Annotated in this window: 49 protein-coding genes, 1 tRNA gene and 1 other RNA gene (2 of these 51 running past the window's edge); 21 read left to right on the top strand and 30 right to left on the bottom strand. The window is 69.4% G+C overall.

The features are described from left to right. On the top strand, window positions 1-142 hold the 3' end of the coding sequence (locus tag DZG09_RS16035; protein WP_119698757.1) for a helicase-associated domain-containing protein. 1,541 nt of this gene lie to the left of the window's left edge; only the last 142 of its 1,683 coding nucleotides appear in the window; its start codon lies off the left edge, out of view; the stop codon is at window positions 140-142. 36 nt (window positions 143-178) lie between these two features. Then, the gene (locus DZG09_RS16030; RefSeq protein ID WP_119698756.1) at window positions 179-1,822 is read left to right on the top strand and encodes a DNA repair helicase XPB; all 1,644 of its coding nucleotides are present in this window, start codon (window positions 179-181) and stop codon (window positions 1,820-1,822) included. A gap of 57 nt (window positions 1,823-1,879) precedes the next feature. Here the strand turns inward: DZG09_RS16030 and DZG09_RS16025 are convergent, their stop codons facing one another. The 5 genes from DZG09_RS16025 to DZG09_RS16005 form a co-directional block, all read right to left on the bottom strand. Next, on the bottom strand, window positions 1,880-3,403 hold the full coding sequence (locus DZG09_RS16025) for an inositol monophosphatase family protein (RefSeq protein ID WP_119698755.1): 1,524 nt from the start codon (window positions 3,401-3,403) through the stop codon (window positions 1,880-1,882). Further along, a complete protein-coding gene (locus DZG09_RS16020) occupies window positions 3,400-4,446 on the bottom strand; it encodes an ABC transporter ATP-binding protein (RefSeq protein ID WP_119698754.1) in 1,047 nt (348 codons plus the stop codon). The genes DZG09_RS16025 and DZG09_RS16020 overlap by 4 nt, the downstream gene beginning before the upstream one ends. Window positions 4,447-4,453: 7 nt before the next feature. Continuing rightward, window positions 4,454-5,275: an ABC transporter permease gene (locus DZG09_RS16015; protein WP_119698753.1), complete on the bottom strand. Its 822-nt coding sequence runs from the start codon at window positions 5,273-5,275 to the stop codon at window positions 4,454-4,456. Next, the gene (locus tag DZG09_RS16010; RefSeq protein WP_240424112.1) at window positions 5,275-6,132 is read right to left on the bottom strand and encodes an ABC transporter permease; all 858 of its coding nucleotides are present in this window, start codon (window positions 6,130-6,132) and stop codon (window positions 5,275-5,277) included. The genes DZG09_RS16015 and DZG09_RS16010 overlap by 1 nt, the downstream gene beginning before the upstream one ends. A gap of 107 nt (window positions 6,133-6,239) precedes the next feature. Then, window positions 6,240-7,394, bottom strand: coding sequence for an extracellular solute-binding protein (locus tag DZG09_RS16005; protein ID WP_119698751.1), 1,155 nt, complete (start codon window positions 7,392-7,394; stop codon window positions 6,240-6,242). A 155-nt stretch (window positions 7,395-7,549) separates the two neighbouring features. On the opposite strand from DZG09_RS16005, the gene DZG09_RS16000 reads away from it, so the two are divergent. From DZG09_RS16000 to DZG09_RS15990, 3 genes are all read left to right on the top strand, one after another. Beyond that, window positions 7,550-8,650, top strand: a complete 1,101-nt coding sequence (locus tag DZG09_RS16000) for a LacI family DNA-binding transcriptional regulator (RefSeq protein WP_119698750.1) — start codon at window positions 7,550-7,552, stop codon at window positions 8,648-8,650. A gap of 134 nt (window positions 8,651-8,784) precedes the next feature. Beyond that, window positions 8,785-9,480, top strand: coding sequence for a response regulator transcription factor (locus DZG09_RS15995; protein ID WP_119698749.1), 696 nt, complete (start codon window positions 8,785-8,787; stop codon window positions 9,478-9,480). Window positions 9,481-9,579: 99 nt separating this feature from the next. Further along, window positions 9,580-11,283, top strand: a complete 1,704-nt coding sequence (locus tag DZG09_RS15990) for a sensor histidine kinase (protein ID WP_162893366.1) — start codon at window positions 9,580-9,582, stop codon at window positions 11,281-11,283. A gap of 17 nt (window positions 11,284-11,300) precedes the next feature. Here the strand turns inward: DZG09_RS15990 and mqo are convergent, their stop codons facing one another. Next, a complete protein-coding gene (gene mqo, locus DZG09_RS15985) occupies window positions 11,301-12,746 on the bottom strand; it encodes a malate dehydrogenase (quinone) (protein ID WP_119698747.1) in 1,446 nt (481 codons plus the stop codon). 204 nt (window positions 12,747-12,950) lie between these two features. On the opposite strand from mqo, the gene DZG09_RS15980 reads away from it, so the two are divergent. Together DZG09_RS15980 and DZG09_RS15975 are read left to right on the top strand one after the other, a co-directional pair. After that, window positions 12,951-13,256 (top strand): hypothetical protein, encoded by a 306-nt coding sequence (locus DZG09_RS15980; protein ID WP_205529208.1) that lies wholly within the window; start codon window positions 12,951-12,953, stop codon window positions 13,254-13,256. After that, the gene (locus DZG09_RS15975; RefSeq protein WP_119698746.1) at window positions 13,256-13,546 is read left to right on the top strand and encodes a hypothetical protein; all 291 of its coding nucleotides are present in this window, start codon (window positions 13,256-13,258) and stop codon (window positions 13,544-13,546) included. The genes DZG09_RS15980 and DZG09_RS15975 overlap by 1 nt, the downstream gene beginning before the upstream one ends. Before the next feature lie 142 nt (window positions 13,547-13,688). On the opposite strand, the gene DZG09_RS15970 is transcribed toward DZG09_RS15975, so the two are convergent. The 7 genes from DZG09_RS15970 to DZG09_RS15940 form a co-directional block, all read right to left on the bottom strand. Further along, on the bottom strand, window positions 13,689-14,759 hold the full coding sequence (locus DZG09_RS15970) for an aspartate-semialdehyde dehydrogenase (protein ID WP_119698745.1): 1,071 nt from the start codon (window positions 14,757-14,759) through the stop codon (window positions 13,689-13,691). A gap of 86 nt (window positions 14,760-14,845) precedes the next feature. Further along, a complete protein-coding gene (locus DZG09_RS15965; RefSeq protein ID WP_119698744.1) occupies window positions 14,846-17,008 on the bottom strand; it encodes a molybdopterin oxidoreductase family protein in 2,163 nt (720 codons plus the stop codon). Further along, a complete protein-coding gene (locus tag DZG09_RS15960; protein WP_240424111.1) occupies window positions 16,945-18,477 on the bottom strand; it encodes an FAD-dependent oxidoreductase in 1,533 nt (510 codons plus the stop codon). The genes DZG09_RS15965 and DZG09_RS15960 overlap by 64 nt, the downstream gene beginning before the upstream one ends. An 11-nt stretch (window positions 18,478-18,488) precedes the next feature. Beyond that, on the bottom strand, window positions 18,489-19,853 hold the full coding sequence (locus DZG09_RS15955) for an MFS transporter (RefSeq protein WP_119698742.1): 1,365 nt from the start codon (window positions 19,851-19,853) through the stop codon (window positions 18,489-18,491). 226 nt (window positions 19,854-20,079) lie between these two features. Then, window positions 20,080-21,405 (bottom strand): aspartate kinase, encoded by a 1,326-nt coding sequence (locus DZG09_RS15950; protein ID WP_119698741.1) that lies wholly within the window; start codon window positions 21,403-21,405, stop codon window positions 20,080-20,082. Window positions 21,406-21,507: 102 nt separating this feature from the next. Continuing rightward, complete coding sequence (recR, locus tag DZG09_RS15945; RefSeq protein WP_119698740.1) at window positions 21,508-22,101, bottom strand: recombination mediator RecR; 594 nt, start codon at window positions 22,099-22,101, stop codon at window positions 21,508-21,510. Between the two features lie 36 nt (window positions 22,102-22,137). Then, window positions 22,138-25,101: a DNA polymerase III subunit gamma and tau gene (locus DZG09_RS15940; RefSeq protein WP_119698739.1), complete on the bottom strand. Its 2,964-nt coding sequence runs from the start codon at window positions 25,099-25,101 to the stop codon at window positions 22,138-22,140. Between the two features lie 87 nt (window positions 25,102-25,188). On the opposite strand from DZG09_RS15940, the gene DZG09_RS15935 reads away from it, so the two are divergent. Further along, a complete protein-coding gene (locus DZG09_RS15935) occupies window positions 25,189-25,929 on the top strand; it encodes a DsbA family oxidoreductase (protein ID WP_162893365.1) in 741 nt (246 codons plus the stop codon). Window positions 25,930-26,024: 95 nt separating this feature from the next. Here DZG09_RS15935 and DZG09_RS15930 read toward each other — a convergent pair whose 3' ends face one another. From DZG09_RS15930 to DZG09_RS15910, 4 genes are all read right to left on the bottom strand, one after another. Then, complete coding sequence (locus DZG09_RS15930) at window positions 26,025-28,544, bottom strand: glycoside hydrolase family 65 protein (protein WP_119698738.1); 2,520 nt, start codon at window positions 28,542-28,544, stop codon at window positions 26,025-26,027. Window positions 28,545-28,689: 145 nt separating this feature from the next. Beyond that, window positions 28,690-29,457, bottom strand: a complete 768-nt coding sequence (locus DZG09_RS15925; RefSeq protein ID WP_119698737.1) for an HAD family hydrolase — start codon at window positions 29,455-29,457, stop codon at window positions 28,690-28,692. A gap of 357 nt (window positions 29,458-29,814) precedes the next feature. After that, complete coding sequence (locus DZG09_RS15915; RefSeq protein ID WP_119698735.1) at window positions 29,815-30,615, bottom strand: siderophore-interacting protein; 801 nt, start codon at window positions 30,613-30,615, stop codon at window positions 29,815-29,817. A gap of 80 nt (window positions 30,616-30,695) precedes the next feature. Further along, on the bottom strand, window positions 30,696-31,007 hold the full coding sequence (locus DZG09_RS15910; protein ID WP_119698734.1) for a TfoX/Sxy family protein: 312 nt from the start codon (window positions 31,005-31,007) through the stop codon (window positions 30,696-30,698). A 131-nt stretch (window positions 31,008-31,138) separates the two neighbouring features. Here DZG09_RS15910 and DZG09_RS15905 point away from each other — a divergent pair, with 131 nt between their 5' ends. Continuing rightward, window positions 31,139-31,414 (top strand): VOC family protein, encoded by a 276-nt coding sequence (locus DZG09_RS15905; protein WP_119698733.1) that lies wholly within the window; start codon window positions 31,139-31,141, stop codon window positions 31,412-31,414. Further along, window positions 31,411-31,848, top strand: coding sequence for a hypothetical protein (locus DZG09_RS15900; protein WP_119698732.1), 438 nt, complete (start codon window positions 31,411-31,413; stop codon window positions 31,846-31,848). Before DZG09_RS15905 ends, DZG09_RS15900 begins: the two co-directional genes overlap by 4 nt. A gap of 61 nt (window positions 31,849-31,909) precedes the next feature. On the opposite strand, the gene DZG09_RS15895 is transcribed toward DZG09_RS15900, so the two are convergent. From DZG09_RS15895 to DZG09_RS15880, 4 genes are all read right to left on the bottom strand, one after another. Continuing rightward, window positions 31,910-31,994: transfer RNA gene (locus DZG09_RS15895), tRNA-Ser, on the bottom strand. A gap of 28 nt (window positions 31,995-32,022) precedes the next feature. Further along, window positions 32,023-34,263 (bottom strand): transglutaminase TgpA family protein, encoded by a 2,241-nt coding sequence (locus DZG09_RS15890; RefSeq protein ID WP_119698731.1) that lies wholly within the window; start codon window positions 34,261-34,263, stop codon window positions 32,023-32,025. Next, window positions 34,260-35,390: a DUF58 domain-containing protein gene (locus tag DZG09_RS15885; protein ID WP_119698730.1), complete on the bottom strand. Its 1,131-nt coding sequence runs from the start codon at window positions 35,388-35,390 to the stop codon at window positions 34,260-34,262. Before DZG09_RS15885 ends, DZG09_RS15890 begins: the two co-directional genes overlap by 4 nt. 4 nt (window positions 35,391-35,394) lie before the next feature. Then, a complete protein-coding gene (locus DZG09_RS15880; protein WP_119698729.1) occupies window positions 35,395-36,363 on the bottom strand; it encodes an AAA family ATPase in 969 nt (322 codons plus the stop codon). A 111-nt stretch (window positions 36,364-36,474) separates the two neighbouring features. Between DZG09_RS15880 and ffs the strand changes: the two genes are divergently transcribed. The 4 genes from ffs to DZG09_RS15860 all read left to right on the top strand — a co-directional run bounded on the left by ffs (window position 36,475) and on the right by DZG09_RS15860 (window position 40,267). After that, window positions 36,475-36,571: signal recognition particle sRNA small type (ffs, locus tag DZG09_RS15875), an RNA gene on the top strand. 241 nt (window positions 36,572-36,812) lie between these two features. Next, a complete protein-coding gene (locus DZG09_RS15870; protein WP_119698728.1) occupies window positions 36,813-38,474 on the top strand; it encodes a BCCT family transporter in 1,662 nt (553 codons plus the stop codon). 75 nt (window positions 38,475-38,549) lie between these two features. Continuing rightward, the gene (locus tag DZG09_RS15865; RefSeq protein ID WP_119698727.1) at window positions 38,550-38,912 is read left to right on the top strand and encodes a YrdB family protein; all 363 of its coding nucleotides are present in this window, start codon (window positions 38,550-38,552) and stop codon (window positions 38,910-38,912) included. Beyond that, window positions 38,909-40,267: an FAD-binding oxidoreductase gene (locus DZG09_RS15860; RefSeq protein WP_119698726.1), complete on the top strand. Its 1,359-nt coding sequence runs from the start codon at window positions 38,909-38,911 to the stop codon at window positions 40,265-40,267. Before DZG09_RS15865 ends, DZG09_RS15860 begins: the two co-directional genes overlap by 4 nt. Here the strand turns inward: DZG09_RS15860 and DZG09_RS15855 are convergent. From DZG09_RS15855 to DZG09_RS15840, 4 genes are read right to left on the bottom strand one after another with little or no spacing between them, the layout of a single operon-like run. Further along, window positions 40,264-41,706 carry a glycoside hydrolase family 3 N-terminal domain-containing protein gene (locus DZG09_RS15855; RefSeq protein WP_119698725.1) on the bottom strand — a complete coding sequence of 481 codons (1,443 nt, stop codon included), beginning with the start codon at window positions 41,704-41,706 and terminating at the stop codon, window positions 40,264-40,266. The genes DZG09_RS15860 and DZG09_RS15855 overlap by 4 nt on opposite strands. After that, complete coding sequence (locus tag DZG09_RS15850) at window positions 41,703-42,539, bottom strand: carbohydrate ABC transporter permease (RefSeq protein ID WP_119698724.1); 837 nt, start codon at window positions 42,537-42,539, stop codon at window positions 41,703-41,705. Before DZG09_RS15850 ends, DZG09_RS15855 begins: the two co-directional genes overlap by 4 nt. Then, window positions 42,536-43,498: a carbohydrate ABC transporter permease gene (locus DZG09_RS15845; protein ID WP_420845913.1), complete on the bottom strand. Its 963-nt coding sequence runs from the start codon at window positions 43,496-43,498 to the stop codon at window positions 42,536-42,538. The genes DZG09_RS15850 and DZG09_RS15845 overlap by 4 nt, the downstream gene beginning before the upstream one ends. 16 nt (window positions 43,499-43,514) lie before the next feature. Then, on the bottom strand, window positions 43,515-44,795 hold the full coding sequence (locus tag DZG09_RS15840; protein ID WP_119698722.1) for a sugar ABC transporter substrate-binding protein: 1,281 nt from the start codon (window positions 44,793-44,795) through the stop codon (window positions 43,515-43,517). Between the two features lie 162 nt (window positions 44,796-44,957). On the opposite strand from DZG09_RS15840, the gene DZG09_RS15835 reads away from it, so the two are divergent. Together DZG09_RS15835 and DZG09_RS15830 are read left to right on the top strand one after the other, a co-directional pair. Then, entirely contained in the window at window positions 44,958-45,851 is an 894-nt protein-coding gene (locus DZG09_RS15835) for an N-acetylmuramic acid 6-phosphate etherase (RefSeq protein ID WP_119698721.1), read from the top strand. Continuing rightward, on the top strand, window positions 45,848-46,765 hold the full coding sequence (locus DZG09_RS15830) for an N-acetylglucosamine kinase (RefSeq protein WP_119698720.1): 918 nt from the start codon (window positions 45,848-45,850) through the stop codon (window positions 46,763-46,765). Before DZG09_RS15835 ends, DZG09_RS15830 begins: the two co-directional genes overlap by 4 nt. Window positions 46,766-46,784: 19 nt before the next feature. On the opposite strand, the gene DZG09_RS15825 is transcribed toward DZG09_RS15830, so the two are convergent. Beyond that, the gene (locus DZG09_RS15825; protein WP_162893364.1) at window positions 46,785-48,413 is read right to left on the bottom strand and encodes a beta-N-acetylhexosaminidase; all 1,629 of its coding nucleotides are present in this window, start codon (window positions 48,411-48,413) and stop codon (window positions 46,785-46,787) included. Window positions 48,414-48,502: 89 nt separating this feature from the next. Here DZG09_RS15825 and DZG09_RS15820 point away from each other — a divergent pair, with 89 nt between their 5' ends. Beyond that, window positions 48,503-49,630, top strand: coding sequence for an ROK family transcriptional regulator (locus DZG09_RS15820; protein ID WP_162893363.1), 1,128 nt, complete (start codon window positions 48,503-48,505; stop codon window positions 49,628-49,630). A gap of 22 nt (window positions 49,631-49,652) precedes the next feature. On the opposite strand, the gene nagB is transcribed toward DZG09_RS15820, so the two are convergent. Then, window positions 49,653-50,432: a glucosamine-6-phosphate deaminase gene (gene nagB, locus DZG09_RS15815; RefSeq protein WP_119698805.1), complete on the bottom strand. Its 780-nt coding sequence runs from the start codon at window positions 50,430-50,432 to the stop codon at window positions 49,653-49,655. Between the two features lie 208 nt (window positions 50,433-50,640). Between nagB and DZG09_RS15810 the strand changes: the two genes are divergently transcribed. From DZG09_RS15810 to DZG09_RS15795, 4 genes are all read left to right on the top strand, one after another. Then, window positions 50,641-52,044 (top strand): L,D-transpeptidase family protein, encoded by a 1,404-nt coding sequence (locus DZG09_RS15810; RefSeq protein ID WP_119698717.1) that lies wholly within the window; start codon window positions 50,641-50,643, stop codon window positions 52,042-52,044. A 90-nt stretch (window positions 52,045-52,134) separates the two neighbouring features. Continuing rightward, entirely contained in the window at window positions 52,135-52,587 is a 453-nt protein-coding gene (locus DZG09_RS15805; RefSeq protein ID WP_119698804.1) for a GNAT family N-acetyltransferase, read from the top strand. Between the two features lie 198 nt (window positions 52,588-52,785). Next, window positions 52,786-54,291 (top strand): DNA-3-methyladenine glycosylase 2 family protein, encoded by a 1,506-nt coding sequence (locus tag DZG09_RS15800; RefSeq protein WP_119698716.1) that lies wholly within the window; start codon window positions 52,786-52,788, stop codon window positions 54,289-54,291. Beyond that, entirely contained in the window at window positions 54,288-54,788 is a 501-nt protein-coding gene (locus DZG09_RS15795) for a methylated-DNA--[protein]-cysteine S-methyltransferase (protein ID WP_119698715.1), read from the top strand. Before DZG09_RS15800 ends, DZG09_RS15795 begins: the two co-directional genes overlap by 4 nt. A 149-nt stretch (window positions 54,789-54,937) precedes the next feature. Here DZG09_RS15795 and purH read toward each other — a convergent pair whose 3' ends face one another. The 3 genes in view from purH to DZG09_RS15780 are tightly spaced (at most 58 nt apart) and all read right to left on the bottom strand, a layout consistent with a single transcriptional unit that may run on beyond the window. Continuing rightward, window positions 54,938-56,548, bottom strand: coding sequence for a bifunctional phosphoribosylaminoimidazolecarboxamide formyltransferase/IMP cyclohydrolase (gene purH, locus DZG09_RS15790; RefSeq protein ID WP_119698714.1), 1,611 nt, complete (start codon window positions 56,546-56,548; stop codon window positions 54,938-54,940). Window positions 56,549-56,562: 14 nt separating this feature from the next. Further along, window positions 56,563-57,150 carry a phosphoribosylglycinamide formyltransferase gene (purN, locus tag DZG09_RS15785; RefSeq protein ID WP_119698713.1) on the bottom strand — a complete coding sequence of 196 codons (588 nt, stop codon included), beginning with the start codon at window positions 57,148-57,150 and terminating at the stop codon, window positions 56,563-56,565. Between the two features lie 58 nt (window positions 57,151-57,208). Next, window positions 57,209-57,671, bottom strand: partial view of an SDR family oxidoreductase gene (locus tag DZG09_RS15780; RefSeq protein WP_119698712.1) — the 3' portion only. It continues 311 nt past the right edge of the window; 463 of the gene's 774 nt are visible here — the last part of the coding sequence; its start codon lies off the right edge, out of view — the gene reads right to left on this strand; its stop codon occupies window positions 57,209-57,211.

Genomic DNA, 57,671 nt, shown 5'->3' with positions numbered 1-57,671 from the left:
GGCGATGCCCGACGGCTCCACCCGCGAGCTCACGCTGGAGGCGACTGGGATGGGCGGAGGACGCCTGCGCGGGCTCGACCGCGGCGCCGACGTGGAACGCACACTCCCCGTCAGTTCGATCACGGCGGTCCGCCCCGCGTGACGCCGTGTTCACCGCACGCCGGTAGACTTGTTCGCTATGTCTGACGGACCCCTCATCGTCCAGAGCGACCGCACCGTGCTGCTCGAAGTCGCGCATCCCGATGCCGAGACGGCGCGGCATGAACTCGCGGTGTTCGCCGAGCTCGAGCGCGCTCCTGAACACATCCACACCTACCGCGTGACGCGGCTCGGGCTGTGGAACGCCAGGGCCGCGGGACACTCGGCGGAGGACATGCTCACGACCCTCGATCGCTGGACGAGGTTCCCCGTTCCCGCGTCGGTCTCCACCGACATCCGGGAGACGGTGAACCGCTACGGCCGGCTCACGATCGAGCGCGACGACGACGGGCAGCTGATCCTGCGCTCCACCGACAATGCTGTGCTCGCCGAGGTGTCGCGCAACAGGAAGGTGCAGCCGCTGCTGGTCGGCCACCCCTCCCCCGACACCTTCGTCGTCGAGGCATGGGCGCGCGGACAGATCAAGCAGGAGCTGCTGAAGATCGGATGGCCGGCCGAGGACCTCGCCGGATACACGCCGGGCACGCCGCACGAGATCGCTCTCGACGAGACTGAGTGGTCGCTGCGCCCCTACCAGCGGCACGCGGTCGACACGTTCTCCGCCGACGGCTCGGGCGTCGTGGTGCTGCCGTGCGGTGCGGGCAAGACGCTGGTCGGCGCCGGTGCGATGGCCGAGACGAAGACGACGACGCTGGTGCTGGTGACGAACGCGGTCTCGGCGCGACAGTGGCGCGACGAGCTGCTGCGGCGTACCTCCCTCACGGAGGAGGAGATCGGCGAGTACTCCGGCCAGGTCAAGGAGATCAAGCCGGTCACCATAGCGACGTACCAGATCCTGACCGCCAAGCGGAAGGGCGAGTACGCGCACCTGGGCGTGCTCGACGCTCTCGATTGGGGGCTGATCATCTACGACGAGGTGCATCTGCTCCCTGCTCCGGTGTTCAAGCTCACCGCCGACCTGCAGGCGCGCCGCCGCCTCGGCCTGACCGCGACGCTCGTACGCGAGGACGGGCGCGAGGGCGACGTGTTCAGCCTGATCGGCCCCAAGCGGTTCGACGCGCCTTGGCGCGAGATCGAGGCGCAGGGCTTCATCGCGCCGGCCGCCTGCTACGAGGTGCGCGTCGATCTGCCGGCCGACGAGCGGCTCGAGTACGCGGCGAGCGCCGACGACGACCGCTACCGGCTCGCCGCGACCGCTCCGGCCAAGATCGATGTCGCGCGCCGGATCATCCGGAGCCACCCCGGCGAGCAGGTGCTGGTGATCGGCCAGTACCTCGATCAGCTCCAGGAGCTCAGCGACGGGCTCGGCGCACCGCAGATCACCGGGTCGACGCCGGTCGACGAGCGTGAGCGGATGTTCCAGGAGTTCCGCGAGGGCAGACTGCCCGTGCTCGTGGTGTCGAAGGTCGCGAACTTCTCGGTCGATCTTCCTGACGCCTCGGTCGCCATCCAGGTCTCCGGCTCATTCGGCTCGCGGCAGGAGGAGGCCCAGCGCCTCGGACGCCTGCTGCGCCCGAAGCAGGACGGCCAGACCGCGAGCTTCTACACGCTGATCGCCCGCGACACCGTGGACCAGGACTTCGCCCAGAACCGCCAGCGCTTCCTCGCCGAACAGGGCTACAGCTACACCATCTACGACGCCGACACTCTCGCCGCGGCCTAGAGCGGCGCCCCCGCTGCCGAGATGCGCACTTCTCGCCGAGATGCGCCGCTCCCGACGTCATCTCGTCGAAGATGTGCGCATCTCGCGAGCCGCTGAGTACTCCGCGAGCAGCGCCTCAGCAGCGGCAGCAGTCGCGCCGACGAAGACGGCGCCGGATTCCGGATGCAGGTTGTGCGCGCCCGTGTCGTCGCGCACCGCACCGCCTGCTTCCGCGACGATGAGCAGGGCCGCGGCATGGTCCATCGGACTGTACCGATGCACCATCGCCGCGACGCCCCGACCGAGAGCGACACCCGCAAGGGTCGCCGTGCCCGATCCCGGGACGCGCAGCGTGCAGCTGCGGGCGGCGAGAGCGGAGAGCATCTCGACGAAGCCCGGCCACGCCTGTGCGCCTGCGAGTTCGGTCGTGACGATACGCCCCACGAGCGGGTCGCCGCCCTGTGATTCCGGCACCGCGAGCCGCACACCGCAGCGCCAGGCGCCCGCTCCTGCCGCCGCGACGACCGGCGTCTCGCCGACCGGGTCGAGCACGGCCGCCGCCACGGGCGCGCCCTCTTCCACGAGCGCGAGGGAGAAGCTCGTCCACGGCACCCCGTTCGCAAGGTTGGCCGTGCCGTCGATGGGGTCGAGGTACCAGCAGGGCACGGTGCCGTCGGAGCTGCCGCCGTACTCCTCGCCGACGATGTCATGGTCGGGGAACTGCGCGCCGAGGACCGCTCTCACATCGCGTTCGACGGTCCGGTCGACCTCGGTGACGTGATCGGCTGGGTTCTGCTTCGTGGAGACCGAACCGACTCCGTCCCTGCGCGCCCGGCGCGTGAGGAGGGCGGCATGCCCGGCGAGCCCGTCGACCACGCTCAGGCGACGCGCCCGCTCGTCGCGCACATCCGTCGCGACCGCGTCGCGGATGCACTCGAGCCGGTTCGTCGTGATCGAGTCGACGCCGATGCGCGCGAGGTGCGCCGCCTGCGCCGGCTCGTCGACAGTCCAGCACGCGACGCGGGCGCCGAGCGAGTGCACGGCGGAGACGAACGCCGCACCGACGAAGAGGTGCGGAGCGTTCACGAAGGCCGGGCGCAGCGGCACGAGGTCCGCCGACGTCGGGAGGTCCGCCGAGTCCCACGGGAGGTGGATCACGGCGTCGGGCAGCGACTCGCGCACGATGCGCATGGCGTCGAGGCTGCCGCACCACTCGGTGAACGCCTCGGCCTGCGCTCCGCGCACGACCTCGACCGCCGCCGACGCCGGTGCCGCGTGGTCCATGTCGATGAGCAGTGCGGAACCCGCGCCCCTGACGCGCTCGACCGCGTCGGCCAGCAGCGGGATCCGGTGCCGACCTCCTCCGACTTCGAGGACCTCGTCGAGCGTCATCTCGGCGACGGCGCGCTCGTCTCCCCACAGCCGTTCCAGCGTCGCGTCGTGCAGCAGCACCGCACCGCCGTCGTGCGTGAGTCGCACGTCGACCTCGATCACCTCAGCGCCTGCGGCGAGCGCCGCGTCGACTGCGGCGAGCGTGTTCTCCCTCGCACCATGCGCGTCGTCGCCGTGGTATCCGCGGTGGGCGACGATCCGGCCGCTCATGCCGCAACCCGATCACGGATCTGTGCCGTCCGCCCGTCGTAGGCGGACGAGAGTCGGCCGTCGTCGTATCTCAGCGCCCGCGCGATCCGAATCCCCACCTCATCGCCGACGGCCGGCACATCGGTGCCGACGTAGGAGCGCAGCTCGACGCCGCGCGCCACGAGCGCGACCTCCGTGAAATGGCCGTGCGGGAGCACGCGCGTCACAGACGCCGGTATGCCGTGCTCGACAAGCTCGACGTGCTCGGGGCGCACGATCCAGCGCACACCGTCATCGCCGTCGCCGAGGTCGGGAGCGGCGACGGTGTTGCTGGCACCGATGAACCCCGCGACGAACTCCGTCGCGGGCGCCCGGTAGAGCTCGTCCGGCGTCGACGCCTGCTCGATCCGCCCGTCGTTCATCACCGCAACGCGATCCGAGACCGCCATCGCCTCCTCTTGGTCGTGCGTGACGAGAACCGTCGTGATGCCGAGACGCTGCTGGATGTCTCTGATCTCCTCACGCACCCGCACGCGCAGCTTCGCGTCGAGGTTCGACAGCGGCTCATCGAGCAGCAGCAGCTGTGGGCGCTGCACGAGCGCCCTGGCGAGCGACGCGCGCTGCTGCTCACCGCCCGAGATCCGCGCGGGCCGGCTGTTCGCGTGGTGCGACAGTCCGACGAGCTCCAGCACCTCCGACACCCGCTGCGCGATCTCTCTGCGCGGAACGCGCGCGATGCGCAGCGGATAGGCGATGTTCTTCGCCACGGTCATGTGCGGCCACAGGGCGTAGTTCTGGAACACCATGGCGCTCGGCCGCCGCTCCGGACCGAGCGCGGTGACGTCACGGCCTGCGACGGCGACGCTTCCGCTCTCCGGCGAAAGGAAGCCGGCGATCATCCGGAGCGTGGTCGTCTTGCCGCATCCGGATGGTCCGAGCAGCGAGACGAGCTCTCCCTCGGCGATGTCGAGCGAGAGGTTGTCGACGATGGTGCGGCCTCCCAGCTCCTTCGTGAGGCCGGCGAGACGCAGGCCCTGAACGTCGGTCGCAGTCGTGTCTGTCACGGTTCTCCTAGCGGATCTGGAAGCCCTCGGCCAGCTGCCCGCCCATGATGTATCTACGGGTCAGCAGCAGAAGGACGACGGATGGGATGGACAGCAGGAGCGCGAACACAGCGGCGACCTGCTTGGGATAGTTCAGGACGAGGGAGTACATCTCAGTGGGCATCGTCATGAAGGAGGGCGCACCGACGAGATACGTGCCCTGCGACTCGTCGAAGGAGGCGAGGAACGACATCACAGCGGCGACGAGGATGCCCGGCATCGCCATCGGCAGCGTCACCGTCAGGAACACCCGCATGCGCCCCGCGCCCGCATCGCGAGCCGCTTCTTCGAGCGAGCGCGGCACGGCGCTGAAAGCCGCCGCGGGAATCCACGTCATGAACACGACTGTTCCGATCACGTGCACGATGACGATGCCGAGCGCCGTCTCCATGAGGTTCAGGCCGTAGAACACCGTCGCCATCGCAACGAAGAGGCCCATCTTGGGGAACGCGTTCGTCGCGAACAGACCGACGAGGAACACCCGCCGCCCCGGAAAGTCGAAGCGCGAGAACGCGTAGGCGGCCGGCAGGCAGATGAGGGCGGAGACGATGACGGTCAGTGGCGCGAAGAACAACGAGTTCTGGATCGATGCGAACAGGCCGGGATCGGAGAGCACCACCCGCCACCAGTCGAGCGTGAGCCCTTCGGGGAGCAGAGAAGGATAGCTCCACTCCGTGGCGAAGGCATGCGCCGCAAGCCAGACGAGCGGGCCGAGGATGAAGCAGGCGACGGCGACGATGAGCACGCCGACGATGACGCGGCCTGCGCCGCGGCGGACGAGTTCGCTCATCAGACCCTTCCCTCCTGCTTCGCGCTGCGGAAGTTCGCCCAGACGTACAGCGCGGCGACTCCCGACGCGATGACGAAGACGACGACCGCGATCGCAGCGGCCTGCTGCGGCTGATTGAACGATTGGAAGTACTTGCTGATGTCGACGCCCAGCTGCTGCGGAGCGTTCGGCCCGGTGAAGTAGGGAACCGTGAACTGCCCGAGCACACCGATCGCGGTGAAGGTCGACGCGATCACCAGCGGGATGCCCGCCATGGGCACGAGCACGCCGCGGATGATCGCGAAGGTCGACGCGCCGGCGTCGCGTGCGGCGTCGATCAGCGCATCGGGCACGGCCTGCATCCCGGATGTCGCCATCAGCAGCGCGAACGGAAGGTTGACCCACACCGAGGCGATGACGACGCCGGTGACGGTGAACCCGAACACCGGGCCCTCGAGACCGAACTGCGCGAACACGCTGCGCACGAACCCGTCGCCCGAGTAGAAGGTGAGGATCCCCCACGAGGCGATCACGACCGGGATGAACAGCGGCACGATGCCGAGGCCCGACAGCACGGCACCCAGCCACCCGCCCTGCAGCCGCAGGAACACGGCGATGCCGATCGCCGTTGCGAGCGTCACGCCCGTGGTCACGACCGTGACGAGCACCGTCGCACCGAGGTCGCGCCCGAAGCGCACATCGGCGAACAGCTCAGCGTAGGCGTCGAGGGTGACGAGCCCGTCGGCCTGGTGCACGTTCTGCCCGATCGCCGCGGCCGTGCTGTTGAGCCCGCCCGTCATGCCGAGGCTGAAGCCGATCGCCAGCAGGACGGGCAGCCCGACGAACAGGGCGATCAGGATGACCGGGGGCAGTGCCATCGAGAAGCCGATGGCGCGCCGCCGCCTCTGAGCGCTCTGCGCGGCCGAGCGGGAGGGCCGCGCTGACGCACGCGACCCTCCGCTCACCGCTGGGATGACCTGCCCGGTCACGGAACCCGCTTGTCCCATTCATTGGCCATGTCGGAGCTGACCTCGCTGTAGTAGCCCGGACGCAGAGCAGACGGGTCGGCGTCGGCGAACTTGTCGGCCACCTCGCTCGGCAGCGTGTCGAGCGAGACGACCGGGTAGCCGGAGATCTGCTCGGCGATGATCTGCTGACCTTCGGAGCTCAGCACGAAGTTCGCCAGCTCCACCGCGGCATCCGTGTGCTCGCTCGTCTTCGGAATCCCCAGGTACGAGGCGTTGCCGGTGAAGCTCGGATCGCTGATCTGCGCGTAGCCGACCGTGTCGGGGATCAGCCCCGACTTCTGCCCCGTGATGAACTGGTCGCTCCACACCGGCGCCATCGCGATCTCGCCGCTGGCGAGGAGATCCAGCACCTGGTTGTTGCCGTTGGGGTACACCCCGCCCTGGTACACGGACTCGCCGAGCTCGGACAGACGCTCGAAGCCTGCGTCCCATCCGGATTCCAGCTCCTTCGCGTACCCCGCCCGGAGCTCCTCCTGGTCGCCCTCGGAGAGGAAGCTGTCGAGCACGGTGGTGACGAACGCACCGCCCGAGCCTCCCGTCGACGGCGAGTTGTAGGCGAACTGCCCGGGATTCTCATCGATCCAGGCGAGCAGATCGTCGAGCGTGCGCGGCGGCTCTTCGACCTGCTCGGTGTCGTATGCGAGCAGCACCGACGATGCGCGGTACGGGATGCCGACCCCCTTGCCGGCTTCGATCGTGGACTCAGGCACGGATGCAAGGCCGTCGACCGAGTCGGCGTCGACCTCGAGCAGCGTGTCGGCCTCAGCCGCGCTCGAGACGACGAAGCCCGCGTCGATGAGATCGAAGCCCGGCGCGTCGCCCGCTTCGGTCGCCGTGGTCAGCTTCGCGACCGTCTGCTGGTCGTGCTCGCCATGGAGGTCGATCGTCGTGCTGACCTCGACGTCGGGGTTCACCTCCTGGTACGCGGGGATGATGCCCTTCTCCCACAGGTCCTGCACGTTGGTGTCACCTGAGATGAAGACGGTGAGGCTCGACTCACCTGTCGAGGCGTCAGCGGCCGAGCCGTCCGCGGCAACGGGGCCGCAGCCCGCAAGGACGCCGACGGCGACGATACCGGCCGCGGCCGCTGGGATTGCTCGCTTTCTGATCACAGTGCGTTTCCTTCTGTCGAAGATCGGGTGCGACGGTCATCGCACCGTTTCGATGATTCGCGTCCTCCGTGACCGATCGGTGAACTCCGGGCAACGAGTCGCGAGTCGGACGACGAACGTATCGAAACGTTGCGAAACAGCGCTACGGTGAGGGTGTGAGAGCAGCAGCCGCACACGGGAGTCCTGCGGGTCGCGGCCGGTCGGGGCGCGTCACCATCGCCGATGTCGCCGAACGCGCCGGCGTGTCCACGTCGACGGCATCGCTCGCGTTCCGAGGCTCGGATCGCGTGCTCGAACCGACCAGGCAGCGCATCCTCGCCGCGGCTTCCGCCCTCGGCTACGGCGGACCGCACCCGATTGCGAGCTCGCTTCGTCTGGGGCGCAGCGGCATCGTCGGCATCGTCATCGCGGAGCGCGTGGGGCTGGCGTTCCAGAACCCGGTGGCGCTGGCGACCATGGACGGGCTCTCCGACAGCCTCGACCGGATGGGCTTCGGCCAGCTGCTGCTGCCCGGTCGCGCGAATGCAGCAGGTCGTCCCGATCCCCTGCAGTCCCTTCCGGTCGACGCCGTCGTGTTCGCCACGCGCGGTGAGGAGTTCGATGAGCTGCTCCCCGTCGTCCGCTCCCGCGGTGTCCCCATGGTGGGGATCGAGGGCCCGCACGCCGACGACATCACACTGGTCGAGATCGACGACCGCGGCGGAACGATGCGCCTGGCCGAGCACGTCGCCGCCCTGGGCCACACCGAGGTCGGCGTCATCATGAGAACGACGGAGCTCGGCGAGCCGCGTTCGCCCGGCAGGCCCGAGCCGATCGGCTCCCGGCTCGACGCCATCGCCAACCGCACCATCCGGGGTCGCCTCGAGGCCGTGCATCAGGTGTTCCCGCGCGCAGTGCGCGTCGAGGCCGGCGGTCGAGACGCCGAGGCGGGCTCCGCCGCGGCCCACCTCCTGCTGGACGCTGACCCGCGCGTGACCGCCGTCCTTGCGCAGAACGACGTTCTCGCCGCCGGTGCCGTCGCAGCCGCACGCGAACGCGGCCTGCGCGTACCGGACGACCTCACGGTCACAGGCTTCGACGGCATAGCGGTGCCGTGGCTCGATCTGCCGCTGACGACGATGCGCCAGCCACTGCGCGACCGCGGGCGCGAGGCGGGCCGTCTGGTCGAAGAGCTCCTCGCCGGAGGGCACCCCGAGCCGGTCGCGATGCCCGTCGCCTTCGTCCCCGGTGCCACCGCAGCTCCTCCTCCCCGCTGACCCTGCGCCGGGCGCCGCCCTGCTGTCGAGATGTGCCCAACTCGCGAGACGCTTTTTCGTTCGCCAGCAGGGGAAATCCCACGTAAACCCGCGATTTCCAGCCGGATCATCACAGACACCGACATAATGGGGCCATGACTGCACCTCGCATCCTGGTTGTCGACGACGAGCCGAACATCCGTGACCTGCTCTCGCAGAGCCTGCAGTTCGCGGGGTTCCAGGTCCGCACCGTCATCAACGGAGCCCAGACCATCTCGGCCGTGCTCGAGGAGGAGCCCGACCTGATCGTGCTCGATGTGATGCTGCCCGACATGAACGGGTTCAGCGTCACCAAGCGTCTCAGAGACGCCGGCTACACCGCTCCGATCCTGTTCCTCACGGCGAAGGACGAGACCGAGGACAAGATCAAGGGCCTCAACGCCGGCGGCGACGACTACGTCACCAAGCCGTTCAGCCTCGACGAGATCGTGGCGCGCATCCAGGCGATCCTGCGCCGCACGATGCTGAACGAGGAGGAGGAGCAGGTCATCCGCGCCGGCGAGCTGACCATGGACCAGGACACGCACGACGTCTACGTCGGCGACACGCACATCGAACTCAGCCCCACCGAGTTCAAGCTGCTGCGCTACCTGATGCTCAACCCCAATCGTGTCCTCTCCAAGGCGCAGATCCTCGACCACGTGTGGGAGTACGACTTCAACGGCGACGCCGGCATCGTCGAGAGCTACATCTCGTACCTGCGCCGCAAGATCGACCCGCAGGCATCGGAGCCGCTCATCCAGACCAAGCGCGGCTTCGGCTACATGCTGAAGGTCGACAAGGCCGCGTAGGAGCCTGCCCTGGCCGAGAAATCCGACGCCGTAACGAGGTGGTGGCGGCGTATCAGCCTCCGCGCCAAAGTCACGGGCGTCACCGTCGCCGTGCTGGCGATGGGGCTGTTCGTGGCGGGGGTCGGCACATCGTTCGTGCTCTACAGCGCACTGCTGAACAACGTGAACGAGACGGTGCGCCAGCTGGTGCAGTCGGAGGACGTGGCCAAGCGACTGCTCCAGGTCTCGGAGAACGAGGACGGCGTGGTCGAGATCACGCCCAACGAGGACGAGCTCAACACGAGCTACTTCGTCGGCCTGTACGGTCCTGACGGCACCTTCATCGGCTCGGCCGGCGGCATCGGTGAGGACTCCGAGAAGCCCGCCTTCGCCACGGAGCTGACACCGGATCGCGCCAAGGCGCTGGAGTCGCGCGTGTTCGCGATCGACTCGGAAGACGGAGACCGATTCCGCGCCTCGGTCGCCGTCGTCGAGCTGGAGGGCACGAACACGCTCTACAGCCAGATCGTCGCGATCCCCGAGTCCGAGACGCTCGGTGTCGTACGCACCTACTTCGTCGTGTTCACCTTCGTGGCGATCATGACGATCGTCGCCGGAGCCTTCCTCACCCGCTGGGTCGTCACGCTCACCTTCCGCCGCTTCGGCCAGGTGGAGGCGACCGCCATGGCGATCGCCGGCGGCGACTTCCGCCAGCGCATGGCTGACAGCGAGCCCACAACCGAGATCGGCCGGCTCACGGTCGCGATCAACACGATGCTCGACCGCGTCGACCAGTCCATCGAACAGCGCGACGCCACCGTGCGGCAGATGCGGCGCTTCATCGGCGATGCGAGCCACGAGCTGCGCACCCCGCTCGTCAGCGTGCGCGGCTATGCGGAGCTGTACCGGATGGGCGCCATCACCAAGCCGGAGGACCTCGACCGCACCATGGAGCGGATCGAGAAGGAAGCGATCCGGATGGGCGCCCTGGTCGAAGACCTGCTCGCCCTCGCACGCCTCGACGAGAGGCGGGAGCTGGAGATCACGCCGGTCGATCTGCGCAAGGTCGCCGGGGACGCAGCGCTCGACGCCCGCGCCGCCGACAGCACGCGCCGAGTCAGGGTGATCGATCGCACCCTGCACGACCTCACGGGCCCCATCCGGCCGGTACGAGATGAGTCGCACAACGCTCCGGATGACGAACACGCAAGCCGCAGGAAGAGCACGCCGTCCGCGCTCGAGCGCGCCACCACCTCGGCGATCAGCATTCTGCGCCGTCGCAGCAGGCCGACGGCGCCGACAGCCGACGAGCTCAACGCCGAAACCCGCCCCGTGCCGCGCATCGGGGCGGGTGCGCCGGTCTCAGACGACTACGCGGGCCTGCCCCCGATCGTGCTGGGCGAGGAGCACAAGGTGCGGCAGGTCGTGGCGAACCTCATCGGCAACGCGCGCCGCTACAGCCCCGACGGCACGCCGATCGAGCTGGAGGTCGGCATCGATTCCGCCGCGGAGACAGGGTGGATCGCCGTGGTCGACCACGGCGAAGGTGTACCTGAAGCCATCCGGGAGCAGATCTTCCAGCGATTCTGGCGCGCCGACTCGTCGCGCGCCCGCGAGACCGGCGGCAGCGGCCTGGGCCTTGCCATCGTGTCGTCGATCGTCGAGGCTCACCACGGCTCGGTCTCCGTCAGGGAGACACCGGGAGGCGGCGCGACCTTCCGTGTCGCATTCCCGCTGCTGGAACGCCGCGCCATCGCCGAGCACGCCGCGATCGAAACGCAGCCGCTTCCTCGCCTGAACGACCTCGATCCGAACCAGCAGTAGCGCGCGACTGCCGCACCTCAGTGCTGGATGCCGAGCTTCTCCGCGGAGGCCGACACGGTGCGCGCCGTCAGGTCGGGATCGTCGTTCAGGGAGGTGCCGAAGGTCGGAACCAGGCTCTGCAGCTCTGGCCTCCACGCGGGGAGCTCGTTCGGGAAGCACTTCTCGAGCAGGTTGAGCATGATCGGCACCGCGGTCGAGGCGCCGGGCGATGCGCCGAGCAGGCCCGCGATCGATCCGTCGGCCGACGAGACGACCTCCGTGCCGAACTGCAGCTTGCCGCCCTTCATCACCTGGGCGCGCTGACCGGCTTGGATCAGCTCCCAGTCCTCAGCCTTCGCCGTCGGCATGAACTCGCGCAGCCCCTCGAGCTTCTTCGCTCGGCCCTTCAGCAGCTCGCTGACGAGGTACCTGACCAGATCGAGGTTCGTGACCGCGACCTTCAGCATCGATCCGATGTTGCCGAGGCGCACCTGCTGCACGATGTCCAGCCACTTGCCCTGCTTGAGGAACTTGGGGCTGAACGTCGCGAACGGCCCGAACATCAGCGAACCTTCGCCGTCGACCATGCGCGCGTCCAGGTGCGGCACGGACATCGGCGGCGCACCGACCGCGGCCTGGGAGTACACCTTCGCCTTGTGCTTGGCGACGAGCTCGGGGTTCGAGGTCTTCAGGAACTGACCGCCGATCGGGAACACGCCGTAGCCGGAGATCTCCGGGATGCCCGCCGACTGCAGCAGTTTGATGGCCCAGCCGCCGGCACCGACGAAGACGAACTTGGCGTTGAGCTCGCCGGGTGTCTTTCCCGCCATGTTGCGGTATCGCACGTCCCACGTGCCGTCCTTGCGGCGCTTCAGCTTCTTCACCTCGTGATCGAGGCGCAGGTCGACTCCGTTCTCGGTGAGGTGGTCGAACAGCTGGTGCGTCACGGCGCCGAAGTCGACGTCGGTTCCTGCAGGCACGCGCGTCGCCGCGAACGGCTCGCCCGCACGCCGCTTCTGCATCAGCAGCGGCGCCCACTGGTTGATGACCCGCGAGTCCTCGCTGTACTCGATGCCGGAGAACAGCGGCTGCTCCTTGAGCGTCTCGTAGCGCTGACGCAGGTAGGCGACATCCTTCTCCCCCCGCACGAACGTCATGTGCGGGGTCGAGTTGATGAACGTCTCCGGCGCCGAGAGGATGCCGCGTTCGATGAGCGAGACCCACAGCTGGCGGCTCACCTGGAACTGCTCGTTGATGTTCACGGCCTTGGCCGGATCATCCGGGTCGGGCATGTAGTTCAGCTCGCACAGGGCGGCGTGCCCCGTGCCGGCGTTGTTCCAGGCGTTGGAGCTCTCCTGCGCGACGTCACCGAGGCGCTCGAACGCAACAATCTTCCAGTCGGGCTGCAGTTCCTTCAGGAGGGTGCCGAGGGTCGCGGACATCACTCCGCCGCCGATCAGCACCACATCGACAGATTCGCTCACCCGATCATCCTAAATCTCGCTGACGCCTGCGCCTAAACGATGGCCCAGCGAAGAAACGGGCGTTCCTTCGCATCCGCCGAAAATGCTCCGGATGATCGAGAACCGGCGTCCAACGATCAATGGTATGCCGAATCAATACCACACCAAGACGCCTCACAAGTCAGTCATCCCAAGTTCTGCGCGCTCTGTATTAGAATGTCATACATGACCGAGCCGGACTGGTCGTACCGCGGCGATTACATTCGATCGCGTTCCCTGCGCAAGGGGTCGGAGGGCGAGAACGACATCGAACCTGCGTGGGCGAACGAAGCTTACACAGACGAGTCGGCCATCGTGTTCCGTCCGGATCCTGCCTCCGCAAGCGGGCAATCCGATCGCACGATCGGCTGGTCCGAGACTGCAGGGCTTGTCGTCACCGTCATCACTACGACAGAAGGCACGAAGGTCTGGGGAGTGAACGCGTGGAAGTCGAACGGCAGCGACGTTCGACGCTATGAAAGGGGTTCGTGATGAGCATCGAGTCGAAGCTGGCCGCGCTGTCGGAGGAATCGGAGCCCCGTAGACATGACCCGCTTCCGGAGAACGCAGTGGGTGAGTCTCGAGGAGACCAACCGAAGATCGTGTCGGTCAGGCTGAGTGCTGCTCAGTACGCGTCACTTGTCGAAGGCGCCTCAGAACGCAATCTGCCTGTTTCGACTCTTGCCCGCGCGTTGATCCTGGATGGCCTCGAAGGCCGGCCGGGGGATCTTCAGCAGGTGCTGCGAGACACGATCCGTCCGGAGTTCCTGAAGGCCTCATAACGGCCCGGCCGTTCGCGGCTCGGCACGCATCGTCGCCTGAGGGCACGGGCGCCGTGCCCTTGCACCCAGCAGGTGCAGTGGGAGGCAACGCAGAAGATCCGGATGCCCCTGCTCGGGAGCATCCGGATCTTCCTTCTCTCGGTCAGACCGCCGCAGGAACCCTGGCGGCGATCAGCTCGGCGATCTGGATCGTGTTCAGCGCCGCCCCCTTGCGCAGGTTGTCGTTCGAGATGAACAGGGCGAGGCCCTTGCCCTCCGGCGCTGACTCGTCCTGGCGGATGCGTCCGACGAAGCTCGGGTCGGCTCCCGCCGCCTTCAGCGGGGTGGGCACCTCATCGAGCACGACACCTGGCGCACCGGAGAGCACCTCGCGGGCGCGGTCCGCCGTGATCTGGTCGCGGAACTCGGCGTTGATGCTGAGCGAGTGGCCCGTGAACACGGGAACCCGCACGCAGGTGCCGGAGACGCGCAGCTCGGGCAGTTCGAGGATCTTGCGGCTCTCGTTGCGGAGCTTCTTCTCCTCATCGGTCTCGTTGGAGCCGTCGTCGACGATATTCCCGGCGAGCGAGACGACGTCGAATGCGATCGGGGCGACGTACTTCTCAGACGCAGGGAAATCGACGGCCTGCCCGCTGTGGGTGAGATCTGCGGCACTGCCCTGCTCGATCGCGGCCTCGGCCTGCGTGAGCAGCTCCTGCACGCCGCCGAGGCCCGACCCTGAGACCGCCTGGTACGTGGAGACGATGAGTCGCTCCAGCCCCGCCTCTGCGTCGAGCACCTTCAGCACGGGCATCGCAGCCATCGTGGTGCAGTTCGGGTTCGCGATGATGCCCTTCGCGGCTTCGTCGATCGCATGCGGATTGACCTCGCTGACGACCAGCGGAACCTCGGGATCCATCCGCCATGCGCTGGAGTTGTCGACCACCTTCGCGCCCGCCGCTGCGAAGCGCGGGGCGTGCTCCTTCGACGGTCCGCCGCCGGCGGAGAACAGCGCGATGTCGATGCCCGCCAGCTCGGTGGAGTTGATGTCCTCGATGACCACGGTCGTTCCGGCGTAGGTCAGCTCCTTGCCCGCCGAACGCGGCGAAGCGAACAGTCGCAGCTCGCGAATCGGGAACTCGCGCTGCGCCAGAATCTCCAGCATCTTGCCGCCGACCTGACCGGTGGCGCCGACGACGGCGAGCGAGACTCCGGATTCTGCAATGCGTGCCATGAAAGCTTCCTCGGGGGTTGGGGATCGCGGCGCGGGGTCGCCGACGATTGCGAAGAGTCTAGCGGGGCGGCCCGATCGGGGCACATTCAGCGGGCATCGGCCGGAACCGACTCCACCTGCACGACCGCGTACTTGAACTCCGGCATCGCCGAGATCGGGTCCGTGCTGGCGCTGGTGAGCAGATTGGCGCTCTCGACGCCGCCGAAGTGGAACGGCAGGAAGACCGTGTCCGGCCGGATGTCGGTGCTGAGGCCGACGGTCGCGGTCACGGAGCCGCGCCTGTTGCGCACCAGCACCCGGTCGCCGTCGCCGAGCGAACGGTCCCGCGCGGTGGTCGGATGGATCTGCGCGACCAGTTCCGGATGCTCCGCCACCAGCTCCGGCACGCGACGGGTCTGCGCTCCCGACTGGTAGTGGCCCATCAGACGCCCCGTCACGAGCGCGAGCTCACGTCCGGTCGCCTGCTCGTGGGCGGAGGCGCGCACCGGGACGAGCCTGGCGCACCCGTCCGGATGGGCGAAACGGTCGAGGAACATTCTGGGTGTCCCTGACGACCCATGCGGGAACGGCCAGTGCGCGGCGACTCCCGCGTCGAGCATCCGGTGACTGAGCCCCGAATAGTCGGCTCGTCCTCCCGCTGACGCCCGCGCCAGCTCGTCGAACACGTCGGACGGGTCGAGCTGCCACTGTCCCGGAGCCCCGAGACGGGCGGCCAGCTCGCGGAGGATCCACAGCTCGCTGCGCGTCCCACCGGGAGGCGGCGTCGCCCTGCGCCTGCGCAGCACCCGACCGTCGAGGTTGGTCATGGTGCCCTCTTCCTCCGCCCACTGCAGCACGGGCAGCACGACGTCGGCCATGGCCGCCGTCTCGGAGAGGAAGAAGTCGCTGACGACGAGGAGGTCGAGCCGCGCCAGCGCTTCGCGCACACGGGAGACGTCGGGACCCGAGACGACCACGTTCGAACCGTGCACGAGCAGCGCGCTGACGCCGTCCGGCGTCCCTGCCGTGCGCAGCAGCTCCGCGGCGGGGACTCCGGGGCCGGGGATCGAAGCCGCGTCCACGCCCCACACCTCAGCGACGTGAGATCTGGCATCCGGATCGGTGATGCTGCGATAGCCGGGGAGCTGGTCGCACTTCTGCCCGTGCTCGCGACCGCCCTGACCATTGCCCTGACCAGTCAGGGTTCCGTAGCCGCACCCCTCGGTTCCCGGCAGTCCGAGCAGCAGCGCGAGGTTGATCGCGGCCGTTGCAGTGTCGGTGCCGTCTGCGTGCTGTTCGACGCCCCGGCCGGTCAGGATGTACGCCGAGCGCGCTTCGGCGAGCAGGCGGGCGACGCGGTGCAGCGCGGCGACGGGAACTCCCGTGGCCTCCGCCGTGCGCTCCGGCCACCATGCCGACACCGACCGGCGCAGACCCTCCAGGCCCGTGGTGCGCGTCGCCACGTACTCGCGGTCGTGCAGCCGCTCGGCGAGCACGATGTGGCACAGCCCGAGCAGCAGCGCGAGATCGGCGCCGGGCACCGGCTGCAGGTGCACTCCCCCGCCGTCGTCGGTCATCCGGGCCGTCGAGCTGCGCCGCGGGTCGACCACGATCAGCCCGCCGCGCGCTCTGGCACCCAGCAGGTGGGACGCGAACGGCGGCATCGTGTCACCGACATTCGAGCCGAGCATCAGCACGGCATCCGCCGCATCGAGGTCTGAGACGGGGAACGGCAGCCCGCGATCGAGCCCGAACGAGCGGTTGGCGGCCGCGGCTGCCGACGACATGCAGAACCGGCCGTTGTAGTCGATGCGCGAGGTGCCGAGAGCGATGCGGGCGAACTTCCCGAGCTGATAGGCCTTCTCATTGGTGAGGCCTCCGCCGCCGAACACACCTATCGCGTCGGCCCCGTGCCGCGATCGCAGGCCGTCGATCCGGTCGGCGATGAGGTCGAGCGCCTCGTCCCATCCGGCCTCGTGCAGCTCACCGTCTGCGCCGCGTATCAGTGGGGAGGTGAGGCGGTCGCCCGACCCCAGCAGCTCGGCAGACGTCCAGCCCTTGCGGCACAGACCGCCGCGGTTGGTCGGGAAGTCGCGCCCTGCGACGACCACTGGAGGCGCGTCGGAACCGGATGCCGGGGTCAGCGTCATGGCGCACTGCAGGGCGCAGTACGGGCAGTGCGTGTCGACGGCCTGATCGTTCGCGCTCACAGCGGCGACGCCTCCAGCTCCTCGAGCATCCGGGTGATGCGTCCCCTGCACGTGCCGCATCCGGTTCCCGCTCTCGTGCAGGACCCGACGTCCGCGACGGTTCCGCATCCGTCCGCAACAGCGTCTTCGATGATGCCGGCGGTCACCGCGTTGCACACGCAGACGGTCTCATCGCGGCCGGTCGCTCGCGGGGCTGCGTCGTCGTCTGCGTCGAGACGCAGCAGCAGGGAGCGGTCGCTCGGCAGCTCGCCGCGGCGCGCGTAGAGCACGCTCAGCTCGGCTCCGGTGCGCGGCATGCCGACGCTGACGAACCCGCTGAGGACCCCGTCGCGGGTCACCATCTTCGTGTAGGTGCCGTGCTCCGGATCGGCCCACATCGACACGCCGGGGCCGGTTTCGCCCTTCGGCACGGGCGCGAACGGGTCGACGTCGACGTCGCCTGCCGCGACCACGTCGACGCCCTTCACCGACACCACTCCCGGCATGTCGTCCCCGAACGCCTCGATCTGCTCGGCGCCCACGGCATCCGCGGCGATCGAGCGTGCCAGCCATTCGGCTTGGCGCCATCCTGGCCCGATCAGCCCGCTGGGACCGCCTGGCACCGCTGCGTCGTGCAGGTGCGCACGGTCGGCCATGTGAGCGCAGTCGCCGATGGCGTGGATGCTCTCGTCGCCGAACGCACGCAGCCGCTCGTCGACCAGGACGCCGCGCCCGGTCCGCAGACCGGCGGCGACGGCGAGGTCGTCGCGAGCCGTCACACCGCAGGACAGGATCAGCACATCGCCTGGGATGCGCTTGCCGTCGCCCGAGACGAGAGCGCTGAAGCGGCGCGATCCGGCGTCGGACTCCTCCGTCACGATCGCCTCGGCCCGCACGTGCGGCACGACCTCGACGCCCGCTTCGGTCAGGGCGGCGGCTGTCACGGCCCCCGAGCCGCGATCGAGCTGTCGGGACATCGGAATCGGACCGAAGTGAGCGAGCCGCACCGCGATCCCCGCCTTCGCCAGCAGCAGTGCCAGCTCGATGCCGAGCACACCGGCGCCGAGCACGACAGCGCTGCCGCCTTGCGAGACCACCTCGCGCAGCCTGTCGGCGTCGTCGAGCGAACGCAGCGCCATCACGCCGTCGACGAGGCGATCATCGAGACCGGATGAATCGTGCCCGACGGTGTGCAGACCATCCAGCCGAGGCACGTTCGCGCGGGCCCCCGTGGCGAGCACGAGGCGGTCGTACGCGATCGGCGCACCCTGGTCGAGTTCCACGGTGCGGGCCCCGCGATCGATCGCAGTCGCCCGCCGTCCGCGCAGGATCACGACGTCGGCGGCGGCGAGTTCCTCCGTGTCGATCATGTCGAGGTCGGCCCGTTCAGCCTCCCCCGCCGCGTACTCCGCCGTGAGCACCCTGTTGTACGGGTCCTCGCGTTCGGCACCGATGATCGTCAGCGCCACGAGGCCGTCGCGCACGAGCGGCAGCAGCTCCTCCACGAACCTGACGGCGACCGGGCCGAAGCCGACCACCGCAACGCGCATCGACGCCGCCATCAGATGCGGGCCTCGGCGAAGGAGCCGCGCCGCGTGGCGTAGACGGCGAAGGTGACAACCGCCAGCACCAGGTAGACGACGACGAATCCGACGAACGCCGTCTCGTAGCCGCCCGTCGCGGTGTGCGAGGCGCTGAGCACCTGCGGCACGAGGAACCCGCCGTATGCGCCGATGGCCGAGATGAGGCCGAGCGCCGCGGCGGAGGCCCGCTGCGTGCCCACCTCGCCGCCGGAGCGCGCCGCGAAAACGCTCGGGATCATCCGGTACGTCGCTCCGTTGCCGATACCGGTGGCGGTGAACAGGAAGAGGAAGCACAGCAGGAACGTCCAGAACCCGGCCACCGGCAGCGTCACGATCAGGGCGACGGCGCCCGCCGCCATCAGCAGGAAGCTCGCCGTCGTCATCCGAGCGCCGCCGAACCGGTCGGCGAGCCTGCCGCCGTACGGTCGGGTGAGCGAGCCGACGAGCGCCCCGAGGAACGCCAACGACACGGACGCCGTGCCGATCTGGAACGTCGAGAACTCAGGGAACTGATCGGCGATGAGCTTCGGGAAGACACCCGCGAAGCCGATGAACGAACCGAAGGTTCCGATGTACAGCAGTGCCAGCAGCCACATGTGCGGCTCGCGCATGGCTTGCGCCGAAGCGGAGAAGTCGGCCTTCGCCGTGGTGATGTTGTCCATGAATCGCCACGCGCCCCACACGGCGATGAGAATGAACGGGATCCACATCCACCCGGCGAGCGCCAGGTTGAGCGAAGCGGCGGCCCCCACCGTGACGACGATCGGCACGGCGAACTGGGCGACCGCTGCGCCCACGTTGCCGCCCGCGGCGTTGAGCCCCAGCGCCCAGCCCTTCTCGCGCTGCGGGTAGAAGTGGGTGATGTTCGCCATCGAGCTGGCGAAGTTGCCGCCTCCGACGCCCGCAGTGGCCGCGACCACCAGAAGCATCCAGAACGGGGCGTCCGGGTTCTGCACGACGATGCCGAGCAGCGTCGCGGGGATGAGCAGCAGGCCGGCGGAGATCATGGTCCAGTTCCTCCCGCCGACGATGGCGACCATGAACGTGTACGGGAATCGCAGGGTCGCGCCGACGAGGCTCGGCAGCGAGATCAGCCAGAACGACTGCGCCGTGGTCAGCTCGAACCCTGCGGACGGGAGCATCACGACCACGATGCTCCACAGCTGCCAGACCACGAAGCCCAGGAACTCGGCGAAGATCGACCAGCCCAGGTTCCTCCGCGCGATCCGCCTGCCGTGGGCCTCCCAGAACGCGGGGTCCTCCGGTGTCCAGCCGTCGAGCCAGCGGCCGGGTCCTGTCATCGGCGCGTGCGTGGGTGTGGGGCCTGTGATGGTCGAGGTCATGCCAGCTCCTACGCGGTCGGGGATGTGCTCCCGACGCTAGAAGGTCGGTGTTTCCCTGCCACGGCTGGCACGTTTCCCTGCCGTCAACGTGATGTCACTCGGCTCGGGAGGGCTCGTGAGGACGTCGACACACGCGCGTTACATTCGGCGCGGCCGTGCCGCGAGAACGGCGTCCCCGCGTGCTCGTGCACGCGGGGACGCCGTTCGTTCGTCAGGTCGATGCGAGTCAGCGACCGGTGCCCGCGTAGACGGTGGCTTCCACCTCGCCGTCCAGCCCGTAGGCGGTGTGCACGGCACGTGCGGCCTCGTCGAGGTCTTCGGCGGCCACGAGCACGGAGATCCGGATCTCGCTGGTCGAGATCATCGCGATGTTGATGCTCGCCGAACGCAGCGCGTCGAAGAGCACCTGCGAGACGCCGGAGGTGGTGCGCATGCCGGCGCCGACGACCGACAGCTTGCCGATCTGATCGTCGAAGATGAGGTTCTCGTAGCCGAGCGCCTCCTTGTCGTCTGTCAGTCGACGCACGACCTCGTTCGCATCGGGGCGCGGCAGTGTGAAGGAGATGTCGGTGCGGCCGGCTGACGCCGACTGCACGTTCTGCACGATCATGTCGATGTTCGCGCCGGTCTTCGCCACCAGCGAGAAGATCTCGGCCGCAGAGCCCGGGACATCCGGCACACCGATCACGGTGATCTTGGCCTGGCTGCGGTCCGCGGCGACGCCGGCGACGAGAGGCTCTTCGTTGCCGATGTCGTCCGACTCGGTACCGTTGGCATCCGACATTTTCTCTCCTCTTGCTGCGCGGGGATCGGTCATCCCCTCACCGAGAACGTACGTTCCCTCGTTCGATGTGAAGGTTGAGCGGGCGTGGATCAGCACGCCGTGGCGGCGGGCGTACTCCACCGCCCGGATGTACAGGACCTTCGCGCCGTTGGCCGCGAGCTCTAGCATCTCCTCGGAGCCGACCGTGTTGAGCTTGCGCGCCATCGGCACGAGCCGCGGGTCAGCAGTGAAGATGCCGTCGACGTCGCTGTAGATCTCGCACACGTCGGCGTTCAGCGCGGCGGCGAGCGCGACGGCGGTGGTGTCCGAGCCGCCGCGGCCGAGCGTCGTGATGTCCTTGGTGTCGCGGTTGAAGCCCTGGAAGCCCGCGACGATGACGATCGCGCCCTCGTCCAGCGCGTCGCGCAGGCGGACCGGCGTGACGTCGACGATGCGCGCCGAGCCGTGGTCTGCCGTCGTGAGCATGCCGGCCTGGCTGCCGGTGAAGGAGCGGGCCTCGAAGCCCATCGAGTGGATCGCCATGGCCAGCAGCGCCATGGAGATGCGCTCGCCGCTGGAGAGCAGCATGTCGAGCTCGCGAGGCGCAGGCATCGGCGCGACCGCATTCGCGAGGTCGAGCAGTTCGTCGGTCGTGTCGCCCATCGCGCTGACCGCCACGACGACGTCATTGCCCGCTCTGCGGGTGTCGACGATGCGCTTCGCCACGCGCTTGATGCTCTCGCCGTCTGCGACAGACGATCCGCCGAACTTCTGAACGATCAGGGCCACTTATCTCTCCCGGGTCGCGGATGCGAAGGTCACACCCGATGACCAATCGTATGGGGGCAGGCTCGAACCGGAAAATTCACAGCGTTTCGCGGGGGGTGATCCTCAGAGTCTTCTTCGGCCTTCGAAGGCTCTGCCCAGGGTGACCTCGTCGGCGTACTCGAGGTCGCCGCCGACGGGGAGGCCGGATGCGAGGCGCGAGACGGCGATCTCCATCGACGTGAGAAGGCGGCTGAGGTAGCTCGCGGTGGCCTCGCCCTCGAGGTTCGGGTTGGTCGCGAGGATGACCTCTTTGACCTCCCCGTCGGCGAGGCGCTGCATCAGCTGCGGTATGCGCAGGTCGTCGGGGCCGACGCCCGCGATCGGACTGATCGCGCCGCCGAGCACGTGGTACCGCCCTCGGAACTCGCGGGTGCGCTCGATCACCGAGACGTCCTTGGCGTCCTCGACCACGCAGATCACTTCGGGGTCGCGCCGAGGGTCGCGGCAGATCCCGCACCGCTCCTGCTCCGACACGTTGCCGCAGATGTCGCAGAAGCGCACGCGCTCGCGCACCTCCCCCAGCAGCTGGCTGAGCCGTGACACGTCGAAGCTCGGCGTCTGCAGGATGTGGAACGCGATGCGCTGGGCGGACTTCGGCCCGATTCCGGGGAGTCTGCCGAGCTCGTCGATCAGTTCCTGGACGATGCCGTCGTACATGTGGGTCCTCGGGGTCGGGTCGGCCGGAAGGCCGGGTCAGGAGAAGCGCGCGGTCGATGGCGGATCGTACGGCTCCTCGTGCAGGAACGTCGCGCCGAGCATCTGCCGCACCACGGCCTCGCCGCGACGCTCGACGCCGTCGGGAACGTACACCTGGCGCCGCTGCACGGTGGGACGGTTCGGATCAGCCGGTTCGCTCTGCGCGGGCGGCTCTTCGATCGGCGGCCCGGGATCCGGCTCCGGTGGTGCGAACGCCCCCGGCGCAGCGGGTGCGGCCGAAGCGGCGGGAACCACTGGAACGGTCGACTCGGCAGGAGCCGCGGACGCGGGAGCAGCGGTGACGGCCGTGGAAGCAGCGGCGACCTCGGGTGCCGCGTCCGCCGTGGGCGGTTCCGTGTCGACCGAGCCGGGGGCTTTCAGGTTGACGCCCCAATCGGTCGGGCCCGCAACCGGAGCTGCGCTCTGCGGCGGCGTCGCCGGAGCGGCGGTCGTTGCACCGGACGCAGCGTCCGACGGCGCGGGGCGCGCTTCGGCCTCAGCAGAGCCGCTCGTTTCGTCAGCCGACTCCGGTGCGGTGGTCGCTTCACCCGCCGCGCCGGGAATCGCCGCGACGGCCCACTCGGTCACGGGAGCGCCCGATCCGACCGTCTGTGCCGGTGCGTCCGAGGCTCCGCCGCGCTGAGCGGTCGCCGCCGTGTCGCCGGCAGGTGCGGGGCGCTGGCCCGATGACGTGCTCGACCCCTCCCGCGGGGCGCGACCGGCGCTGTCGGATGACGGCCCGCTCTCGGGGCGGGCGTATGCGTCGTCGTACGACCCCGGCTCGGGGTCGTCGTCTGGCGGCGGCGCATCCTCAGACGGCGCAGGCGTCTGAGGCTCGACCCGTGCGAGGTACTTCACACGCACGCCGAGCACCTCGACGATCGCGTTGCGCAGGTCGTCGGCCGGGGCCCCCTTGAACCCCGACATGTGCCGCTGCGAGGGGAAAGCCATCATCACGACGTCACCAGGCCGCACCTCCGCGGCGCGCGACTGGCCGACCAGCTCTGCGCTCTGCGGAGCTGTGGTTCTCAGCCCATCGAGGATGCGAGGCCATGCCTCGTTCAAGCGCGCGAGCGTCAGCGGACCGGAAGGCGCCTCGCCCGCAGGAGCCGAGGCGCCTGGACGCTCTGTGCCTGCGGTCTGCGCTGGCCGTTCGGCGGAGTCGCCTGGCGCTGTGCCCTGCGGCGAACCGTCAGCGGGTGCCGCCTGCGCCGACCCGGATGTCGCGGGGGCCTGGTGCGCCGTGCCGGGGGCGACGGTCGCCCATCCGGCGGCGGGGACGTCGTCGAGCCTCGGATCGACGCCGGTCTCCGGCACCGGTCCCTCTGCGGCAGCGGGCGAGGGCTCTGCCTGTGCCGCTTGCTGCGTCGCGGCGGACCCTTCGCTCGCCGCCATCGCCTCGGTCGTCGACGTCTCGTCCGCGGGCGCCGCAGCTGCCGGGGTGGCGGATTCGACGCTGCCCGCGTCAGGCGATGCTGCTGGCGAAGCGCCGGACTCCGGGGCCGGTGTCGGGTCGGCGGCGGCAGGCGGCTCCTCGGCTGCTGCCGGTGGCGCGTCTGTCGGGTTCGCTGGAGCGGCCGGGCCTGCGGCAGCGGCGGTCGGGTTCGCCGGTGCCGCGGGCGCAGCAGGCGACGCCGTCGGAGCTGCGGGAACTGCGGTGGGGCTCGCCGGTGCCGCGGCCGGAGCGGCAGCCGGGCTCGCGGGGGCCGCAACGGCCGGGCCCACGGGCCCTGCGGCCGGAGCGGCGGGAGGCGACTGCTGCACCGGCGCGGCAGCACCGGGCTGCTGTGCGGGCGCGACGGCGACCGCGGCACCCGTCTCTCCCTCGCTCAGCGCGGACTGCGCCGCGGCAGCGCTCGCACGCAGTGCCGTGAGCACACGCGCGATCATCAGTTCGAGCTGCAGGCGAGGCGCCGTCGCACCGCCCATCTCGTCGAGCGTTGCACTGACGATGTCTGCCGATCGCGACAGCCGGTCCGAGCCGAACGCCTGCGCCTGCGCCGACATGCGCTGGAGCTCATCCGTCGGCGTTCCGCGCAGCACGGCCGCCGCCCCCGCACCGGTCGCCGCGATGATGATGAGATCGCGCAGACGCTCGAGCAGGTCGTCGACGAAGCGCCGCGGATCCTGCCCCGTCTGCACGACGCGGTCGACCGCGGAGAAAGCCGCGCCGGCGTCGTCGGATGCGAACGCCTCCACGACGCCGTCGAGCAGCTCGCCGTGCGTGTATCCGAGCAGCGCGACCGCGCGCTCGTACCCGACGGACGACTCGTCCGAGCCGGCGATCAGCTGGTCGAGGATCGAGAGCGTGTCACGCGGCGACCCGCCGCCCGCACGGACCACGAGCGGCAGCACCCCCGGCTCGACCGCGATGCCTTCCTGCGCGCACAGGCTCTCGACGTACTCGAGCATGGCGGCCGGCGGCACGAGGCGGAACGGGTAGTGGTGCGTGCGGGATCGGATCGTGCCGATCACCTTGTCCGGCTCCGTCGTGGCGAAGATGAACTTCACATGCTCCGGCGGCTCCTCGACGAGCTTCAGCAGCGCGTTGAAGCCCTGCGGCGTCACCATGTGCGCCTCGTCGAGGATGAAGATCTTGTAGCGGTCGCGGCTCGGTGCGAACACGGCGCGCTCACGCAGATCGCGCGCGTCGTCGACGCCGTTGTGGCTGGCCGCGTCGATCTCGATGACGTCGAGCGAGCCGCCGCCTGCGCGCGAGAGCTCGACGCAGCTGTCGCAGGTGCCGCACGGGGTGTCCGTCGGACCCTCTGCACAGTTCAGGCAGCGTGCCAGAATGCGCGCGGAAGTCGTCTTGCCGCACCCGCGCGGACCGGAGAACAGGTAGGCATGCCCGATGCGGTCGCCTCGCAGTGCCGTCATCAGCGGGTCGGTCACCTGGGCCTGCCCGATCATCTCCCCGAAGGTCTCTGGTCGGTAGCGTCGATAAAGGGCGGTTGTCACTCCCCCAGCCTACGGCGTACCCCCGACACCGACACGGCCGATGCACCGCGGCGGAACATTCTCAGGCCGGTGGGGGTTGAGCTGAGCATGACCGACACCATCACCGCCCCCGCCCGCCTCGGAATCGACGTCTGGCTCGACGTCGCGTGCCCGTGGTGCGCGCTCGGCGAGCGCCGTCTCCGCTCGGTGGTCTCGGACCTGCCGTTCACGAGCGACATCGACGTGCGCTTCCACTCGTACCAGCTCGATCCGAACGCGCCGGAGCGCGCGACGATGTCGCAGGCCGAGTACCTCGCCGGCCGCGGCCTCGACCCCGAGCGCCTCGAGGCGAGTCACCGCCATCTCAGCGAAGCGGGCGAGCAGGTGGGCTTCCGCTTCGACCATGCGGCCACCGTGCCGTCGAACACATTCGCAGCGCACCGGATGATCCAGGCGGCCGCCGCGCACGGAGTGCAGGCCGCCGTCGTCGACGGGCTGCTCGTGGCCTACTTCCAGAACGGCGTCGACGTGGGCGATGCCGCTGCGCTGAAGGAGGTCGTCGTCTCGGCCGGCCTCGACCCTGCGACGGCCGACGAGGTGCTCGCCGATCCCGCCGCCTACGCCGAAGACGTGCGCGGCGACATCGCCCGGGCGTCCTCACTGGGTATCCAGGGCGTTCCGTTCTACGTGCTCGACGGCCGCTACGGCATCTCGGGCGCCCAGCCAGCCGAGGTGTTCGAGCAGGCACTCACCCAGGTGTACGACGAGCTCAACCCGAAACCGGCCCAGCCGCTGAACCTCGTCGGCGAGCAGGGCACCGCCTGCGGCCCCGACGGCTGCGAGGTCTGAACCGCGCCCCGCTGCTCAGGTGCGGATAGACGCCGCCGGATCGCGACTTCAGGGGCGTTCTGCCGCACCTGAGCTACGGCGCGCGGACGCCGCCCCTACTGGCCGGACCGCCCGACGACCGGGATCGAGCTCGTTATCGGGTGCACGACGTCGCCGTGACTGGTGGGAAGGGTGGGGCGCAGCGCCGTGCCGTCCTCTCGCTGCAGCCCGGAGAAGCGCTTCACGGTGGGTCGGCCGCTGCGAACCGGCCCCTGATCTGCGAGCGGGACGGTGAGCGGCCCATCCGGACCCACGACGAACTCCTCGCCGCGCACGCTCAGCTCGACGGGCTCTCCCGACTCGAGCACGATCGTGATCGCCTCGCGCGTGATCGTCACCCGGATCTGGGAGCCCCACCAGGCCAGCGGGAACGACAGCTCGGGCCAGTCGACCGGCAGGCGCGGATCGAACGACAGCCCGCCGCCGTGGTCGCGCATTCCGCCGAATCCGTTCACGAGCGCCGTCCACACGCCGCCGGCCGATGCGACGTGCACGCCGTCCGATGCGTTGCTGTGCAGGTCGGCGAGGTCGACGAACAGTGCGTGCTCGAAGTACTCCCGTGCGAGGTCCTGATAGCCGACCTCGGCCGCGAGGATCGACTGCACGACCGCCGAAAGCGTCGAATCTCCCGTGGTCAGCGGGTCGTAGTAGTCGAAATCCGCCAGCTTCTCCTCTGCCGAGAAGTGATTGCCCTGCAGGAAGAGCGCCAGCACGACATCCGCCTGCTTGAGCACCTGGAAGCGGTAGATGACGAGCGGGTGGAAGTGCAGCAGCAGCGGGCGATGCTCCGGCGGCATGTTCTCGAGATCCCACACCTCACGCTCCAGGAAGAGCGAATCCTGCGGGTGGATGCCGAAGCGCTCGTCGAACGGGATGGCCAGCGCGTCGGCCGCACGCTCCCATGCCTCGGGCTCCGCCGGGTCGAGCCCGACCCGCTGCACCAGTCCGCGGTACGCCTCGGGCACCAGCTCCGCCATCTCGCGCACCACGCGCGCGGCCGCACGCAGGTTGAAGCGCGCCATCACGTTCGTGAACAGGTTGTCGTTGACGACTGTGGTGTACTCATCCGGCCCTGTGACGCCGTGGATGTGGAATTCCTCGACGCCCTCGTGCGACCGCCAGAACCCGAGGGTCGCCCACAGCCTCGCCGTCTCGACGAGCACGTCGCCGCCCTCTCTGGCGAGGAAGTCGGTGTCGCCCGTCGCCCGCACGTACTTCGCGATCGCGAAGCTGACGTCGGCGTTGATGTGGTACTGCGCCGTGCCTGCCGCGTAGTAGGCGGACGCCTCTTCGCCGTTGATCGTGCGCCACGGGAACAGCGCACCGGCCTCGTTGAGCTGCGCGGCGCGCTTGCGACCGGCCGGCAGCATCTGCGAGCGCATCCGGAGCGCGTTGCGCGCCCACAGCGGCGTCGTGTAGGTCAGGAACGGCAGTACGTAGATCTCCGTGTCCCAGAAGTAGTGGCCGCCGTAGCCCGATCCGGTCAGCCCCTTCGCCGGCACTCCAGCGCCGTCCGAGCGCGCCGACGCCTGCGCCATCTGGAACAGGCACCAGCGCGTCGCCTGCTGCAGGTCGTCCTGGCCTGCGATGCGCACATCGGACCGGTCCCAGAACCGGTCCATGAACGCCCGCTGCCTCGTCAGGTTCTGCTCAGCGCCGTCCGCCATCGCGCGGTCCACCGTGCGGCGGCAGCGATCGACCAGCTCCCGCGCCGGCACGCCGCGTGAGGTGTGGTACGCGGTGTACTTGGTGACCGTGACCGGCACCCCCGCCTTGACGTTCACCCTGTGCACGCACTTGGCGATGTCGGGCTCGACGCGGCCGCGCAGCTCGACCTCGTTCTCGGTGTCGATCTCGTGGTCGGTGACGACACCGAGGGTCATCTTCGAGTTCGTCACCCGGTACGACAGCGCCGAGCGAGCACCGTCCATCCAGTACTCCTGCGGCTGCAGCACGCGCTCGGTGAAACCCTCCGCCTTGCGCGGGTCGAACGCCGGCTCGGCGGCGCCGGGCACGGGGGCATGTCCGCCGTACACGCCCTCGCCGTCCTGCCGGTTCACGACCTGACTGCTGATCGTCACCGGCGCATCGGCATTGAGCACCGTGACCGTCATCCGCTGCTGCACCAGGTGCTTCTCCTCGAACGAGACCAGTCGCTCGCTCTCGAGCAGCACGTCCTTTCCCGAGGGCGTCATCCACCGGATCCGCCTGCGGAACACGCCGTCGCGGAAGTCGAGGCTGCGCTCGTACTCGCGCACGTCGGCGAGGTCGAGGGCGAGCGGCTCATCGTCGACGTAGACGCGCATCACCTTCGCGTCCGGCACGTTCACGATCGTCTGGCCGGTCTCGGCGAAGCCGTACGCCTGCTCCGCGTGCCGGATCGGCCATGTCTCGTGGAATGCGTTGATGAACGTTCCGTGCTCGGCGCCGTGGCGCCCCTCCGGATGGTTGCCGCGCAGGCCGATGTATCCGTTGCCCGCGGCGAAGACCGTCTCGGTGACCCCGGTGTCCTCCGTTGAGAAGCGGGTCTCGACCAGTCGCCATGGGTCGACGGGGAAGCGGTCGCGATCGATCATGATGTGTGCTCCTGCGAATGGGATCTCGTGCGCGGGCTTGGCAGTGCTGTGGGCAGGTTAGTGGCTCCCGGCCCGGATGTCTTCCGCCGACCGGATGAGGGCGTCGCGGCCCGCTGCGCGCAGAACGGGCGCGCTGTGCGTCGGCTCAGACGGCGGTCCCGGATGCCGCAGATGCCGCAGCGGCGCCGTTCAGGAACTCGGCGAGGTCGCCGACCACCACGTGAGCGCCTGCCGCGGTGAGTGCATCGTGCCCCGCACCGCGGTCGACTCCGACGACGAGACCGAATCCGCCCGCGGCCGCCGACTCGACCCCGGAGAGCGCGTCCTCGACCGCAACCGATCCTGCGGGGTCGACCCCGGTCATCCTGGCCGCAGCGAGGAAGACGTCGGGCGCGGGCTTCGACGGCAGGTTCTCGCGCTCGGCGACGACGCCGTCCATCACGACGGGGAATCGGCCCCTGATCCCGGCCGCCGCGAGCACGGGCTCCGCGTTCTTCGAACTCGACACCACGGCGACAGGCACTCCGGCGGCGTCGAGCACGTCGAGCAGCGCCATCGTGCCCCGATACGGCTCGATTCCCTCCTCCGCCAGGATGCGCGAGAACACCACGTTCTTGCGATTGCCGACGCCGCAGACGGTGTCGGCTGCCGGCGAGTCGGCGGGGTCGCCGAACGGCAGCGAGACGCCGCGACTGGTGAGCAGCGAGGCGACGCCGTCGTAGCGCTTCTTGCCGTCGAGGTGGGTGAAGTAGTCGTCCTCGGCATATGCGGGGACGATGCCGCGGTCGGCGAAGAACTCGTCGAACATCGCGCGCCAGGCGTGCCTGTGCACCTCGGCGGTCGGCGTGATCACCCCGTCGAGGTCGAACAGAACGGCGTCGTATGCGGTGAGGTCTGGAAGGTGTGCGCTCACACCCTCCACGCTAGCGGAGGGTGTGAGCGCAGGAAGAACCCGTTCGCCGTCGATGATCAGCTGTTCACGAGTTCGTTCGATGTTCGTGATCTCGCGATCATCTCCCGGGCGGGGCGGACAGTCCGGTCAACGTGATCGGGCCGTCGTCGGCGAACGGGAGCCCGCGCACTTCCACCGGTCGCTCTCGGCGGTCGGAGCCGCGATCCCGCACGCTGAGATCGGGGTCGCCCCCGGCATGCATCACGACTGGAGCGGTGAAGATGCCGCACTGTTCGATCGCATCCTGCGTGTGCGGCTCGACGAACGCAGAAAGCGCGATGAGATCCCGCCCGGGGGAAGCGCCTCCCCGCACGCGGCTCAGCTCGGCGAGGCGCGGCCGAGGCGCCAGTAGCCGGAGAAGGTCACCTGCTGCTTGGGCACGCCTCGCTCGCGGACGAGATGGCGGCGAGCGCCGGTCGCGAGCGCCTGCTCACCGACGCAGAACGCGTAGGGCAAGCCGTCCGGGAACTCCAGCTCGCGCAGCGCGGCGAGCGCGGCGGCGCCCGGCGCGTCGTCGACCGCGCGTTCGAGCCAGTGCACAGTGACACCGTCAGGCGCATCGACGTCCTGGCGATCCCGAGCGTCGAAGAGCTCGATGATCGCGTGCCCGCGCGCGTCGCGCGGCATGTCGCGGAGCACTCCTGCCGCAGCGGGCAGCGCGCTCTCGTCGGCGACGATGAGCGACCAGTCGGCGTCCAGGCCCTTCCAGCCGCACCCCTGGTCGATGAACGCGACCCGCTCACCCTGCACTGCGTTCGCCGCCCACGGCCCGGCGACGCCGTCATCGCCGTGCGAGACGAAGTCGATGTCGAGCTCCTGCTCGGCCTTCCGGAAGGCGCGCACGGTGTAGTTCCGGATGACGGGGCGCGTGCCCTTCGGCAGCGCCAGATACTTCAGGTAGCCGCCGATCGTGAAGGTGGCTGGCATCCGCTCGAGCCCACCATCACCGCGCACGGGCAGCGCCAGCCGGAACCACTGGTCGAAGCCGCGGTACTCGTAGCGCGCAAGATCCTCGCCGGCGATCGTGACCCTGACCATGTTCGGCGTCACGCGCTCCGCGCGCGCGACCTCGGCCAGCACGAGCCCCGACGGCGCGTGTGTGACGGTGATGTTGCTCATCCGGTTTCCTTCCGACGCCTGCCTATTGAGGCTAGCCTCACCTAACAGATAAGCCAAGCGCCGGATGGACCGTCACGACGTCAGCGACGCCACGCGCGTTCGACGGCATCGGCGAGCCAGTCGGCCAGGGTGTCGTCATCCGGATCAGTCAGAGCGGCGAACGGCGCATCGACACCGCTGCGCAGCTGCAGCCGGTGCGCACCGCGCTGCAGAGCGAGGTCGAGCGCCTCTCCCCCGCCGACGGGGAAGAACACCTCGTCGCCGGTGACGCCGACCGCCATGTGTCCGTTCACCATGAACGCCAGCGCCCCCATCATCCGCTTCTCCTCCGCGTCCGACATGGTCCGGATCACCGCCCGCACCCGGTCCGCCAGTTCCGCGTTGTATGCCATGCCCACAGCGTAGGCTCCGCGCCCCGGCTGCCGAGATGCGCACTTCTCGCCGAGATGCGCCGATCTGCACACCCGGATGTCGAAAACGTGCGCATCTCGCGGGCCGGAATGGGTCGCGCTACCGTGGCGACGTGGCCTCGCTGAACCCTGACTTCGTCGCGCTGCGATGCGTGCGCGATCGCATCGACCGCGACTACGCCCAGCCATTCGACGTCGACGCGCAGTTCGCACGGATCCAGGCGCACGAGGTCGAGGTCATCCAGGAGCCGACCGACCAGCCGTACGGTGTGCGCGACGGCGCGTTCCGCGACCCCACAAGCGGCAGCACGGCCCGCCTCCGCCACGCGCAACCGGACCGCACGACGACACCACCGACAGCACGAACACGCGAAGGAGAATTCGGATGAGCGAAACCAAGAGCGGTTTCAGCGACGATGAGCGCGCCGCGATGAAGCAGCGCGCGGACGAGCTGCGCTCGACGAAGGGGCTGAAGGGCGCCGCGAAGCTGGCCCGCGAGCTCGAGGCATGCGTGAAAGCGATCGACGCCCTCGCCGGCGCGGAGAAGGAGATCGCCGCTCGGCTGCACACGATCGTCAGCGAGGAGGCCCCTGACCTCAACCCGAAGACCTTCTACGGTTTCCCTGCATACGCCGAGGACGGCAAGGTGCTGGTGTTCTACCAGCCCGCATCGAAGTTCGACACCCGCTACGGCACGGTGTCCTTCGACGACCCGGCGAACCTCGACGACGGTGAGATGTGGCCGGTGTCCTTCGCCGTGATCGAGATGACCGCGAAGGCGGAGAAGCGGATCCGCGAGCTGGTCCGCAGGGCTGTGAGCTGAGCGCACGACGAAGCCCCGCCTCTCCAGTGTTTTCTAGGGGAGGCGGGGCCTTCTGATTCGGCGGAGGATGGGGGATTTGAACCCCCGAGGGCTTGCACCCAACACGCGTTCCAAGCGTGCGCCATAGGCCGCTAGGCGAATCCTCCTCGGCCCGCGAACGGGCCGCGCACAATCCTACCCGTCTCGCCCCGCCTCGACCAATCGGGGGCGCGTCCACAGCGAGCGCGGCATCAGCCACCGCCCAGCGCGGCCGCGGCGGCGCTCGGCAGGGATCGACCGCGCGAACGCGCGCACTGCGCCGGCCAGGTCGGCTCCGGATGCCGTCTCTCGCGCGAACGACGCGCGCTCGATCGCCGCGACGAGCGCTCCGGTGGCCGCCGGGTCTGTGCCGGCATCGATCATCCGATCGCCGAAGGCGCGGGGCGACTCCGAGGCCGCGACCTCCCATCCGGCGTCGATGGCGGTCGCCACCGTCTCGCGCCATGCCGCCGTCGCATCACCCGCCCTCGCTGCGCGGATCCGTCGCGACCGCCGGCTCCCCCGCACCAGTCGCGGAACGAACAGCAGCACCAGCAGTGCGAGCAATGCCCCGAGCCCCGCGATCATGCCGGTGGCCCCGCTGCCGGTCTGCTCGCTGCCCGTCGCCTCCGCGTCCGGCTCCTCGGTCTCGGTCGGGATCTCCGTCGGCTCAGGCGAGGCCGCCTGCTCCTCGTCCTGCTCCGGTTCGTCCGTCGTCTCCTCCTCGGTCTCGTCGACGCCGGTCTGCGCCGACGCGATGCTGGGCGTCGGATCGAACTGCACCCATCCGATGCCCAGCAGATACACCTCCGGCCACGCGTGCAGCCGGTCGGCGGCAACGGAGTACACCTCGCGTTCGCCCACGGTCTCGCCCGTGTCTTCACCGGGAAGGTAGCCCACCACGATGCGGGTCGGGATGCCGAGCGACCTCGCCATCAGAGCGAACGCGGACGCGAAGTGCTGGCAGTACCCTTCCCGCACCTCGAGGAACGCCTCGACGGCGGCGAGGTCGCTGCCGTCGAACCCCTCGTTCACGGGCGTCTGCAGCGAGTAGGAGAATGCGGATGAGCGCAGCCACCGCTGCAGACTGAGCGCTGCCTGGTACGGGGTTCCGTCGCCCTCGGTCACCTCCCCCGCCGTCTCGCCGATCGTCCCGTCCGCGACGTCGTCGCCGATCTCCAGCGCCGCCCCGACTGCGGGTGTGCGCTCCTCGTCGAACTGACCACCCAGGATCGCGTCCGCGCTGCCCGGCCACGGGGAGGCGTTCAGCTGCTCCGTCGTCGGCGACACGACTCTCGCCTCGACCGAGTACGCCTCGCCTTCCGCCGCGAGCTGCTCAGAGCTCACCGTCCTGTTGTCGAGTTCGGCACGCCATCCCGGTTCCGCCCCTGCCACCTCGACCGCGTTCTGCGGCACCGGCAGATACCCGATGTCCAGGCCGATATCGCTGATCCAGGTCCGCGACGTCGACACGGCCTCCTCACCGGTGATGCTCGGTGCTTCGAAGTCTCCGAGCCCGTGCGACAGCGGTCGGACGAAGCCGTCGACATCGAGACGCCAGCCGTCATCGTCGAAGCCCGTATGGGTGGCCAGGCGCAGGTACGGCGCGCTCTGCTCGGTCGTGCGCACGCGCATCACCTCCGCGGACGACGTGTTCCGCAGATCGTCGCCGAGAGAGAGCGACACATCGGCGATGCTCGGATCGTTCACGCCGTCGGCTGAGGGGAACACGGGAAGCCGCGGCGCGACGGCGACGGATGCCGCGATCGCGGCGACGGCGACGACGGCCGTCGTACTCCACACCGCCGCACGACCGCGCCTGCGCACACGCGGCGGGCCCGTCACCGCCAGGAGCAGGAGAGCAGCAGCCGCGAACGGCACGGACAGCAGCAGGTGATCGCCGGACGGCACGGCGAGCTGCGGCGTGACCAGCACCGCCGCCAGTGGGAGCAGCGCCAGCAGCGGCAGTCTCGCCGTCACGGCGATCAGATCCACCACGAGTGCGAACACCCACACGGCCACGACGAGCGCGAAGCTCAGCGACGTCCCGGCCACGACGGGCGCGGAAGCAGCGATGAGCTGGTCGACGGCCGCAGAGAACACGGCGGGCGGCGCCCAGACCGCACCGGGCCACGGTACGAAGGAGCCCAGCAGCGGCAGCGGGAACGCCGGCGCGCACGCCGCGATGCCGGCGAACACCTGCAGCGGCACGACCACCCACACCGGTGCCCATCGGCGGAGGAGCCCGACGACGATCACAACGCCCGCCGCGAGCACGGCCGGCACGAACCACGTCGGCACAAGCAGCGTCGTCATCGGCAGCAGCGCTGTGATCACCGCGAGGAACGCCGCGCCCGCTGCCGCCGCCGACGCGCGCCTTCGCCGCTGCCGACTCACCGGAACCGCCCTCCGATCGCGTCGCCCCACGACCCGGCCGCATCACCCGTCAGCGCCGCCGCATGCCAGCCGCGCTCCGCCGCCGTGTCGTGCGCACCGTCCGAGGCGAGCAGCACACATGTCGGGGCGCCCTCAGGCGGATCGACGAAGCGACCGATCACGACGACGACATCCGCTCCGCGAGCGCCCGCATACGCGGACGCGGACGCGATGCCACGATGTCTTTCGAGCCGAGCGCAGGTGAGCAGGAAGTCCGGCATGCCCGTCGGCGAATCGACCTCGGCGATGTCCCGGCCCACGGCGTCGACGACCGACACGACGAACCCCTCTGCCGCGAGCATCCCGACCACGGACGCGCATGCGCTGACACCCGTATCGAATGCGGCCCTGCTGCGCCAGGAGCTGTGCTCGAGATCCAGCAGCACCAGTGCGACGAGCCTCGACTCCGGCTCCTCCTCCCGCACCATCAACCGGCCGTGATGGGCGGAAGCGCGCCAGTGCACGCGCCTGGTCGAATCCCCTGGTCCGTACGGGCGGGGGATGAGATCGTCCTCGCCCTGCCCCGACGTCGCTGCGCTGCCGCGCGCCTCGCCGCCGGAGCGCGCCGGAACGCGCAGGGGCTCGAGACCGACCACGGGCGGGACTGCGACGACCTCGTCGTGACCGCCGAGGACCCGCTCGCGCCGCGCGACGAGGAACGGCGAGAGCATGCGCACCCGCATCGGCCCCACCGTGTGCACGCCGCGTCGTTCGGCCCTCACCGCGAGATCGACGGTTCTCGATGCGGCCTCGACCGCGGCTTCGGACTCCAACCCGGACGACACGGACTCCTCGGCCGACTCGACGTATGCCGTGCTCCCGCCCCGCAGCGTCGTCGTCACCCGGATCGAGTCGCCCGCCGCCACTCGACGCTCACTCAGCCTGCGCTCGACTGCCGCCGGTGCCGGCATCACGAGCAGCGCGACGATGCCGAACGCCGCGACAGCCCAGAGCACGACCCCGACGAAGATCAGCTCCACGCGCCCGAGGAGCGCACCCGCGATGGCGAGAGCCGCGCCTACGCCGAGTGTCGCGACGCCGCGACCGGTCAGCGCGAACCGGCCCCGGACGCGTGCTTGCCTCGCCACGGCCTCAGCCGCCCGCCAAGGGCACCGGCACCCTTCGCACGACGTCGTCGACGATGCGCGCCGCCGCGTCGAAGGACTTCGCTCCCGCGTGTGCGTTCGGGATGAGCCGATGCGAGAGCACGGCCGATGCCAACCCCGCCACATCATCCGGGATCACGTAGTCGCGCCCTTCCAACGCCGCTGCGGCCTTCGCCGCGCGCACGAGCTGAAGCGTCGCGCGCGGGCTCGCTCCGAGACGCAGATCCGGATGCTCGCGCGTCGCCCGCACGAGGGCGACCGCATACTGCTCTATGAGCGGCGACACGTGCACGCGCCTGGCGAAGTCGATGAGCCGGATGACGCCGTCGAGTGTGACGACGGGGCGCAGGTCGTCGAGCGGGTCGCGCGTGTCGCGCTGACGCAGCATGAGCTGCTCGGCGTCGGCGTCCGGGTAGCCCATCGAGATGCGGATCATGAAGCGGTCGAGCTGGGCCTCCGGCAGCGCGTACGTGCCGTCCATCTCGATCGGGTTCTGCGTGGCGACGACGACGAACGGAGCAGGCAGCTCGTGCGTCGTGCCGTCGATCGAGACCTGGCGCTCCTCCATCGCCTCCAGCAGCGCGGACTGCGTCTTCGGCGATGAGCGGTTGATCTCGTCCGCGATGACGATGTTGGCGAAGACCGCACCGCGCGAGAACTCGAACGCTCCCGTCGCCGGGCTGAACACGCTCACACCCGTCACGTCGCCCGGCAGCAGGTCGGGTGTGAATTGGATGCGCCGCGCATCGGCGGCGATCGCTGCGGCGAGCGCTCGCGCCAGCATGGTCTTGCCGACGCCCGGCACATCCTCGACGAGAAGGTGCCCTTCGGCGAGCAGCGCGACGAGTGAGCGCCGGATGGCTTCGTCCTTGCCGTCGATGACGCGGTGCATCGCATCGAGGATGCGCCCCGTCTTCTCGTGGAACTCCGAGGCTTCCATCGCGTTCTCCTGCATGTCGCCTCTCCGTCACGGCCTGGCACTTGCCAGCCTATCCGCGACCGGCGACATCCGGGCCTGCGCGGCAACACACCGTGTGCGTGCCGTTGCGACGTCCGTTAGACTTGTCTCAGCTCTCCGCGTGACGGCATCCAGGCCAACTCCCCCAGGACGGAAACGTAGCAAGGGTAACCGGGCTCTGCCGGGTACGCGGAGAGTCTTTTTGTGCCCACGGGCCTCCGCCGAGACGCGCACTTCTCCGACGAATCCACGTCCAGAGCGGCGCATCTCGACGAGAAGTGCGCATCTCGCGAGCTGGGCGTGGACGGGGCGGCTCCGGATCCGATGACGCCGAACAGTAGCGCAGACCGTCGCTTTGCGGCATTCTGTCACGCACACGAACATCGGTATGCGTCGACGTAGTCACTGGATGTGGGCGACGGCGCCGGATCGGAGGCAGTGATCGCATGGAGAAGCTGGCGCAACGATTGGGGTTGAAGACCAACCCGCACATCTTCTTCTGGTCCGCAGGCATGGTCGTGCTCCTGCTCGCGATCTTCCTCATATTCACGGACTGGGTCGGCGCCACGTTCTTCGCGGCGCGGGACTGGATCGTGACCCAGCTCGGGTGGTTCTTCATCCTGGGCGTGACCGTGTGGCTGGTCTTCCTGATCTGGATCGCCCTGAGCAGGTTCGGAAAGCTGCGGCTCGGCAAGGACGACGAGCGACCGGTGTACTCGAACCTGTCGTGGTTCGCGATGCTGTTCGCCGGCGGCATCGGCACCGTGCTGATGTTCTGGGGTGTCGCCGAGCCGATGTCGCACTTCGCCTCTCCGCCCCTCGAAGGGGCCGCGCCGTTCAGCCAGGACGCCGCAGAGGACGCGATGAACATCTCGCTGTACCACCTCAGCCTGCACACCTGGGCGATCTTCACGCTGCCGGGGCTCGCGTTCGGCTTCTTCATCTATCGGTACAACCTGCCGATGCGGGTGTCCTCCGTGTTCTATCCGATCCTGAAGGAGCGGATCTCCGGCCCGATCGGCAAGGCGATCGACGTGTTCGCCGTGCTCGGCACGGTGTTCGGGCTCGCCGTCTCGCTGGGGCTGGGCACCTCTCAGATCAACGCCGGACTGACCTCGCTGTGGGGCATCGCCGATTCGGTGTGGGTGAAGGTCGGCGTGATCACCGTGCTCACCGTCGTCGCCACCATCTCGGTCGCGGTCGGGCTCGACCGGGGTGTGAAGATCCTGTCGAACGTGAACATCATCGGCGCCGTCTGCCTGATGCTGTTCATCCTGTTCTTCTCCGACATCATCTTCATCCTGCGCCAGCTCGTCGAGAGCGCGGGCAACTACGCCAGCTCGCTGGTGCAGCTGTCGTTCTGGAACGACGCCATGGCCGAATTCACCCCGGAGGGCTGGGGGTGGCAGGGTATCTGGACGGTGTTCTACTGGGCGTGGACGGTCACGTGGGCTCCCTTCATGGGCGTGTTCCTGGCACGCATCTCGCGCGGCCGCACCATCCGACAGTTCGTCGGCGGCGTGCTGGTCGCCCCTTCGCTGTTCACACTGGTGTGGTTCGTCGTCTTCGGCTGGGCGGCGATGGAGTCCGACGGCATCGGCGGCGCCGGCGGCCCGATCGCTGAGGCCGTCGCCGAGAACGAGGCGCTGGCGATCTTCGCGCTGCTCGACGATTTCCCTGTGACGGAGCTGATGCAAGGCATCGCCGTCGTGATCGTCGCGCTGTTCTTCGCTACGTCGTCCGACTCCGCCTCGCTCGTCGTCGACATGCTGTGCTCCGGCGACGACAAGGGCGGACCGGTTCGGCAGCGCATCTTCTGGGCGATCGTCGAGGGCGCCGTGGCGGCAACTCTCATCGTGGTGGGCGGAGAAGCCGGCCTCAGCGCGCTGCGACAGGTCATCACGGTGGTCGGTCTGCCGATCTTCATCCTGGTCTGCGTCATGCTCGTCTCGCTGATCATCGGACTGCGCCAGCAGCGACATCTGGTGCAGACGATGGACAGACAGGACTTCCTGCGTGAGTACGGGCATCGCCTGCTGCCTGAAGGAGAGAGCGTCGGATCGACCACCGCCGAGATGCGCACTTCTTCGACAGAATCGCGTGAATAGCGGCGCATCTCGACGAGAAGTGCGCAGTTCGCGAGCTGGGCGCGGGGTGCAGGGAACGGCTCCTAAACTGGGGGCATGGCGAACTCCGCATCCGCGCAGCCGACCAGGCGCATAACCATCCTCGACGTCCTGCGCGTGCTCACGGAGCTGGCCGCGTTCGCGTTCCTCGCACTGTGGGGGTTCCTCGCGTGGCCCTTCGCGTGGAACATCGTGTTCGGTCTGGTCGCCCCCGCCATCGGCATCCTGCTGTGGGCCCTGTTCGTCTCGCCCAAGGCCGTCTTCACCGTGCATCCGTTCATCCGGATCGTCGTCGAGCTGATGGTCTTCCTCGGTGCGACGATCGCGCTGTGGAACCTCGACCTGCCGTGGTTCGGTCTCGGCTTCGGCGTGGTCGCCGTCGCCGTCGGGCTGACGCACCGGCTGCGGTCGCTGGCATGACCGACGTTCTCGCTCTGCTCCGCGAAGCACTCGACGACAGGGTCGACACCCGCCCCGACGTGCTCCGAGCCGCCCGCGCCGACCGGTCCGGCCATATCTCATCCGGCGCTCCCCTGGCCGTCGTGCACGCCGAGTCGGCTGCGGACGTGCAGGCGACGCTTCGAATCGCGACCGCGACCGGCACGCCCGTCGTGCCGCAGGGAGCGCTGACCGGGCTCGCCGGTGCCGCCAACGCGGGCGAGGGGCAGATCGCACTGTCGACCAGACGCATGACGCGCGTGCTGGAGATCTCCGCCGACGACCGCCTCGCCGTGGTCGAACCCGGAATCATCAACGCCGACCTGAACACGCAGCTCGCCGACCACGGCCTGTGGTGGGCGCCCGATCCCGCCAGCCGTGACATCTCCACAGTGGGCGGCAACATCGCCACCGGCGCGGGCGGACTGCTCTGCGCGAAGTACGGCGTCGTGCGCGATGCGGTGCTCGGCCTCGACGTCGTGCTCGCCGACGGACGGCTGATCCGGATGGGCCGCCGCAGCGTCAAGGGCGTGACCGGGCTCGATCTCACCTCCCTCATGATCGGTTCAGAGGGCAGGCTCGGCGTCGTCGTCGGCGCGACGCTCAAGCTGCGACCAGTTGTGCCGGGGAGCGTGTGCACCGCTGCCGCGGCCTTCGCCAGCGTGCGCGATGCCGCAACCGCGGCATCCGCCGTCACTGCCAGCGGCGTGCAGCCATCGGTGATGGAGCTGATGGACGCCACGGCTCTCGCCGCCGCGCACGCCCACCTCGGGCTCGCCGCCCCGGAGAAGGGAGCGTCGCAGCTGATCGTGCAGACCGACGGCGGGGCGGCTCGCGACGAGGCAGAGGCGATCGCAGAGGTGCTGCGCCGCGCCGGCGGCGCCGTGACGCTCACCGAAGACGCGGCCGAGGGCGAGCGCCTGCTCGCGATGCGCCGTGCGGCGAATCCGGCGATCGCCGCAACCGGCAGTCAGCTCATCGAGGACGTCTCGGTGCCGCGCACGAAGCTGGCGGAGATGTTCGACGAGATCGCCCGCGTCGAGCGCGAGCACGGCGTGCGGATCCCCACGATCGCGCACGCGGGCGACGGCAATCTGCACCCCTCATTCGTCTTCCAGGGCGAGAGCGTGCCTGAGCACATCTGGATCGCAGCTGGCGACCTGTTCCGCTCCGCCATCCGGCTCGGCGGAACCCTCACCGGCGAACACGGCATCGGCGTTCTGAAGGCCCGCTGGCTCGCCGAGGAGCTCGGCGACGACCAGTGGGAGCTGCAGCGCCGGATCGTCGCCGCATTCGACCCTCAGAGCATCCTGAACCCCGGCAAGGTGTTCGTCTAAGGGGCTCCCGGACGGCCCTCACTTCCCCAGCCCTCCGCGAGGATCTCGTCGGCGGCACGGACGGCGAGGCGGCTCGCGGCTCGCACGTGCACGGCGGGAACGGGTACCGGGTCGACCGGGTCGACGCCGAGGTTCACCACGACGGCTCCGGGACAGAGGCGGGCCGCGCGCGCGATGGCACCGCGCTGGTCGGCGTCGGCGATGCGGTCGACGAGAACGACCGCGCCTGCGCCGTCAGCCGCTGCGCCCTCCGCCGCGTCGATCACTGCTCCCCCGCGTGCGAGGGTCTCCGCGTAGCGGGAGCCGGTCGAACTCACCGCCCACGTCGCCGCCGCACGCGCGTCGATCACGGTGCGCGGCCCTGGGTTCGCGGCGCTCGCACCGCTCACCATCGCCGCCCTGCGAGCGAGACTCAGCACATCCGCATCCGGAAGCGGCGCATCAGGTCGACGCACCGACGCCTGCTCTCGCGCGAATCCGCGCAGCGCCGCCACGCGCCCCGCCGCGTCCTCGAGGCGAGAGACCGGCAGCTCGCCCGTGCGCACCGCCTCGACGATGGCCGAGCGCGCGGTGAGGAAGTCGCCCTCGTCGTCACCGGATGATCCGGGGTTGGCCGGGTTGCCGACGCACAGCAGGTCGCAGCCCGCAGCGAGCGCGCGCACCGGCGCGGCATCGCCGTAACGCGAGCGCATGGCCGCCATGTCGAGCGCATCACTGGCGATGACGCCCGTGAATCCGAGACCGCGTAGCTCGGCGAGCGCCCGCGGCTGCGCCGTGGCGGGATCGGGACCCCACGCCGGAACGACCAGATGGGCGGTCATGATGACCATCGCCCCTGCCTCGACCGCCGCGGCGAACGGGGGGAGGTGCACCTCGCGCTGATCCTGCTCGTTCGCTCCGCTCGTCGGCAGCCCGTGGTGCGAGTCGACGGCCGTGTCGCCGTGGCCGGGGAAGTGCTTCGGCACCGCGACGGCACCGGCCTCGTGCAGGCCGCGCACGGTCGCGGCGACATGGCGCGAGACCAGGTCGGGGCTCCCGCCGAAGGAGCGCGTGCCGATGACCGGGTTGCGCGGGTCGGTGTTGACGTCGGCTACCGGTGCGATGACGACGTCGGCACCGGATGCGGCTGACAGACGAGCGAGTTCCGCCGCCGCCCGACGGGTCACGCCCTCGTCGTCGATCGCGCCGAGCTGGCCGGCCCCGAGCGCATCCGACCCGCGCGCGGAGTCCATGCGCGTGACGGTGCCGCCCTCTTCATCGATGCCGACGAGGAACCCGCCTGTCGCGTCGACCGGGTCGCCGCCGATGTTCTGCGAGAACAGCACGACCCCGGCGAGCCCCGCGTCGCGTTCGCGCGCCACCCAGTCCGGTGTGCCTCGACCGAGGAAGCCCGGCCACAGCACACCGTTCACGAGACGTTCGAGGGCACGGTCGCTCATCCCTTCACCGATCCGGAGACGAGGCCGCTGGAGAGCTTGCCCTGCACGATGACGAAGAAGATCATCACCGGCAGGGTGATCACCGTCGAGGCCGCCATGATCGCGCCCCACTCGTTGGAGTGCTCGCCGAAGAACTGGCGCAGACCGATCGCGACCGTGTACTGGCCGGTCTCCCCTCCGAGCAGCGTCAGCGCGAACACGAACTCGTTCCACGCGGTGATGAAGGAGAAGATGCTGGTCGCCACCAGCCCCGGCATCACCAGGGGCAGCAGCACCGACCGGAACATGCGCCACCACGAGGCGCCGTCGAGGTATGCCGCCTCCTCGATCTCGACGGGCACGGCCGCGACGAATCCGCGGAGCATCCAGATTCCGAACGGGAGCGACAGGGCGATGTAGACGACGATGAGCCCGAGCAGCATGTTCAGCATGCCGAGGTCGCGCACCTGCACGAACAGCGGGATCACCAGCGCTTCCAGCGGCACCATCTGCACGATGAGGATCATCATCAGCACACCGGTGCGGAAGCGGAACCGGAACCGGGCGACCGCAACGCTCGCGAGCAGGCCGAGCAGTGCGCTCACGGCGACCACGATCAGCGCCACGATCGCGGAGTTGCGCAGGAAGACGCCGAAGCCGCCGTCGGTGAGCACGTAGGAGAAGTGCTCGAGCGTGAACCCTTCGATGCCGATCGACGTGCGAGCCGCCGGATTCTCGGTGAACGCGCTGGAGACCATCCACCATGCGGGGAACAGCGTGAACGCGAGCAGCAGCACGACGAGTACGGCCTTCACCGCAGACGACGTGCGGCGGCGCGAGCTGTTGCGGCTCATAGTTCCTCCTCCTTCATCAGCGACCGCACGTAGACCACGGTGATCACAACGAGCAGGAGCGTCAGCACGACGGCGATCGCCGACCCGAAGCCGTATCTGTTCTGGCCGAACGACTCGACGTACGACCACACGCCGAGATTGAGCACGTCGCGGTTCGATCCGGAGCCGCCGGGCATCAGGTATATCTGCGCGAAGGCTTTGAAGTCCCAGATCGTCGACAGGATGATCACGACCGTGAACACCTGGCGCAGGTTGGGAACGATGATCTGCCAGAACCGGCGCCACGGGCCTGCTCCGTCGACCTCGGCTGCCTCCAGCATCTCCTTCGAGATGCCGAGCAGCGCCGCGAGAACCGTGACGGCGACGAACGGGAATCCGTGGTGCACGACGTTGAGGATCGCGACCGCGTAGAACAGGAACCGGTTGGTGAACCAGTTCGTCGGGTCGTCCATCAGCCCCAGCGCCATCAGCGTCTGGTTGACGATGCCCCTGTCCGCGTCGAAGATCCACACCCACACGTAGGTTCCCGTGACGGCCGGCATCGCCCACGCCACCATGATGGCGCTGCCGACGACCGTGCGCCAGAAGCGCCCGAGCGACGCCATCAGCACGGCGACCCCCGTCCCGAGCGCGACGGTGAACGCCACGCACAGCGCGGCGAACCCGACCGTGTTGGGCAGCACCACCTGCCACAGCTGTTCGCTCGTGAACAGCTCGGCGTAGTTCGCCCCCGCGTTCCAGTTCGATTCGCCCGAGACGATCTCGGGCAGCCCGTACTCCTGCAGAGAGAACAGCACGACCCGGATGAGCGGCCACAGCATCAGGACCGCGAGCACCGCCAGCGCGGGAGCGAGCAGGAGCCACGGGCGCAGTCTGCGTGCGCCGGATGCCCCGAGGGGCCCGCGTCTCGGCCTGGGGCCGGAGGCCAGCGGCCGAGACGCGGGGGCGGAGAGGTTCACTGTCACGCGAGTCCGCTCACTCCGCGTTCAGCAGCTCGGTCATCTCGGCCGCAGCGGCGTCCAGCGCGTCCTGCGCTGACGCGTCGCCCGAGAGGATCGACTGGATCGCCGTGTTGGTGGTCTGCTTCGCCTGAACGGCGCCGAAGGTCGGCGTGACGGGGAGCGTTGCACCGCCGTCGACGAACTGCGTCGCGAACGGGGCCACGAGCGGGTCGTCGCTGGAGACAGCCGAGTCCAGCAGCGACGCCTGGCCGGGGAAGTACCCGGTCTCGCTTGCCCACTGGTCGGCGAACTCGCCCGTCGTCATCATCTCGATGAAGGCGAAGGCAAGCTCTTCGTCGTCCGTCGTGTTGAACATCGACAGGTGCGATCCGCCGAGCACGCTCGGGGCGATCCCACCGTCCTTGGCGGGGATGGGCGCCGCGGCGAACTTCCCGTCCAGGTCGGCGTTCTGCTCGACGATGGTCGCCGGGGTCCACGAGCCCATCACGGCCATCGCCGTGTCGCCCGCGGTGAAGCTGTCCAGCACGGCGACCTCGTTCCACGTGGTCGCTCCGGCCGATGAGAAGCCGTGCTCCGTCTGCAGGCCGGTGAAGAACTCGATGCCCTCGACCGACTCTGGGCTGTTCATCTGAGACGTCCATGCGTCTGCGTCGAGCGTCGCGACCTCGCCGCCCGCTCCCCACACCCACGGATAGGTGACGAACTCCGCACCGCCGGGCACGGCGAAGGCGTTCATGTCGGGGTGAGCCTCCTTGATGGCGCTGCCCGCGTCGACGATCTCCTGCCACGTGGTCGGGGCCTCGAGGCCGAGCTCTTCGAAGATGTCGGAACGGTAGATCAGCGACCGGACGCCCGCGTACCACGGCATGCCGTAGAGCTGCTCGTCGTAGGTACCGGCTTCGACCAGACCCTCGACGAGATCGTCCGAGAGGCCGGCGTCCGCCACGTGCTCTTCGAGGGGCACCAGCGCCCCCGCGTCGGCGAACTCGGCGGTCCACGTCGTGCCCGTCTCCGCGACATCCGGCGTCGTGCCGCCGGCGATCGAGGTCACGAAGCGGTCGTGCGCGTCGCCCCACTGCACGAAGTCGACGTTGAGGTCGGCTCCGGTCTCCTCCTTGAAGGCGGTTGCGACGTCGTCGAAGAACGCCTCGGCGTCGGGGTTGGTGCCCTGCATGATCCAGACGTCGAGGGAACCGCCCTCCGAGCCGCCGTTCTCGCCGCCGCCTGAGCAGGCGGTGAGGCCGAGCACGGCGATCGAGCCGATGGCCGCTGCCCTGATGATTCGTGACTGCATAGAAACTCCATTGTTCGGCGCGACGGGTGTCGCGTATCGCTGCTGTCGAATAGATTATTCAGTTAGTTCGGCATCTTTGCAATACTCGTATGTGAAGACTTCGTTACGTACGTTGCACACGCTCGACCCGCCACGCCGTCCACCGATTCGCGAAGAGGCCTGATGGACCCGCTCTCACCCCCGCTCCCGACAGAGGCGCGTCTCGACGCGTCCCGCGATCTCGATGCGCGCTCGACCCGTGAGGTGCTCGAGCTGCTGCACGCACAGGATCGTGTCGCCGTGGACGCCGTCGCACCTGCGCTCGGCCAGCTGGCCGCGCTCGTCGACCTCGCGGCGGAGCGCTTCCGGCGCGGCGGACGGATCCACTACTTCGGTGCGGGGACGAGCGGCCGCCTCGCCGTGCTCGACGCCGCGGAGCTGCTGCCGACGTTCGACCTCGAGCCCGGCCGCATCGTCGCGCACATCGCGGGAGGCGATGAGGGAATCGTCCGCGCAGTGGAGAACGCGGAGGACTCGCACGCGGAGGGCGCCGAAGCGGCTTCCGACGTCGCGTCGGGCGACGTGGCGATCGGCCTGACCGCGAGCGGCACGACCCCCTATGTGCGCGCGGCGCTCGAGGCGGCACGCGCGCGGAGCGCGGCGACGGCGATCGTGACCAGCAACCCGCACAGCCCCCTTGCGGCTCTGGCGGATGTCGAGATCGTCACCGATACGGGTGCCGAGGTGGTCACCGGCTCGACGCGCCTCAAAGCGGGCACAGCGGCCAAGCTCGTGCTGAACGGCTTCTCGACCGCGCTCATGGTCGCCGTCGGGCGCACGTGGTCGAACCTGATGGTCTCCGTCGTGGCGACGAACCGCAAGCTGCGCGAGCGCTCCGTGCGGATCCTCTGCGAGGCGACCGGCTCGGATCCCGCACCCGCCGAGTCCCTGCTGCGCGACGCCGACGGCGAGGTGAAGACCGCGATCGTGATGTCGTTCGCCGACGTGCCGGCCGACGAGGCGCGCCGGCGACTGCGGGCAGCGGGCGGCTCCGTGCGGGAGGCGATGCGCGCATGATTCTCGTCGGCATCGATGTCGGAGGATCGGGCACTCGGATCGCGCTGGGCGGCTCGATCTCGGCACGGCATGATCTGCCGGAGCTGGCCGCGTCCGTCGTCGCAGCCGACCCGCGCGCAGCGGTGACCGTGATGGGCGAGCACGCCGCGCGCATGGCGGACGGCGTCCCGATCGCCGCAGTCGCCATCGGTGCGGCCGGGCTCACGACCCACGCCGAGGGGCCGCCCGCGCTCGAAGACGCGGCGCGCGGTGCGTTCGGGACCGATCGGGCGATCGTGACCTCCGACATCGTCACCGCACACCTCGGGGCCCTCGGCGGAACCCCCGGCGCCGTGCTCGCGGCAGGCACCGGATCGATCGCGCTCGGCACCGACCTCGCAGACGCATGGCATCGCGTCGACGGATGGGGCCACCTGCTCGGCGACCTCGGCTCAGGCGCCTGGATCGGCATGGAGGCGCTGCGCGCCGCGGCAGAGCACCTCGACGGCAGGCGCGACGACGCCCCGGGGCTCGCCGATGTCGCGACCGCGGCGTTCGGGGATCTGGTCGACTGGCCCGCCGCCGTCTACCCCGCGGTCGACCGCGCCAGGATCTTCGGCGCCCTCGTGCCGCACGTCGTCGAAGCCGCAGACGACGACGCCCAGGCTGCGAGGATCCTCGACGACGCCGCATCGCACCTGGCCGTGACGCTGCTGGCCGCACTCGCCGACGACGTCCCGGAGCGCGTCACCCTGACCGGCGGCCTGGCTCGCGCCCACCGCATCACCGATCCGCTGCTCACCCGCGTTCGATCGGCGCGGCCGGGCGTCGAGATCGTACGGGCACTCGGCTCCCCTCTCGACGGGGCGATCGCCCTCGCCGATCGACTCCGCGAGCACCCGGACCCGCTGCCGGGCCACGTGCAGATCGTGTGACCGCCGGGCGTGCGCCCCCTTATTCCATTGTGACGGGCGTGTGACCCGAGTCGATCAGACGGTTCAGCTCCGCTTCCCGCTGCGCCAGCGACTTGGGCGAACCCTGCGCGTCGGGGCGTCGCTGCCAAGGTGCCGGCCCCTCCAGCGGGCGGAACTCGACGCCGGCCGCTCTCAGCCGCTCCAGATGCTCGTCGAGGCGCGGGGCGAACTCATCCGGATCGCCAGGCCCCCGCCACAGCGCTTCGGCGAGGGCGGATACCCTCGGGAAGGCGTAGAAGTCGACCATGCGCGGGTCGTCGACGTGCTCCGTCCACAGATTCGCCTGGCCGCCGAGCACATGCGGCGCCGCCTCGTCCGAGAGCCCGTCGGGCATCGGGTCGAAGGCGAGCACGGTGTCCACGTCGACGATCGTGCCGATCGGAATCGGCTCATCCGCATCGTCCGATTGCCGGTAGTCGAGGTAGACGGAGGTGTCGGCTGCTGAGACGACGTCGAGGCCTGCCTCGGCGGCACGGGCGACGGCGCGCGAACCGCGCCACGCGGTGACGAGCGTGTCGGCGCGCGACGGCGGCCCGTCGAGCACCTCCTCCCAGCCCATCGCACGACGCCCGAGGGCGGCGAGGTGCGCCTCCAGCCGAGAGACGAACCAGCCCTGCAGCTCCGCGACCGACCCCAGCCCGAGTTCCGCCGCGCGCGCGACGGACTCCGGATCGTTCTGCCACGGCTCGGTCGGGCACTCGTCGGAGCCGATGCCGATGACCTCGCTGGGGAAGATGTCGACAAGTTCGTCGAGAACATCGCAGCAGAACGCCACGGTCGATTCCCGCATGTTCAGCACGTGGCTGCCGATGCCCCATCCTCCCGGCACCTCGGCGGGAGCACGACCCGGAATGCCGAGCTCTGGATAGGCGGCGACGGCTGCACCGACGTGACCCGGCAGATCGATCTCGGGAACGACCAGCACGCCGCGGAGCTCGGCGTAGGCGACGATCTCGCGGAGGTCGTCGCGGGAGTAGAAGCCGCCGTGGGGCCTCGCGTCTGACACGCCGCCCGAGCGATGGCCGACCTGCGAACGCGGCCGCCACCCGCCGATCTCCGTCAGCGCCGGGTGCTTGTCGATCTGCACCCGCCAGCCCTGGTCGTCGGTGAGATGCAGGTGCAGCACGTTCAGCTTGTGCATCGCGAGCAGATCGATCAGACGCCGGATCTCCCGCGGGGCGAAGAAGTGGCGCGCCACGTCGAGCATGACGCCGCGCCAGCGCATCCGGGGGCCGTCGACGATCTCGACGCACGGGAGCGACCACACCGCGCGACCGATCGGCGCGGAGCGGTGCACATCGGGCGGAAGGAGCTGCAACAGCGTCTGCGCGCCGTGCAGCGCGCCCGCCGCGTCGCCCCCGCGCACGACCACGCCGTCGGTGTCCACGCTCACCGCATAGTGCTCAGCGGGCAGCGCCCGGTCGATCCGGATGTCGATGCTCTCCCCCGGCGTCGTCGTCACCGGCGCCGGAAGGGCGCAGGCCGTGCGCAGGCGCTGCGCGAGAAGCGCCCCCGCAGCCTCAGCGTCACCCGATGCGCTGATCGTGCAGCTCGCGTCGAGCACATAGACGGAATCGGATGTCGTCATGGAGACGGGCTGGGGAATCACAGAAGCGCCTTTCGTCGAGGTCAGTGGCGTGCAGTTCGGTATAGGTTATTTGCAGAATGGTCTCGAAGACGAGCGGAAGGACGACGGACATGGCTCGCAGGAGCGCCGACCCCCGGCTCGCGACGAAGCTGCTGCCGACCGATGCGCGCACGCACAACCGCACCCTCGTCATCCAGACGGTGCTGCGCTCACGCGACGTCAGCAGGGCCGATGTCGCGCGCATCACCGGCTTGTCGCGCATCACCGTCTCCGAGCTGGTCGCAGGGCTCGTCTCCGACGGCATCATCGTCGAGACGGGATCGCGGGCGACGGCGGGTCGCCCTGGCAAGCCGGCAACGCTGCTCGCCATCAATCCGGATGTCTTCACGACCATCGCCGTCGACCTGAGCCAGCCCGGCGAGTTCCACGGCTCGCTGCTGGCGCTCGACGGTTCAGAGCTCCGGCACGCCGTCGTCGACGGGAACGTCCGCGGCGACGGCGCCGTCGCGCAGGTGCTGGGCCTCGTCGCTCAACTGGCGGATTCGACAGCCGTGCCGATCGGCGGCATCGGCATCGGCACGCCCGGCATCGTCGACGACTCGGGCGTCGTGCTCGAGTCGACGAACCTGGGCTGGCGCAGGCTCGCACTCGCGGAGATCGTCAGGGAGCGCTTCTCCGTGCCGACGCGCGTCGAGAACGACGCGAACGCCGCAATCGTCTCGGAACTCGACCCGCAGCACAACGATGACCTGCTGCTGGTCAGAGTCGGCGCCGGACTCGGCGGCGCCGCTTTCGTCGGCGGACAGCTGGTGCGCGGCGCCAGCTTCGCAGCAGGCGAGTTCGCGCACGTGCACACTGCTCCGGCCACCGATGAGTCCGCCACCGTCGAGGAATCGGTGCAGTCACTGCTGCGCACGACCGACCGGCTGCGCGATCAGCTGCCGGATCATCCGGAAGCCGCTGCGCTGCTGGAAGCGACCCAGCGCCAGATCGGTGCGCTCATCGGGCAGACGCTCACTCCGGCCGTCGCAATGCTCGACGTGCCGAGAGTCATCATCGACGGGCCGCGCGAACTCGACGTCGCCATCATCGCCGAGGCCGCGCAGACTGCCATCCGGGATCAGCGCAGCCTCGTCTCCGGGCGGCTGTGCGCAGTGATGCCGGGGGCCAACGGTCCTGACGCAGTGCTGCTCGGCATGGCGGGCATCGTGAGATCGCTCGCGGTCGCCGCGCTGTGACGGGGCAGAGAGGCCCCGACGCCTACAGGCCCTGCCAAGTCGGCTTGTTGTCGTAGGTGTAGCGGTAGTAGTCCGCGAAGCGGAGGGCGCCGGCCGCCGGCTCGTCGACGATCACCGTGACGTGCGGGTGCAGCTGAACGGCGGAGCCCGGCAGCGACGCGGTGACCGGCCCCTCGACGGCGCCTGCGACTGCCTCGGCCTTGCCCGCGCCGAACGCGAGCAGCACCAGGTGGCGCGCCTCGAGGATCGTGCCGAGCCCCTGTGTCACGCAGTGCCTCGGCACGTCATCCGGCGACGCGAAGAAGCGCGCGTTGTCCTCACGAGTCTGCCTGGTCAGCGTCTTGACCCGTGTGCGCGACGCGAACGATGAGCCGGGCTCGTTGAAGCCGATGTGGCCATCGGTGCCGATTCCGAGCAGCTGCACGTCGACGCCGCCCGCTGCGGCGATCGCCTCGTCGTACTCGGCCGCCGCCCGCTCGACCTCGCTCGCCGTGCCGTCGGGCACCCGCACGCGCCGAGGGTCGAGACCGAGCGGCTCGACCACCTCGCGCGTGATGACGGAGCGGTAGCTCTCCGGATGCTCCGGAGCGAGGCCCACGTACTCGTCGAGGGCGAAGCCGCGCACCCGTGAGACGTCGGCCCCGGAGAACTCATCGCGCAGCGCCCGATACACCGGCAGCGGAGTCGATCCCGTCGCCAGGCCGAGCACGGCATCCGGCTTTCCGCGCACAAGGCGCGCGATGGCCTCGGCTGCCAACCGACCGCCTGACTCCTCGTCTGCAACGATCACGACCTCTGCCATCTGCACGACTCCGTTCATCGGGGGGGATTCGTTCCATCCTTGCATCTGCTCGGCATCGGGCACTGCGACCGGCGCCTTCTTCCCGCACCATCTACCTCACGATCGTTTCCGCATTGTGATGACTGGCCGGGGTATTCCCAATCCGCCGAATTAGAATCGGACGAGGACCGTGCATTTTCCGATTTCAGCGGCCCAGGGGGTACAACCAATGACTGACGGTGGAACCGCACCGATCGAGTCCGTCGAGGTCACCGACGTGACCGAGGACAAACCGCGCCGCAAGCGCCGCACCGGCCTGTGGCTCGGCATCGGCATTCCCGGCGGACTGCTCGTCGCTGGCGCCTTCGCCGCCTCCCTCGTGCTGATCGCACCGGGGGTCGCCGTGGCAGGTGCGCCCGTCGGTTTCCACACGGCAGGCACCGCGGCGCAGGCGATCGAGCAGCGCGTCGACGACGCGACGATCTCCATCGACGGCGTCGAGGTCACCGGCGAGGATCTCGGTGCCCAGGTCGATGCCGAAGAGGCTGCCGCCAGGGCGTTCGAGGACCACCCGCTGTGGAAGATCTCGGATTGGAACCCGCAGGACCCGTACGCACCCACTGTCACGATCGACAGCGACACGGCGATCGAGAACCTCAAGGAGAAGGCACCCGGCCTCTTCGTCGAACCGGTCGACGCCGAGGTCGAGTTCTCCGACGGTTCGTTCGTCGCCGTTGCGGCGGAGCCCGGCTCCGGCCCCGACCTCGACGCCCTCGCGGCCGACCTCAGCACTGCGCTCGTCGCAGGCGACGGCGGCATCACCGTCTCGGCCGACTCCGTCGAGGTCCCCGCGACCACGAGCACCGATGCGGCGAAGACACAGGCCGCTGCACTCAACGAGATGGCGGAGAACGCCGGCTTCTACGTCGAGGACGAACGCGCCGTGCCCGTCAGCATGAAGCAGCTCGGCTCCTGGCTCGACGTCGCCCCGGACGGCGAGGGCGGCTTCGCCATCGCAGCCGACACCGCGAGGATCCAGAAGGTCGTCGATGCGCTCCCGGAGAAGATCGACCGCGAGGCGCAGAACGTCACGCAGATCGTCGACACTGCGGGCACCGTGCTCGACGGCGGCGAAGGTCAGGACGGCTGGAAGGTCAACAGCATCGACGGCGTCGCCGCGAAGTACGCGAAGAACCTCGAATCCGGCGAAGGCTCTCTCACACTCGACGTCGACACGGTCGAAGCGGAGATCACCACGCTCGAACGGCGCCTCGAAGTCGACCTCGGCAAGCTGCAGGCGTACGCCATCGAGAACGACAAGGTCGTGAAGACGTTCCCGGTCTCGCCGGGCAAGGCGGGCAGTGAGACCGATCAGGGCACATTCAAGACCTACGTCAAGCTGACCTCGCAGAACATGGGGAACGAGGACACCACAGAGCCGCCTTACTACTACACGCCGAATGTGCCGTATGTGATGTACTTCAACGGCTCAGAAGGCTTCCACGGCACCTACTGGCACAACGAGTTCGGCGTTCGGCCGATGAGCCACGGCTGCTTGAACATGAGCGTCGCCGACTCCAAGTGGCTGTTCGATTGGACCCCCGTCGGCACAGACGTGTGGGTGCATGCCTGATCTCGGGCGCCTGACGCGCGACGCCGCATCCGGTCGGCGCCCGTCCGCGGAAGCTTCCCGTTTCCGCCCCGGATGTCCTACCCTGAGTTCATGACAGAACTGCGCCTTGTCGAACTGTCCGCCGAGACCATCGTGGCGGTCAACAACCTCTCGCTGAAGCCAGGCCAGGAGCAGTTCCTTGCGCCCGTGTCGTACGGCATTGCGGCAACAGTGCTCGACCCGTCGTCGACCTGGCAGCGCGTCGTCGTCGGCGATGAGGGCGTCGTCGGCTTCATCAGCGCCAGTTTCGGCGGCGAGACGACCATCGACTACCTCGACTCTGTGCTGTGGCGCATCAACGTCGACGCCGACGATCAGCGTCGCGGCGTCGGCCGCTTCGCTGTGACCGCTCTGCTCGAGGAGGCGCGCTCGCGCGGCTTCGACCACGTCAACGTCATCTATGAGGCGGGCGAGGGCGGCCCCGAAGCGTTTTTCCACCGTGTCGGGTTCACACCGGTCGGCGAGACCGAGTACGGTGAAGTAGTCGCGCAGATCCGCCTGTAGGCATCGGCGACCATCCCGAAATCTTCAGGCCGCTTCGTCGCGTCCTGAATCAAGCCGGCGGCGGGGTCTCGTATCCCCCTCCCCCAACGAGACTCCGTCGCCGCTCTTCTTCATCCCGTGCCCCCAGTGGCACCCGCACCCAGACGCGGTGTCCGATTCCCGCTAGTACGCGGGCGCGGAACATGCGATGGTTGAGGTGTGCTCACGACTGCGACCTTCGATGAACGGTTCCGCGCGATCGCCGCGCGTGACCCGCGATTCGACGGACAGTTCGTCACGGCCGTGCGCTCCACCGGCATCTACTGCAGGCCGAGCTGCCCTGCGCGCACGCCGAAGCCGGGCAACGTCTCGTTCTACCCGACGAGCGCCGCCGCGCACGAGGCGGGGTACCGGGCGTGCAAGCGCTGCCTGCCCGAGGCCGCTCCGGGCTCGCCCGATTGGAACCTCCGCGGCGACGCGGCCTCGCGTGCGATGCGGCTCATCGCCGACGGCGTCGTCGAGCGGGAGGGCGTCGCGGGGCTCGCCGCCGCGCTGGGATACTCGACCCGTCATCTGTCGCGCCTGCTGCGCACGGAAGTCGGTGCGGGACCGCTCGCCCTCGCGCGCGCTCACCGGGCGCAGACCGCGCGGTCGCTGCTCGTCGATACCAACATGCCGGTCACGTCCGTCGCGTTCTCTGCAGGCTTCGCCAGCGTCAGACAGTTCAACGACACGATCCTCGAGCTGTTCGGCGTCTCACCCAGCAGCCTGCGCGCGCAGCGACGCCGGGAAGCCGCGCGCACAGCGGCCGGTGCTGCCGGGGAGCCTGCGGCGACCGTGCACCTCACGCTGCCGGTGCGGGAGCCCTTCGACGCAGACACCCTGTTCCGCTGGATGGCGGCCCGCCGCGTCGGCGGCATGGAGGAGGCCGGTCCCCGCTCCTATTCGCGCACGCTGCGACTGCCGCGCGGCATCGCATGGTTCCGCGTGGTCGCGGAGGACGGCTCCCCCGGCGCGCTCCGTCTGGAGGCCCATCTGCAGCACCTGGCCGACCTCGGTGTGCTCGTCGCGCGGGTGCGCCGGCTTCTCGACCTCGATGCCGATCCCGCCGCAATCGACCAGGCGCTCGCCGCGCACGCAGAGATCGCACCGCTCGTGGCATCAGTTCCCGGCATCAGAGTGCCGGGAACGGTCGACCCTCACGAGATGCTGATCAGGGCGATGATCGGTCAGCAGATCAGCGTCGCGGCGGCCAGAACGCATCTCGCCGGGCTCGTGCACGCGCTCGGGGACCGCGTCGAGATCGCGGGCGAGGAACGGCTCGTGTTCCCCACGATGTCCGCCATCGCCGAGCACGGCGCCGAGGTGCTGAGAGGGCCCGCGGCTCGCGTGCGGGCCCTCGTGGCCGCGGCGGAATCTCTGGCGACGGGCGCGACCTCGCTGACGGGCGCAGATGACGGCGCCGAACAGCGCGGAACGCTGATGGCGATGCGCGGCGTCGGGCCGTGGACGGCGGACTACGTCCGGATGCGCGTGCTCAACGACCCCGACGTGTTCCTGCCGGGCGATGTCGCGCTGCGCGCCGGTGCGGCATCGGCAGGGCTCCCCGCCGACGCGAAGCCTCTCCAGTCATGGGCGGCGCGCGCCGCACCGTGGCGTTCATATCTCTGCGCGCACCTGTGGCGTGCCGCCTCCGACCAGCAGACAACGCGAAGGACATCATGAGCTCCGCAATCCACGAGACACTCACCACACCGGACGGCCCCTTCACGGTGCTCGCGGACACCGACGGATCGGTGATGGCATCCGGATGGACCGACGACATCGCATCGCTCGTGGCGCGGCTGCGGCCCGCTTCTCGGCCTGAGCGGCTGGTCGCGGGGTCGATGCCGTCGGCCGCAGCATCCGTGCGTGCCTACTACGACGGCGACCTGGGCGCGCTGGAGTCCGTCGCCGTGAGCCTGCACGGCACCGAGATGCAGACCAGAGGGTGGACGGCGCTGCGCGGGATCTCGCCCGGAGCACCGCTCAGCTACGCCGAGTTCGCCGAGGCCCTCGGCTCCCCCTCAGCCGTGCGAGCCGCCGCTTCGATCTGCGCCCGCAACGCCGCGGCGCTGTTCGTGCCATGCCACCGCGTGCTCCGCTCCGACGGAACCTTGGGAGGCTTCGCCTGGGGCCTCGACGTCAAGCGAAGCCTCCTTGCCCGCGAGGCCCAAGCCTGACCAGCCCGCGATCCCCGGTATTCGACCCACTCAGCAGTACGCGGATCCTGGGGTTCTGGGTGCGTGCAGCGCAAGGCGGAGGCGGGAGCGGGGCCGAGAGCCCCGCGACCAACGACAACGCAGCGATGTGCGTGCCCAGAGCCCCAGGATCAGTGGAAGAAGTGGCGCTCGCCGGTGAAGTACATCGCCACACCGCGCTCGTTCGCGAGTTCGATCGTCTCCTGATCGCGCACTGATCCGCCTGGCTGGATGATCACCTTCACGCCGGCGTTCATCAGCACCTCGGGCCCGTCCGAGAACGGGAAGAACGCATCGGACGCGGCGATCGATCCCGCGACGCGGCTGCCTGCGCGTTCGACGGCGAGCTTGCAGGAGTCGACACGGTTGACCTGCCCCATGCCGATGCCGACCGTGGCGAGTTTGTCGGCCAGCACGATCGCATTCGACTTGACGGCGCGGCACGCCTTCCAGGCGAACACCAGCTCGGCGGTCGAGATGCCGTCGGGCCTCTCGCCCGCCACGAGCTGCCAGGTGTCGGCGATGCTCTCGATGTCCTCGTCGAACAGGTCTGCGTCCTGCAGCAGCAGGCCGCCGGAGACGAGGCGCACGTCCATCCGCTCCTGCTTCCAGTCGGCGGGGAGCTGCAGCACGCGGAGGTTCTTCTTCTCCTTGAACAGCTCCAGCGCGGCCGGTTCGAACTCGGGCGCGATGATCACCTCGGTGAAGATGTCGCGCAGGTTCTCCGCCATCTTCAGTGTGACCGTGCGGTTCGCTGCGATCACGCCGCCGAACGCCGACAGCGGGTCGCACTCGTGCGCGCGCACGTGCGCTGACGCGATCGGGTCGAGCGCCTTCGCCTCGCCGACGGCGATGCCGCACGGGTTGGCGTGCTTCATGATCGCCACGGCCGGCTTGACCATGTCGTAGGCGGCGCGCAGCGCCGCATCGGCGTCGACGTAGTTGTTGTACGACATCTCCTTGCCCTGCAGCTGCTTCGCCTGCGCGATGCCGTGTCCGCCGACGCGGGTGTAGATCGCTGCGCGCTGGTGCGAGTTCTCGCCGTAGCGCAGGTCGGTGATCTTCTCGGCCTGGATCGTGAGTTGACCAGGCAGCTCCAGCTCGCCGCCGGCGAGCGTCTCCTCGGCGAACCACTGGGCGACGGCTGTGTCGTAGTTCGCCGTGTGCGCGAAGGCTCGGGCGGCGAGCTCGCGACGGTCCCTGAGACCCGTGCCGCCCTTGCCGAGCGAGTCGATGATCGCGGGGTACGACTCGGGGCTGACCACGATCGCGATGTTGGCGTGGTTCTTCGCTGACGCGCGCACCATCGCGGGGCCGCCGATGTCGATCTGCTCGACGATGTCGTTCGACGCCGCGCCGGAGGCGACGGTCTCGGCGAAGGGATAGAGGTTCACCACGACGAGCTCGAAGGGCTCGATGCCGAGCTGACCGAGTTCGGTCTCGTGGTGCTCGAGACGCAGGTCGGCCAGCAGCCCGCCGTGCACGCTCGGGTGCAGCGTCTTCACACGCCCGTCGAGCATCTCGGGAGAGCCGGTGACCGAGGCGACGTCGGTGACGTCGAGGCCCGCATCGCGGATCGTCTGCGCGGTCGAGCCGGTCGACACGATCTCGACGCCCGCCGCGACGAGCGCCGCCGCCAGCTCGGTGAGGCCTGTCTTGTCGCTCACGGAGACGAGAGCGCGGCGGATCGGAACGACATCGCGCTCTCGGTAGAGGGACGCGTCGTGGCGGGGACCGGCCATGGGGACTCCTTCGGTCAGGCGGGGGTGGTCAGGTCGAGTTCACCCGTGGCGACGCGGCGCACCACGTCGATCAGCAGGCGGCGTTCGACGGGTTTGATGCGCTCGTGCAGGCTCGCCTCGGTGTCGTCCGGCAGCACCGGCACGCGCTCCTGTGCGAGGATCGGGCCGGTGTCGACGCCCGTGTCCACGACGATCACGCTCGCCCCCGTCTCGGCGGCACCGGACGCGAGGGCATCGCGCACTCCGTGAGCACCGGGGAACTCCGGCAGGTAGGCCGGATGGGTGTTGATGATGCGCGGCCCGAACTCTGCGACGACGGCGTCCGGCAGCAGACGCATCAGGCCGCTGAGGACGATCAGGTCGGCGTTCCAGACGCGCAGCTGCTTCGCGAGCTCCTCGCCCCATTCCTCGCGCGAGGAGAAAGACGTGTACGGCACATCGAAGCTCGGGATGCCGAAGTCGGAGGCGTGCCCCAACCCATCGGCCTCGCGGTCCGCGCCGATGGCGACGACGTGCGCGGGATAGTCGATCGCGCTGGTCGCCTCCAAGAGGGCCCGCAGGTTGGAACCGCTGCCCGAGATCAGAACGACGACCGAGATCACGCCATCAGTCTATGCGCTCGTCCCGATCCGGACGTACCCGGCGTCCGACGCCTCCATGTCACCTGCGCACGGTCTGCGTGTTCGACACCTGCGCTCGAGGGCGGATGATCATGGTGTCGACGTTGACGTGATGGGGGCGCGTCAGCGTGTAGGCGACAGCGTCGGCGATGTCGTCGGCGACGAGCGGCTCGTACCCGTCATAGACCGCTGCGGCCTTGTCGGCGTCGCCGTCGAACCGCACCAACGAGAACTCGGTCTCGACCGCGCCCGGCGCGATCTCTATGACCCTGATCGGCTCACCGCCGAGCTCGAGGCGCAGCGTCTTGACCATCTCCCGCTCCGCGCGCTTGCTCGCCGTGTACCCGGCGCCTCCCGGGTACTCGCCGTGCGCGGCGGTGGAGGTGATCGTGACGATGTCGCCCCGACCGGATGCCCGCAGTGCCGGCAGCAGCGCCTGGGTCACGCGCAGGGTGCCCAGCACGTTCAGTTCGTACATCCCGATCCAGTTGTCGAGGCTGCCG

The organism is Microbacterium halotolerans (genome assembly GCF_003569805.1).
Classification (GTDB): Bacteria; Actinomycetota; Actinomycetes; order Actinomycetales; family Microbacteriaceae; genus Microbacterium; species Microbacterium halotolerans.
This window is presented reverse-complemented; position numbering and strand designations above follow the sequence as displayed.

Bases quoted from the DNA above. Each gene is read 5' to 3' on its own strand.
- nagB (WP_119698805.1), bottom strand. From the start codon at position 50,432: ATGGCAGAGGTCGTGATCGTTGCAGACGAGGAGTCAGGCGGTCGGTTG.
- DZG09_RS15805 (WP_119698804.1), top strand. From the start codon at position 52,135: ATGACAGAACTGCGCCTTGTCGAACTGTCCGCCGAGACCATCGTGGCG.
- DZG09_RS15995 (WP_119698749.1), top strand. From the start codon at position 8,785: ATGACTGCACCTCGCATCCTGGTTGTCGACGACGAGCCGAACATCCGT.
- DZG09_RS15960 (WP_240424111.1), bottom strand. From the start codon at position 18,477: ATGCGCGTTGCGGTGGTCGGCTTCGGCCCGGTCGCCGTCAGGTTCGTG.
- DZG09_RS16010 (WP_240424112.1), bottom strand. From the start codon at position 6,132: ATGGCACTGCCCCCGGTCATCCTGATCGCCCTGTTCGTCGGGCTGCCC.
- DZG09_RS15840 (WP_119698722.1), bottom strand. From the start codon at position 44,795: ATGCAGTCACGAATCATCAGGGCAGCGGCCATCGGCTCGATCGCCGTG.
- DZG09_RS15880 (WP_119698729.1), bottom strand. From the start codon at position 36,363: ATGCAGGAGAACGCGATGGAAGCCTCGGAGTTCCACGAGAAGACGGGG.
- DZG09_RS15915 (WP_119698735.1), bottom strand. From the start codon at position 30,615: ATGAGCAACATCACCGTCACACACGCGCCGTCGGGGCTCGTGCTGGCC.
- DZG09_RS15910 (WP_119698734.1), bottom strand. From the start codon at position 31,007: ATGGCATACAACGCGGAACTGGCGGACCGGGTGCGGGCGGTGATCCGG.
- DZG09_RS15990 (WP_162893366.1), top strand. From the start codon at position 9,580: ATGGGGCTGTTCGTGGCGGGGGTCGGCACATCGTTCGTGCTCTACAGC.
- DZG09_RS15870 (WP_119698728.1), top strand. From the start codon at position 36,813: ATGGAGAAGCTGGCGCAACGATTGGGGTTGAAGACCAACCCGCACATC.
- recR (WP_119698740.1), bottom strand. From the start codon at position 22,101: ATGTACGACGGCATCGTCCAGGAACTGATCGACGAGCTCGGCAGACTC.
- purH (WP_119698714.1), bottom strand. From the start codon at position 56,548: ATGGCCGGTCCCCGCCACGACGCGTCCCTCTACCGAGAGCGCGATGTC.
- DZG09_RS15965 (WP_119698744.1), bottom strand. From the start codon at position 17,008: ATGCGGCACGTGCAGGGGACGCATCACCCGGATGCTCGAGGAGCTGGA.
- DZG09_RS15860 (WP_119698726.1), top strand. From the start codon at position 38,909: ATGACCGACGTTCTCGCTCTGCTCCGCGAAGCACTCGACGACAGGGTC.
- DZG09_RS15900 (WP_119698732.1), top strand. From the start codon at position 31,411: ATGAGCGAAACCAAGAGCGGTTTCAGCGACGATGAGCGCGCCGCGATG.
- DZG09_RS15820 (WP_162893363.1), top strand. From the start codon at position 48,503: ATGGCTCGCAGGAGCGCCGACCCCCGGCTCGCGACGAAGCTGCTGCCG.
- DZG09_RS16025 (WP_119698755.1), bottom strand. From the start codon at position 3,403: ATGAGCGGCCGGATCGTCGCCCACCGCGGATACCACGGCGACGACGCG.
- DZG09_RS15850 (WP_119698724.1), bottom strand. From the start codon at position 42,539: ATGAGCCGCAACAGCTCGCGCCGCCGCACGTCGTCTGCGGTGAAGGCC.
- DZG09_RS15975 (WP_119698746.1), top strand. From the start codon at position 13,256: ATGAGCATCGAGTCGAAGCTGGCCGCGCTGTCGGAGGAATCGGAGCCC.
- DZG09_RS16030 (WP_119698756.1), top strand. From the start codon at position 179: ATGTCTGACGGACCCCTCATCGTCCAGAGCGACCGCACCGTGCTGCTC.
- DZG09_RS15955 (WP_119698742.1), bottom strand. From the start codon at position 19,853: ATGACCTCGACCATCACAGGCCCCACACCCACGCACGCGCCGATGACA.
- DZG09_RS15930 (WP_119698738.1), bottom strand. From the start codon at position 28,544: ATGATCGATCGCGACCGCTTCCCCGTCGACCCATGGCGACTGGTCGAG.
- DZG09_RS16015 (WP_119698753.1), bottom strand. From the start codon at position 5,275: ATGAGCGAACTCGTCCGCCGCGGCGCAGGCCGCGTCATCGTCGGCGTG.
- DZG09_RS15795 (WP_119698715.1), top strand. From the start codon at position 54,288: ATGAGCTCCGCAATCCACGAGACACTCACCACACCGGACGGCCCCTTC.
- DZG09_RS15970 (WP_119698745.1), bottom strand. From the start codon at position 14,759: ATGGCACGCATTGCAGAATCCGGAGTCTCGCTCGCCGTCGTCGGCGCC.
- DZG09_RS15855 (WP_119698725.1), bottom strand. From the start codon at position 41,706: ATGAGCGACCGTGCCCTCGAACGTCTCGTGAACGGTGTGCTGTGGCCG.
- DZG09_RS15830 (WP_119698720.1), top strand. From the start codon at position 45,848: ATGATTCTCGTCGGCATCGATGTCGGAGGATCGGGCACTCGGATCGCG.
- DZG09_RS15935 (WP_162893365.1), top strand. From the start codon at position 25,189: ATGACCGACACCATCACCGCCCCCGCCCGCCTCGGAATCGACGTCTGG.
- DZG09_RS15865 (WP_119698727.1), top strand. From the start codon at position 38,550: ATGGCGAACTCCGCATCCGCGCAGCCGACCAGGCGCATAACCATCCTC.
- DZG09_RS15980 (WP_205529208.1), top strand. From the start codon at position 12,951: ATGACCGAGCCGGACTGGTCGTACCGCGGCGATTACATTCGATCGCGT.
- DZG09_RS15835 (WP_119698721.1), top strand. From the start codon at position 44,958: ATGGACCCGCTCTCACCCCCGCTCCCGACAGAGGCGCGTCTCGACGCG.
- DZG09_RS15810 (WP_119698717.1), top strand. From the start codon at position 50,641: ATGACTGACGGTGGAACCGCACCGATCGAGTCCGTCGAGGTCACCGAC.